The sequence below is a fragment of the Paraburkholderia sp. SARCC-3016 genome, assembly GCF_031119615.1.
In the GTDB taxonomy this organism is placed as follows: Bacteria; Pseudomonadota; Gammaproteobacteria; order Burkholderiales; family Burkholderiaceae; genus Paraburkholderia.
Genome location: NZ_JAVHZD010000016.1, coordinates 1 through 57,671, shown reverse-complemented (window position 1 = coordinate 57,671; position 57,671 = coordinate 1). Strand labels below are relative to the sequence as shown.

The 57,671-nt window shown below is 62.2% G+C and carries 50 protein-coding genes (1 of these 50 running past the window's edge); 9 read left to right on the top strand and 41 right to left on the bottom strand.

What is annotated here, in order from left to right:
- A protein-coding gene (locus tag QYH69_RS17370; RefSeq protein ID WP_308833087.1) for a primosomal protein N' crosses the window boundary here: on the bottom strand, window positions 1-325 show its 5' end (the start). Its footprint begins 1,970 nt before the window's first position; the window shows 325 of its 2,295 coding nt (coding positions 1-325); the start codon lies at window positions 323-325; its stop codon lies off the left edge, out of view.
- Between the two features lie 478 nt (window positions 326-803).
- On the bottom strand, window positions 804-1,898 hold the full coding sequence (hemE, locus tag QYH69_RS17365; protein ID WP_308833086.1) for a uroporphyrinogen decarboxylase: 1,095 nt from the start codon (window positions 1,896-1,898) through the stop codon (window positions 804-806).
- A 180-nt stretch (window positions 1,899-2,078) separates the two neighbouring features.
- On the opposite strand from hemE, the gene QYH69_RS17360 reads away from it, so the two are divergent.
- Window positions 2,079-2,930: a transporter substrate-binding domain-containing protein gene (locus QYH69_RS17360; RefSeq protein WP_308833085.1), complete on the top strand. Its 852-nt coding sequence runs from the start codon at window positions 2,079-2,081 to the stop codon at window positions 2,928-2,930.
- Between the two features lie 806 nt (window positions 2,931-3,736).
- Here QYH69_RS17360 and QYH69_RS17355 read toward each other — a convergent pair.
- The 27 genes from QYH69_RS17355 to QYH69_RS17225 all read right to left on the bottom strand — a co-directional run bounded on the left by QYH69_RS17355 (window position 3,737) and on the right by QYH69_RS17225 (window position 34,978).
- Window positions 3,737-5,461, bottom strand: coding sequence for an AMP-binding protein (locus tag QYH69_RS17355; RefSeq protein ID WP_308833084.1), 1,725 nt, complete (start codon window positions 5,459-5,461; stop codon window positions 3,737-3,739).
- 262 nt (window positions 5,462-5,723) lie between these two features.
- Window positions 5,724-6,149 (bottom strand): F0F1 ATP synthase subunit epsilon, encoded by a 426-nt coding sequence (locus tag QYH69_RS17350; protein WP_075155344.1) that lies wholly within the window; start codon window positions 6,147-6,149, stop codon window positions 5,724-5,726.
- Window positions 6,150-6,266: 117 nt separating this feature from the next.
- A complete protein-coding gene (gene atpD / locus QYH69_RS17345; RefSeq protein WP_075155345.1) occupies window positions 6,267-7,661 on the bottom strand; it encodes a F0F1 ATP synthase subunit beta in 1,395 nt (464 codons plus the stop codon).
- Window positions 7,662-7,783: 122 nt separating this feature from the next.
- Window positions 7,784-8,671, bottom strand: a complete 888-nt coding sequence (atpG, locus tag QYH69_RS17340) for a F0F1 ATP synthase subunit gamma (protein ID WP_308833083.1) — start codon at window positions 8,669-8,671, stop codon at window positions 7,784-7,786.
- Between the two features lie 102 nt (window positions 8,672-8,773).
- Window positions 8,774-10,315, bottom strand: a complete 1,542-nt coding sequence (gene atpA, locus QYH69_RS17335; protein WP_308833082.1) for a F0F1 ATP synthase subunit alpha — start codon at window positions 10,313-10,315, stop codon at window positions 8,774-8,776.
- A 71-nt stretch (window positions 10,316-10,386) separates the two neighbouring features.
- Window positions 10,387-10,926: a F0F1 ATP synthase subunit delta gene (locus tag QYH69_RS17330; RefSeq protein WP_308833081.1), complete on the bottom strand. Its 540-nt coding sequence runs from the start codon at window positions 10,924-10,926 to the stop codon at window positions 10,387-10,389.
- Window positions 10,927-10,928: 2 nt separating this feature from the next.
- A complete protein-coding gene (locus tag QYH69_RS17325) occupies window positions 10,929-11,399 on the bottom strand; it encodes a F0F1 ATP synthase subunit B (protein ID WP_075155349.1) in 471 nt (156 codons plus the stop codon).
- 144 nt (window positions 11,400-11,543) lie between these two features.
- Window positions 11,544-11,813: a F0F1 ATP synthase subunit C gene (atpE, locus tag QYH69_RS17320; RefSeq protein ID WP_007180033.1), complete on the bottom strand. Its 270-nt coding sequence runs from the start codon at window positions 11,811-11,813 to the stop codon at window positions 11,544-11,546.
- 80 nt (window positions 11,814-11,893) lie between these two features.
- Complete coding sequence (gene atpB, locus QYH69_RS17315; RefSeq protein WP_308833080.1) at window positions 11,894-12,745, bottom strand: F0F1 ATP synthase subunit A; 852 nt, start codon at window positions 12,743-12,745, stop codon at window positions 11,894-11,896.
- A 155-nt stretch (window positions 12,746-12,900) separates the two neighbouring features.
- Window positions 12,901-13,494, bottom strand: a complete 594-nt coding sequence (locus QYH69_RS17310; RefSeq protein WP_308833079.1) for an ATP synthase subunit I — start codon at window positions 13,492-13,494, stop codon at window positions 12,901-12,903.
- Window positions 13,495-13,773: 279 nt separating this feature from the next.
- On the bottom strand, window positions 13,774-14,922 hold the full coding sequence (locus QYH69_RS17305; protein WP_308833078.1) for an SLC13 family permease: 1,149 nt from the start codon (window positions 14,920-14,922) through the stop codon (window positions 13,774-13,776).
- A gap of 12 nt (window positions 14,923-14,934) precedes the next feature.
- A complete protein-coding gene (locus tag QYH69_RS17300) occupies window positions 14,935-15,825 on the bottom strand; it encodes a ParB/RepB/Spo0J family partition protein (protein WP_308833077.1) in 891 nt (296 codons plus the stop codon).
- 41 nt (window positions 15,826-15,866) lie between these two features.
- Complete coding sequence (locus QYH69_RS17295; protein ID WP_075155354.1) at window positions 15,867-16,637, bottom strand: ParA family protein; 771 nt, start codon at window positions 16,635-16,637, stop codon at window positions 15,867-15,869.
- A 99-nt stretch (window positions 16,638-16,736) separates the two neighbouring features.
- Complete coding sequence (gene rsmG, locus QYH69_RS17290) at window positions 16,737-17,456, bottom strand: 16S rRNA (guanine(527)-N(7))-methyltransferase RsmG (RefSeq protein WP_308833076.1); 720 nt, start codon at window positions 17,454-17,456, stop codon at window positions 16,737-16,739.
- A complete protein-coding gene (gene mnmG, locus QYH69_RS17285) occupies window positions 17,453-19,426 on the bottom strand; it encodes a tRNA uridine-5-carboxymethylaminomethyl(34) synthesis enzyme MnmG (RefSeq protein ID WP_308833075.1) in 1,974 nt (657 codons plus the stop codon). Before mnmG ends, rsmG begins: the two co-directional genes overlap by 4 nt.
- 225 nt (window positions 19,427-19,651) lie before the next feature.
- Complete coding sequence (locus QYH69_RS17280; protein ID WP_308833074.1) at window positions 19,652-20,419, bottom strand: ABC transporter ATP-binding protein; 768 nt, start codon at window positions 20,417-20,419, stop codon at window positions 19,652-19,654.
- 5 nt (window positions 20,420-20,424) lie between these two features.
- Window positions 20,425-22,212: a branched-chain amino acid ABC transporter ATP-binding protein/permease gene (locus QYH69_RS17275; protein ID WP_308833073.1), complete on the bottom strand. Its 1,788-nt coding sequence runs from the start codon at window positions 22,210-22,212 to the stop codon at window positions 20,425-20,427.
- A gap of 4 nt (window positions 22,213-22,216) precedes the next feature.
- Window positions 22,217-23,272: a branched-chain amino acid ABC transporter permease gene (locus QYH69_RS17270; protein WP_308833072.1), complete on the bottom strand. Its 1,056-nt coding sequence runs from the start codon at window positions 23,270-23,272 to the stop codon at window positions 22,217-22,219.
- Window positions 23,273-23,474: 202 nt separating this feature from the next.
- Window positions 23,475-24,647 carry an ABC transporter substrate-binding protein gene (locus QYH69_RS17265; RefSeq protein ID WP_308833071.1) on the bottom strand — a complete coding sequence of 391 codons (1,173 nt, stop codon included), beginning with the start codon at window positions 24,645-24,647 and terminating at the stop codon, window positions 23,475-23,477.
- Window positions 24,648-24,768: 121 nt separating this feature from the next.
- Entirely contained in the window at window positions 24,769-25,923 is a 1,155-nt protein-coding gene (locus QYH69_RS17260) for an ABC transporter substrate-binding protein (RefSeq protein ID WP_308833070.1), read from the bottom strand.
- A 587-nt stretch (window positions 25,924-26,510) separates the two neighbouring features.
- Window positions 26,511-27,482: a branched-chain amino acid ABC transporter permease gene (locus tag QYH69_RS17255; protein WP_308833069.1), complete on the bottom strand. Its 972-nt coding sequence runs from the start codon at window positions 27,480-27,482 to the stop codon at window positions 26,511-26,513.
- Window positions 27,482-28,366 carry a branched-chain amino acid ABC transporter permease gene (locus QYH69_RS17250; protein WP_308833068.1) on the bottom strand — a complete coding sequence of 295 codons (885 nt, stop codon included), beginning with the start codon at window positions 28,364-28,366 and terminating at the stop codon, window positions 27,482-27,484. Before QYH69_RS17250 ends, QYH69_RS17255 begins: the two co-directional genes overlap by 1 nt.
- A 137-nt stretch (window positions 28,367-28,503) precedes the next feature.
- On the bottom strand, window positions 28,504-29,718 hold the full coding sequence (locus QYH69_RS17245) for an ABC transporter substrate-binding protein (RefSeq protein ID WP_308833067.1): 1,215 nt from the start codon (window positions 29,716-29,718) through the stop codon (window positions 28,504-28,506).
- 97 nt (window positions 29,719-29,815) lie between these two features.
- A complete protein-coding gene (locus QYH69_RS17240; protein ID WP_308833066.1) occupies window positions 29,816-30,574 on the bottom strand; it encodes an ABC transporter ATP-binding protein in 759 nt (252 codons plus the stop codon).
- On the bottom strand, window positions 30,571-31,350 hold the full coding sequence (locus tag QYH69_RS17235; RefSeq protein WP_308833065.1) for an ABC transporter ATP-binding protein: 780 nt from the start codon (window positions 31,348-31,350) through the stop codon (window positions 30,571-30,573). The genes QYH69_RS17240 and QYH69_RS17235 overlap by 4 nt, the downstream gene beginning before the upstream one ends.
- Before the next feature lie 269 nt (window positions 31,351-31,619).
- A complete protein-coding gene (locus tag QYH69_RS17230) occupies window positions 31,620-33,359 on the bottom strand; it encodes a GMC family oxidoreductase N-terminal domain-containing protein (RefSeq protein ID WP_308833179.1) in 1,740 nt (579 codons plus the stop codon).
- A gap of 95 nt (window positions 33,360-33,454) precedes the next feature.
- On the bottom strand, window positions 33,455-34,978 hold the full coding sequence (locus QYH69_RS17225; RefSeq protein ID WP_308833064.1) for a CoA-acylating methylmalonate-semialdehyde dehydrogenase: 1,524 nt from the start codon (window positions 34,976-34,978) through the stop codon (window positions 33,455-33,457).
- Between the two features lie 132 nt (window positions 34,979-35,110).
- On the opposite strand from QYH69_RS17225, the gene QYH69_RS17220 reads away from it, so the two are divergent.
- Both QYH69_RS17220 and QYH69_RS17215 read left to right on the top strand, forming a co-directional pair.
- Complete coding sequence (locus QYH69_RS17220; protein ID WP_308833063.1) at window positions 35,111-36,010, top strand: LysR family transcriptional regulator; 900 nt, start codon at window positions 35,111-35,113, stop codon at window positions 36,008-36,010.
- 268 nt (window positions 36,011-36,278) lie between these two features.
- On the top strand, window positions 36,279-36,815 hold the full coding sequence (locus QYH69_RS17215) for a class IV adenylate cyclase (RefSeq protein ID WP_075155367.1): 537 nt from the start codon (window positions 36,279-36,281) through the stop codon (window positions 36,813-36,815).
- A gap of 34 nt (window positions 36,816-36,849) precedes the next feature.
- On the opposite strand, the gene QYH69_RS17210 is transcribed toward QYH69_RS17215, so the two are convergent.
- Window positions 36,850-37,347 (bottom strand): Lrp/AsnC family transcriptional regulator, encoded by a 498-nt coding sequence (locus QYH69_RS17210; protein WP_308833062.1) that lies wholly within the window; start codon window positions 37,345-37,347, stop codon window positions 36,850-36,852.
- A 205-nt stretch (window positions 37,348-37,552) separates the two neighbouring features.
- Between QYH69_RS17210 and QYH69_RS17205 the strand changes: the two genes are divergently transcribed.
- Window positions 37,553-37,861 (top strand): 4a-hydroxytetrahydrobiopterin dehydratase, encoded by a 309-nt coding sequence (locus QYH69_RS17205; RefSeq protein WP_308833061.1) that lies wholly within the window; start codon window positions 37,553-37,555, stop codon window positions 37,859-37,861.
- 90 nt (window positions 37,862-37,951) lie between these two features.
- On the opposite strand, the gene QYH69_RS17200 is transcribed toward QYH69_RS17205, so the two are convergent.
- Window positions 37,952-38,176: a DUF3717 domain-containing protein gene (locus QYH69_RS17200; protein WP_308833060.1), complete on the bottom strand. Its 225-nt coding sequence runs from the start codon at window positions 38,174-38,176 to the stop codon at window positions 37,952-37,954.
- A gap of 108 nt (window positions 38,177-38,284) precedes the next feature.
- Between QYH69_RS17200 and QYH69_RS17195 the strand changes: the two genes are divergently transcribed.
- Together QYH69_RS17195 and QYH69_RS17190 are read left to right on the top strand one after the other, a co-directional pair.
- The gene (locus QYH69_RS17195) at window positions 38,285-38,971 is read left to right on the top strand and encodes a response regulator transcription factor (protein ID WP_075155370.1); all 687 of its coding nucleotides are present in this window, start codon (window positions 38,285-38,287) and stop codon (window positions 38,969-38,971) included.
- Between the two features lie 284 nt (window positions 38,972-39,255).
- On the top strand, window positions 39,256-40,830 hold the full coding sequence (locus tag QYH69_RS17190; RefSeq protein WP_308833059.1) for a sensor histidine kinase N-terminal domain-containing protein: 1,575 nt from the start codon (window positions 39,256-39,258) through the stop codon (window positions 40,828-40,830).
- 70 nt (window positions 40,831-40,900) lie between these two features.
- On the opposite strand, the gene QYH69_RS17185 is transcribed toward QYH69_RS17190, so the two are convergent.
- The 8 genes from QYH69_RS17185 to mnmC form a co-directional block, all read right to left on the bottom strand.
- Window positions 40,901-41,389, bottom strand: coding sequence for an SET domain-containing protein-lysine N-methyltransferase (locus QYH69_RS17185; RefSeq protein ID WP_308833058.1), 489 nt, complete (start codon window positions 41,387-41,389; stop codon window positions 40,901-40,903).
- A 207-nt stretch (window positions 41,390-41,596) separates the two neighbouring features.
- Complete coding sequence (locus QYH69_RS17180) at window positions 41,597-42,709, bottom strand: NADH:flavin oxidoreductase/NADH oxidase (RefSeq protein ID WP_308833057.1); 1,113 nt, start codon at window positions 42,707-42,709, stop codon at window positions 41,597-41,599.
- A gap of 137 nt (window positions 42,710-42,846) precedes the next feature.
- Entirely contained in the window at window positions 42,847-43,593 is a 747-nt protein-coding gene (locus QYH69_RS17175; RefSeq protein ID WP_308833056.1) for an MOSC domain-containing protein, read from the bottom strand.
- Window positions 43,594-43,646: 53 nt separating this feature from the next.
- Window positions 43,647-44,363, bottom strand: coding sequence for a glutamine amidotransferase (locus QYH69_RS17170; protein ID WP_308833055.1), 717 nt, complete (start codon window positions 44,361-44,363; stop codon window positions 43,647-43,649).
- A gap of 224 nt (window positions 44,364-44,587) precedes the next feature.
- Window positions 44,588-45,232 carry a MarR family winged helix-turn-helix transcriptional regulator gene (locus QYH69_RS17165; protein WP_075155375.1) on the bottom strand — a complete coding sequence of 215 codons (645 nt, stop codon included), beginning with the start codon at window positions 45,230-45,232 and terminating at the stop codon, window positions 44,588-44,590.
- A 709-nt stretch (window positions 45,233-45,941) separates the two neighbouring features.
- Window positions 45,942-47,057, bottom strand: a complete 1,116-nt coding sequence (locus QYH69_RS17160) for a YbdK family carboxylate-amine ligase (protein ID WP_308833054.1) — start codon at window positions 47,055-47,057, stop codon at window positions 45,942-45,944.
- 8 nt (window positions 47,058-47,065) lie between these two features.
- The gene (locus tag QYH69_RS17155; protein WP_308833053.1) at window positions 47,066-48,283 is read right to left on the bottom strand and encodes a cation:proton antiporter; all 1,218 of its coding nucleotides are present in this window, start codon (window positions 48,281-48,283) and stop codon (window positions 47,066-47,068) included.
- A 917-nt stretch (window positions 48,284-49,200) separates the two neighbouring features.
- Window positions 49,201-51,204: a bifunctional tRNA (5-methylaminomethyl-2-thiouridine)(34)-methyltransferase MnmD/FAD-dependent 5-carboxymethylaminomethyl-2-thiouridine(34) oxidoreductase MnmC gene (gene mnmC, locus QYH69_RS17150; RefSeq protein ID WP_308833052.1), complete on the bottom strand. Its 2,004-nt coding sequence runs from the start codon at window positions 51,202-51,204 to the stop codon at window positions 49,201-49,203.
- A gap of 479 nt (window positions 51,205-51,683) precedes the next feature.
- Between mnmC and QYH69_RS17145 the strand changes: the two genes are divergently transcribed.
- A complete protein-coding gene (locus tag QYH69_RS17145; RefSeq protein WP_018441348.1) occupies window positions 51,684-51,962 on the top strand; it encodes an HU family DNA-binding protein in 279 nt (92 codons plus the stop codon).
- Between the two features lie 82 nt (window positions 51,963-52,044).
- On the opposite strand, the gene QYH69_RS17140 is transcribed toward QYH69_RS17145, so the two are convergent.
- Both QYH69_RS17140 and QYH69_RS17135 read right to left on the bottom strand, forming a co-directional pair.
- Window positions 52,045-53,373, bottom strand: coding sequence for a GTP-binding protein (locus QYH69_RS17140; protein WP_308833051.1), 1,329 nt, complete (start codon window positions 53,371-53,373; stop codon window positions 52,045-52,047).
- A gap of 292 nt (window positions 53,374-53,665) precedes the next feature.
- Window positions 53,666-54,112 carry a lytic transglycosylase domain-containing protein gene (locus tag QYH69_RS17135; RefSeq protein ID WP_308833050.1) on the bottom strand — a complete coding sequence of 149 codons (447 nt, stop codon included), beginning with the start codon at window positions 54,110-54,112 and terminating at the stop codon, window positions 53,666-53,668.
- 552 nt (window positions 54,113-54,664) lie between these two features.
- Between QYH69_RS17135 and gspD the strand changes: the two genes are divergently transcribed.
- Together gspD and QYH69_RS17125 are read left to right on the top strand one after the other, a co-directional pair.
- Window positions 54,665-57,079 (top strand): type II secretion system secretin GspD, encoded by a 2,415-nt coding sequence (gene gspD, locus QYH69_RS17130; RefSeq protein ID WP_308833049.1) that lies wholly within the window; start codon window positions 54,665-54,667, stop codon window positions 57,077-57,079.
- A gap of 11 nt (window positions 57,080-57,090) precedes the next feature.
- The coding region (locus QYH69_RS17125) for an ATPase, T2SS/T4P/T4SS family (RefSeq protein WP_374992440.1) at window positions 57,091-57,671 on the top strand (581 nt) is incomplete at its 3' end.

The window sequence follows — 57,671 nt, the reverse complement described above, 5'->3', positions numbered from 1 at the left end:
ACGCATCGCGCAGCGCCTGCGGCAGCGCCGGCAATGCGACTTCGCCGAGGCCGCGCTGATAGTAATCGGCGGCAAACGACACGAGCTCGAGCCATGACGCGGACAGCGGCGGGCATGCTGTGCACAGGTTATCCACCGAGCGCAGGCGATCTTCCGGCACCTCGCTTTGAGCAGCCACTTCGCAGACAAGACCGACCACCATCCGCTTGCCGAATGGCACACTGACGAGCATGCCGGGCTGCGGAACGGCGTCGACGGCGCCCGTGTCGCAGCGGTAATCGAAAAGAGTCGGCAGTGGATGGTCGAGCGCGACCCGGACGAACATCTGGCTCACAAGCCGACGCGGCGACGCGCCGCCGATGCGCGAATCAGCACAGACAACGAACGCGCGCGCGTGGCCTTACCGAACTTAAAGTGAAACATCACATTTGGCGCTAAGTTTTGGATTCGGCAGAACAATTGGCTGCTTCCGGGTCCTGTGGATAACTTTGTTGAGAACTTGGTTCCGCATGCCCGCAAACCGAGTCCACGTGGGCCTTTTGTGGTTTCCCGCACATATGTTCCGGCCCCGGTCAAACCCTTACTGGCTAAGGCACTCACACGAAGTTCCCGCATTTGGCAAGCACATTCTGACCTCGCGCCCCTCTACCGCGCCGCAGCGTGACGAATGTGTATAAGTCAAGCCTTGACAACCAGCAGAACGCCATTTGGCGGCCTGTGGAATGCAATTTTCCCCTTAGGGCGAGAGCCCAGGTCATTGCGGCGCAACAAAACTGTCATCGCTTTGACGTAGTCCTGACCGCTTACGCCTCGCCGGCAGCGCGTAGCGTTCGGCTATGGCGATGCACTTCGTCGACGAGTTCCGCCACATGCTCGGGCGGCGTGTACTGCGAAATACCGTGCCCGAGATTGAACACGTGGCCGCGGTGATTGCCGTAGCTGTCGAGCACCGCGCGCACCTCGGCGCGGATCGTGGCCGGTGGCGCGAACAGCACCGACGGGTCGATGTTGCCTTGGAGCGCGACCTTGCCCGCGACGCGTTCGCGCGCGCGCGCGAGGTTCACGGTCCAGTCGAGACCGACCGCGTCGACGCCTGACGCGGCAATTTCTTCGAGCCACAGGCCGCCGCCCTTCGTGAAGGCGATGACGGGCACTCGGCGTCCTTCGTGCTCGCGCTCGAGCGCGCTCACGATCTGTTCGATGTAGTGCAGCGAGAAGCGCTGATAGATTCCGTCGGCGAGCGTGCCGCCCCACGTATCGAAGATCATCACGGCCTGCGCGCCCGCTTCGATTTGAGCATTCAGATATGCGGTAACCGCGCGCGCGTTCACGTCGAGAATGCGATGCATGAGGTCCGGCCGCGCGTACAGCATCGACTTCACGGTGCGGAAGTCGTCCGAGCCGCCGCCTTCGACCATGTAGCACGCAAGCGTCCACGGGCTGCCCGAAAAGCCGATCAGCGGCACGCGTTGCCGACCTTGCGCATCGGTCAGCGCGCGGCGGATCTGGCTGACCGCATCGGTCACGTAGCGCAGCGTCGCGTCGATGTCGGGTACCGCGAGGCGCGCGACGTCGTCTTCGGTGCGCACCGGGCGCGCGAATTTCGGGCCCTCGCCCGCGGCGAACTCGAGGCCGAGGCCCATCGCGTCGGGAATCGTCAGAATGTCGGAGAACAGGATCGCGGCGTCGAGCGCATAGCGCTCGAGCGGCTGCAGCGTCACTTCGGTGGCGTAGTCGGGGTTCGTCGCGAGGCCAAGGAAGCTGCCGGCACGGCTACGCGTCGCGTTGTATTCGGGCAGATAGCGGCCCGCCTGTCGCATGAGCCAGATCGGCGTGTAGTCGGTCGGCTCGCGCAGCAGCGCGCGCAGGAAGGTATCGTTGATCAGTTGTTGAGCCACGTCGCGTAAGCCTGAAAGCAAAGGGCCATTCTACCGGACACGCGTTTGCGCGGGCGTCGCTGGCTGGTCGGCGGTTATCTGCACCGAACATCTCTTGAACCGTCATGCCGGGTTGCCGCGGCAGCGACGGATTTCAGCGCTCGCTACGTAGAATGGACGGCGCCTTGAAGAGGAGATTCCATGAGCAAAGCGTTATCCGTTTCGCAGCGCGTGTTGTCACGCACGTTCGCAGGCGCGCTGTCCTGCGTGTTGTCGGGGGCGCTGTTGTATGCGGGTCCGGCCGGTGCGCAGGCGCAGTCGCCATCGACGGTCGCCGCTGCGGGTTCGTCGCAGTCGCGGCTCGATGAAGTGATCGCGCGCGGCGCCTTGCGCGCATGCACGACCGGCGATTACAAACCCTACTCGTATTACAAACCGGACGGTCAGTTTGAAGGCATCGACATCGATATGGTCGAATCGCTCGCGAAGTCGCTCGGCGTAAAAGCGGAGTTCATCAGGACGACGTGGCCGAACCTGACAAATGATTTCATCGCGAAGTGCGATATCGCAGTGGGCGGCGTATCGACGACGCTCGACCGGCAAAAGCGCGCGTTCTTCACGCAGCCGTATCAGGTCGACGGCAAGACGCCGATCGTCCGTTGCGACGACGTGCGGAAGTACCGGACAGTCGAGCAGATCGACCAGCCGTCGACACGCGTCATCGTGAATCCGGGCGGCACGAACGAGCGGTTCGCCAGGCAGTACTTCCCGCACGCGAAGCTGACCGTCTACCCGGATAACGTGACCGTGTTCAAGCAGATTCTGGCCGGCAAGGCGGACGTCATGGTCACCGACGCGTCCGAAACGCTCCTGCAGCAAAAACTCAATCCCGGCCTCTGCTCGGTGCATCCCGACAAGCCGTTCCAGTACGGCGAGAAGGCGTGGATGGTACCGCGCGGCGACGTCGTTTTTCAGCAATATGTCGATCAATGGCTGCATCTTGCGCGAGAAAGCGGTGAGTATCAGGCCATTTCGGATAAGTGGCTGAAGTAGATCCAACAGTCGGCGCGCACCGGCAATAGCACGCCGGTCCGATGCAGTGAACCTTTAACCGGTGCGGCGCCGAGACTTTATTCCACCTAGCGCTTCGTTTCTTCGGCGGCGCGGTCCTCCAGAATCGCGGAAACCGCGGCGGCGCAGCTGCGGTGCATCATTTCTTGCGAACGACAGTTTCCAATCTTGCAAAGCAGTTCAAAGCGACTACGCTTCAACCAATTCTCCAGGTCGACCCGTTTAGTCGAGGCAAAATTTGCCTGCTACCTGTGCGCCCGGAAGCAGCGCAATATCCGGCGCCACCCAAAACGACTAACCACGATTTGTTCGACTGCAATTAGTCGGTAAAAACGAACTTTCAATCGGAAAATAACGGCAAAAAATCCCGGAGAGCCTTGTCTGGCGGGCGTTACAACCTGAAACACTTTGTTACCGCGTTCCCGGTTTAATTCGCCCACAATGCCTCTCACGGGTTCAACACGGATGTGGCTTGGTGTGCGGTGTGAGCGGACATCTTTTACCAAGCCGGTCGGCAAATTGCCGGGTCCCTGCGAAGGGGCATCCCTGTTGGAGTCGTGTCGACGAATGCGTCGTCAAGTCGATTCCTTCTTTGGTCTCCTCGCGCTAACCCCGTAGCGTGTGGTTTTTAGCGGGCTCCAGGCCCGCTTTTTTTTTGCCTCGCCAAACGTTTGCGCACTGCAGCGGTTGGTGCTCCCCAAAGCGCGTCGTTCTCGACGCGCTTTTTGCATTTGAGGTCTCCGCATCCTTCGGTTGCGCACCGCTGCCGTGCCCACCGCCCACAGCGCTCAGGCGGTCTTGCCGACCGCCAGCTTCAGCTCTTCGATCATCCGCTCGCGCATCACGAACTTCTGGATCTTGCCGGTCACCGTCATCGGCAACTCGTCGACGAAGCGGATGTACTTCGGCACCTTGTAATGCGCGATCTGGCCGCGGCAGAACGCCAGGACATCGTCCGCAGTCATCTGCTCGCCGGAGCGCAATACGATCCAGGCGCAAACCTCCTCGCCGTATTTAGGATCGGGCACGCCGAACACTTGCACGCTCTGAATCTTTGGGTGGCGAAACAGAAATTCCTCGATCTCGCGCGGGTAGATGTTTTCGCCGCCGCGAATCAGCATGTCCTTCAGGCGGCCGACGATGTTGCAGTAGCCGTCGGCGTCGATCACGGCGAGGTCGCCCGTATGCATCCAGCCGTCGACGACACTTTCACGCGTTCTCGCATCGTCGTTCCAGTAGCCGCGCATCACCGAATAGCCCTTCGTGCAAATTTCGCCGATTTCGCCGACCGGCACGATGTTGCCGGCGGTATCGACGACCTTCACTTCGAGATGCGGCTGCACGCGACCGACCGTCGTCGTGCGCCGGTCGAGCGGATCGGTGGTCGAGCTCTGGAACGACACCGGGCTCGTCTCGGTCATCCCGTACGCGATCGTGATCTCCGAAAGATGCATCTTCGAAACGACGCGCTTCATCGTCTCGATCGGGCACGGCGAGCCGGCCATGATGCCGGTGCGCAGATGCGTGAGATCGAAGGTATCGAAGCCGGGGTGATCGAGCTCGGCGATGAACATCGTCGGCACGCCATGCAGCGCCGTGCATTGTTCTTCGGAGACGGCCGCGAGCGTCGCCGCGGGGTCGAATGCTTCGCCCGGGAACACCATGTTCGCGCCGACCGACACGCACGCGAGCACCGCCAGCACCATGCCGAAGCAGTGATACAGCGGCACGGGAATGCACAGCGAATCGTGCTCCGAGAGCCGCATCGCCATGGCGATATAACGCGCGTTATTGACGACGTTGCTGTGCGTCAGCGTCGCGCCTTTCGGGCTGCCTGTCGTGCCGCTCGTGAACTGGATGTTGATCGGATCGTGCGGCGACAGGTTCGCGGCGATCGCGTCGAGTTTCGCCGTATCGAGCGCCTCGCGGCCGAGTTCGATCACTTCGGAAAGGCAATGCATGCCCGGCGCTTCCGTGTCGCCGAGTCGGATCACGATGCGCAGCTCGGGCAAGCGCGCGATGCGCAGGTCGCCGGGCGTTTGCGTCGCGAGTTCCGGCGCGAGCTCGCCGAGCATGTCGAGGTACATCGACGACTTGAAGCGTTCGGCCGCGACGATCGCCATGCAGTCGACCTTGTTCAGCGCGTATTCGAGTTCGGCGAGCCGGTATGCGGGATTGATGTTGACGAGGATCGCGCCAATACGTGCAGTCGCGAACTGCGTAAGCAGCCATTCGATGCGATTCGGCGACCAGATGCCGACGCGATCGCCTTTGCCGATGCCGAGCGCCGTGAAACCGGACGCCAGAATGTCGACCTCTTGCGCGAAAGCTTTCCAGCTCCAGCGGATGCGTTGCTCGCGAAATACGACGGCCGGCCGGTCGGGAAAACGCCGTGCGGTCTCGCGCAGGAACTGGCCGACCGTCGCGGTGCTGAGCGCGATGTCGGTTGAGCCGCGCACGTATGAGAGGCCGTCTTTCGGCGCAATCTGGGCGGGGGTGCCTGTCGCTTGCATGCTTGCCTCCTGAGTCCCGAGTCAAACGAAATGCGCGCTTTCACGCGCCTCGCGCCGTCTCGTCGAACATGAGTGCTGGAAGGGATGCCCGCTGAAGGAAACTGATGGCGAAGAGATTGTGCGCCGGCCGTAACGTGCGCGGCATCGAGGCTTTCCCTCACCGTTCAGGCATGCGCCGCGATGCCGGCACGCCGCCCAAATAAAAAAGCAGCCGCGCGGGCTGCCTTTCTATCATCGTCGCGCGAGTCGACGACGGTGCTTCCTAGTGCTGTCCGCGCAGTTTCCGCAGACGCTGGATCGCCGCAAGCTGAGCCGTCGCATACGCGAGTTCCGCCTGCGCGGTTGCGTATTCAAGGTTCGAGCCCGTGTTCTGCAGCGCCTCTTCCGCGCGCTTGCGGGCCTGCTCGGCCTTCGCCTCGTCGAGATCCTTGCCGCGGATCGCCGTGTCGGCCAGAACCGTCACCGCACCGGGCTGCACCTCGAGAATGCCGCCGGCGACGAACACGAATTCCTCTTCGCCATTCTCGGCCTCGATACGCACCGCACCCGGACGAATCCGCGTGATCAGCGGCGTGTGGCCCGGCAGAATGCCGAGCTCGCCCGCCTCGCCCGGCAGCGCAACGAACTTCGCCTGGCCCGAGAAGATTTCCTCTTCCGCGCTGACGACGTCTACCTTGATAGTTGCCATAAAGTCTCGACTCCTGTCGACAGGTTGAGTGTAGGACGAGGCGCCGGTTGAAGCGGACCAGATACATCACGCGTACCGATACACGCCGGCCGGCGCCACCTTCGTTACACCCAGCCGTTACTGGATCTTCTTGGCCTTTTCGAAGGCTTCGTCGATCGTGCCGACCATGTAGAACGCCTGCTCCGGCAGGTGATCGCATTCGCCTTCGACGATCATCTTGAAGCCGCGGATCGTTTCCTTCAGCGGCACGTACTTGCCCGGCGAGCCCGTGAAGACTTCCGCGACGTGGAACGGCTGCGACAGAAAACGCTGGATCTTGCGCGCGCGAGCGACCGACAGCTTGTCTTCCGGCGACAGTTCGTCCATGCCCAGAATCGCGATAATGTCGCGCAGTTCCTTGTAGCGCTGCAGCGTTTGCTGGACCGAACGCGTGATGCCGTAGTGCTCTTCGCCGATCACGTGCGGGTCGATCTGACGCGACGTCGAGTCGAGCGGGTCCACCGCGGGGTAGATACCGAGCGATGCGATGTCACGCGACAGCACGACCGTTGCGTCGAGGTGGCCGAAGGTCGTAGCCGGCGACGGGTCGGTCAAGTCATCGGCAGGCACGTACACGGCCTGCACCGACGTGATCGAGCCGGTCTTCGTCGACGTGATGCGCTCTTGCAGCTTGCCCATTTCTTCAGCGAGCGTCGGCTGATAACCGACCGCCGACGGCATACGGCCGAGCAGTGCCGACACTTCGGTGCCGGCCAGCGTGAAACGGTAGATGTTGTCGACGAAGAACAGCACGTCGAGGCCTTCGTCACGGAAGTGCTCGGCCATCGTCAGGCCCGTCAGCGCGACGCGCAGACGGTTACCCGGCGGCTCGTTCATCTGGCCGTACACGAGCGCGACCTTGTCGAGAACGTTCGAGTCCTTCATTTCGTGGTAGAAGTCGTTGCCCTCACGGGTACGCTCGCCCACGCCCGCGAACACGGAGTAACCGCCGTGCTCCTTCGCGATGTTGTTGATGAGCTCCATCATGTTGACGGTCTTGCCCACGCCCGCACCGCCGAACAGACCGACCTTGCCGCCCTTCGCGAACGGGCAGATCAGGTCGATAACCTTGATGCCCGTTTCGAGCAGCTCGGTGGACGGCGACAGTTCGTCGAACGCCGGCGCCTTCTGGTGGATCGAGCGCATCGTGTCGCTCGCGATTGGGCCCGCTTCGTCGATCGGGCGGCCCAGCACGTCCATGATGCGGCCCAGCGTCGGCTTGCCGACCGGCACGCTGATCGGCTTCGCGGTGTTCTTCACCACGACGCCGCGGCGCAGACCATCGGACGAACCCAGACAGATGGTGCGGACCACGCCGTCGCCCAGCTGCTGCTGGACTTCGAGCGTCAGCTCCGAACCTTCGAGAATGAGCGCGTCGTACACCTTCGGCATGTGTTCACGCGGGAATTCCACGTCGATCACCGCGCCGATGCACTGTACGATCTTGCCTTCTACCAAAGCAGTTGTACTCATCGCTTTTCCTTTAGATACTCAATTCTTCACTCGCGCTACGGCGCGGTTGGTTGCCCGCAGCTAATCTTCTTTGCGCGGTCGCTTTCGATTGCTTTCAGTCGCCTGGCGCGTCGTCGTTACGCTCAGACTGCCGCGGCGCCGCCGACGATCTCCGACAGTTCCTTCGTGATCGCGGCCTGGCGGCTCTTGTTGTACGACAGCTGCAACTCGTTGATGACCGTCTTCGCGTTATCCGAAGCGGCCTTCATTGCGACCATGCGTGCCGACTGTTCCGACGCCATGTTTTCCGCGACGGCCTGATAGACCAGCGCTTCGACATAACGCACGAGCAGTTCGTCGACCACCGTCTGCGCGTCCGGCTCGTAGATGTAGTCCCACGACGTGCTCGGGGTCGCCTTGTCGCCTTCTCCCGTCGCCTCGAACTTGTCGGCCGACAGCGGCAACAGCTGCTCGATCACGGGCTCCTGCTTCATCGTGTTGATGAAGCGCGTGTACGCGAGGTACACCGCCGAGACCTTGCCTTCCGAGTACAGGTCGAGCTGCACCTTCACCGCGCCGATCAGCTTCTCGAGGTGCGGCGTGTCGCCGAGCTGCACGACATTCGATGCGACCTTCGCGCGCAGACGGTTCAGAAAGCCGAGGCCCTTGCTGCCGATCGCCGTTGCGTCGATCGTCTTGCCTTCGGCTTCGAGCTCCTTGAACTTCTGCAGCGACGCACGCAGGACGTTCGTGTTCATCCCGCCGCACAGACCTTTGTCAGTCGTGACGAGGATGAAACCGGCCGTCTTCGCGCCCTCGTTCGCCACCATGAACGGATGGCGATACTCGGGGTTCGCACGGCTCATGTGCGCGGCGATGTCACGGACCTTGTCGGCGTACGGACGGGCAGCGCGCATGCGCTCCTGGGCGCGGCGCATCTTCGATGCCGCGACCATCTCCATCGCTTTCGTGATCTTGCGCGTGTTTTGCACGCTCTTGATCTTGCCGCGAATTTCCTTCATTCCAGCCATTGCTTGCTCCTTGATCGCAACCGCGCGGGCTTATTTCGTTGCTTCAGTTGCCCGCGCTGCTTCGAGGTCCGGTTATGTCTCGCGGATCGGCTCAGTACGCGATCAGTAAGCGCCGGACTTCTTGAAGTCCTTCAGAGCCGTGTGCAGCGCGGCTTCGTCGTCCTTCGACAGGTCCTTGTTATCTTCGATGCGCTTGATCAGATCGGCGTGGCTCGTCTTCAGGTATTCGCGCAGGCCGCGCTCGAATGCGAGCACGTCCTTCACTTCCAGATCGTCGAGGTAACCGTTGTTCGCGGCGAACAGCGCGACCGACAGTTCCCACACCTGCAGCGGCTGGTACTGCGGCTGCTTCAGCAGTTCCGTCACGCGGCGGCCGCGCTCGAGCTGCTTGCGGGTCGCTTCGTCGAGGTCCGATGCGAACTGCGCGAACGCCGCCAGTTCACGGTACTGCGCGAGGTCGGTACGGATACCGCCCGACAGCTTCTTCACGACCTTCGTCTGCGCCGCGCCGCCGACACGCGACACCGACACGCCGGCGTTGATCGCCGGCCGGATGCCCGCGTTGAAGAGGTCGGTTTCGAGGAAGATCTGGCCGTCGGTAATCGAGATCACGTTCGTCGGAACGAACGCGGTCACGTCGCCGGCTTGCGTTTCGATCACGGGCAGCGCCGTGAGGGAGCCGCTCTTGCCCTTCACTTCGCCCTTCGTGAATTTCTCGACGTACTCTTCCGACACGCGCGCGGCGCGTTCGAGCAGACGCGAGTGCAGATAAAACACGTCGCCCGGGTACGCTTCACGGCCCGGCGGACGGCGCAGCAGCAGCGAGATCTGACGGTAGGCCCAGGCTTGCTTGGTCAAGTCGTCGTAAATGATCAGCGCGTCCTGGCCGCGGTCGCGGAAGTATTCGCCCATCGTGCAACCGGCATACGGCGCGAGGTATTGCATCGCAGCCGATTCCGACGCCGAAGCGGCAACGACGATCGTGTATTCGAGCGCGCCCGTTTCTTCGAGCTTGCGCACCACGTTCATGATCGACGAAGCCTTCTGGCCGATCGCGACGTAGATACAGATCAGATCCTTGCCCTTCTGGTTGATGATCGTATCGACAGCCACCGCGGTCTTGCCGCACTGACGGTCGCCGATGATCAGCTCGCGCTGGCCACGGCCGATCGGCACCATCGAGTCGATCGACTTCAGGCCCGTTTGCACCGGCTGCGACACCGACTTACGCCAGATCACGCCCGGCGCGATCTTTTCGATCGCGTCGGTCAGCTTCGCGTTGACCGGGCCCTTGCCGTCGATCGGGTTGCCGAGCGCATCGACCACGCGGCCGACCAGTTCCGGGCCGACCGGCACTTCGAGAATGCGGCCCGTCGTCTTGACGATGTCGCCTTCCGAGATGCTTTCGTATTCGCCCAGAATCACGGCGCCGACCGAGTCGCGCTCGAGGTTCAGCGCGAGGCCGTAGACGTTGCCCGGAAACTCGAGCATTTCGCCCTGCATCACTTCCGACAGGCCGTGAATGCGCACGATGCCGTCGGTCACGGAGATCACGGTGCCCTGGTTGCGAACGTCTGCGCTCGCTTCAAGGCCCTGGATCCGGCTCTTGATCAGCTCGCTGATCTCAGAGGGATTGAGTTGCATTATTCGCTCCTGATAGTCAATTCTGTTGCGTGCCAGCGGCTCTGCGATTCACGCGCCGACGTCTGCAAAAATCACGCGGTAAGCGCCGTCTGCATTCTGGCGAGCCGCGCGCGGACCGAGGTATCGAGCACTTCGTCGCCCACCGTCACACGCACGCCGCCGATCAGCGACGCGTCCACTTCGACGGTCGGCTTCAGCTTGCATTTGAACTTGCGCTCGAGCGCCGCGACGAGTTCGTCCAGTGCCTGGCCTTCGAGCGGGAATGCGCTAACGATATGCGCGTCGGCCGCGCCTTCGCGTGCGTTCTTCAGCGCGTCGAACTGCGTCGCGATTTCCGGCAACAGCGGCAGCCGGTGATTGTCGACCAGCATCTGCACGAAGTTCTTTGCCTGCGCGTCGTCTTTGAGCGGCGACTTCACCGCGGCGAGCACGAGGTCGACGACCTGGGCGCGGCCCACCTTCGGGCTCGTCGCGATCGATTCGACTTCGGGCAAGCTCGCAACCTGAGCCAGTTCCTGCACGAGCGTGGACCAGGCGTTGACGTCGCCCGCCTGCGCGACGGCAAACAGCGCTTCAGCGTACGGACGGGCGATGGTGGCAAGTTCGGCCATGATCAGAGCTCGGTTTTGAGTTGATTCAGCAGATCGGCGTGAACCGACTGGTTCACTTCACGCTTCAGGATCTGTTCGGCACCCTTCACCGCAAGCGCCGCCACTTCACCGCGCAGCGCTTCGCGCGCCTTCACGATTTGCTGGTCGGCATCGGCCTTCGCCTGAGCGATGATCCGGGCGGCTTCGGCATGCGCCTGCGCCTTGATTTCGTCAGCGACCGACACGGCGCGCTTTTCGGCTTCGGCGATGCGCTGCTGGCCATCGTTGCGAGCCTGCGCAAGCTCCTCGCCGACGCGCTTGTGCGCGGCTTCGAGTTCCGCCTTGCCCTTTTCGGCAGCCGACAGGCCATCGGCGATTTTCTTCGCGCGCTCGTCGAGGGCGTTGACCAACGGCGGCCACACGAACTTCATCGTGAACCACGCGAGGATCAGGAACACGACCATTTGCGCAAACAGAGTTGCGTTGAGATTCACGGTGTTTCCTTAAATGTTGCTAGTTCGGACGGGGAGACGGGAAACGGCAAGGCGCTCATCGAATCAGTGCTCGATCAGCGCCCAGTACCCGTTCCGCTTAGCGCCATTCCTGTTATAGGTCAGGGCGCGCAGTTCCGAGGAACCTCAGCCTGCCAGCTTCGACAGCAGCGGGTTCGCGAACGCAAACAGCATGGCCACACCAACGCCGATCAGGAACGCCGCATCGATCAGACCCGCGAGCAGGAACATCTTCGTTTGCAGCGGGTTCATCAGTTCCGGCTGGCGGGCGCACGCTTCGATGTACTTGCCGCCCATCAGGCCGATACCGATACAGGCGCCGATTGCACCCAGGCCGATGATGATGCCGATACCGATGGCGGTCAGACCCTGGATGTTGGCGATGAAAGCTTGCATGATCACTCCTTTGTGAAAAGTCTTTTTGGAACTGGGATTTAGAAAAATAAAAGCGATTCTTTTAGCCGACAGGACCGGGGTTAGTGGCTGTCGTGTGCCTGGCCGATATACACCAGCGTCAGCATCATGAAAATGAACGCCTGCAACAGAACGATCAGGATGTGGAAGATCGCCCACACGCTGCCCGCGATCACATGGCCGATGAAGCCAAGCACCGTCGTGTCCGCACCGAAGTTCCAGATGCTGCCCAGGAGGGCAATCAGCAGGAACAGCAGTTCACCCGCGTACATGTTGCCGAAAAGCCGCATGCCGAGCGAAACCGTCTTCGCGACGAACTCGATGATGTTCAGTGCAAGGTTCGGGATCCACAGCAGCGGATGTGCGCCGAACGGGGCCGACAGCAGTTCGTGCACGAAGCCGCCTGCGCCCTTGATCTTGAAGTTGTAGTAAATCATCAGCACGAACACGCCGAGCGCGATGCCGAGCGTGCCGTTCAGATCTGCCGTCGGCACGATGCGATGATGGGGGATGATTTCCGAGAGGCCCAGCCAGCCGATCACGCGGCCCGGCAGGTCGACGGGGATGAAGTCGAGCGCGTTCATCAGCGCGACCCAAACAAACACCGTGAGCGCGAGCGGCGCGATGAAACGGCGGTTGCCGTGGATCATCGCCTTCGATTGGTCTTCGACCATTTCGACGAGCATCTCGACCGCGCACTGGAAGCGGCCCGGAACGCCCGGCGTGGCTTTGCGCGCAGCGAGGCGCAAGATGAGGATGGTGACGAGGCCGCAAACGATCGACCAGAAGAGCGTATCCAGATTCCAGACATGGATGTCGAAAATCGACGTCTGATGCTCGGTGGAGAAATTCTGCAAGTGATGCGCGATGTACTCGGACGGATCCAGAGCGCGCGTTCCTTCGCTAGCTGCCATATCGTTATTGCCACCCAAATTGTCGAAAATCGTTCCAGGCCGCCTGCCGCCGTTCGCGTCGCAGGCCAACCCGGTGCGAGCCGTCTCGAGCCCGCACGCCATTCGGCGACGCGTTGCCGCGTCAGCCAGTGTTCTTTACCTTCGCTTGACCTGCGTTACCGCCAGGCTAGTGCTATCCAGTACGTCTTGAGCGCGAGCAGGTAAGTCACGAGCAGCGGAACCCACTGCACGCCGTGATACCCGAACGCGATGGCAACGAACATGGCGATCGTCGCCCCCATCTTGAGCGCTTCGCCGATCATCCAGCTCATCACCGTCTCGGCGCCGCTCAACTTCTTCAGACGTGCCGCGAACAACGCGCTCGGCACCCAGCAAATCGCCCCCCCGAGAAATGCGGACAGCGCAGCATCGCCCGGCGGCTTGTAGAACAGCCACCACAGCAGCGTCGCACCCAGGGACAAAACCATTTGCGCCGCCACGACCTTGTAAGGCGTGACGCGCGATGGACGACTCACGTTCGGACCGAATAGCTTCTCAGCCTCTGCCCGAGTGAGCGGAACGATATTGTTATCTTGCTGCTCGACATCCCACGCATCGTCATGCCCGGTTCGCTGCTCATTACGCTGAACAACGTCCTGAACTTTCGATGAATCTGAAGCCGTCTCAGAGACGCCATGCTCAGTACGGTGATTGTCGTCGCTTTGCTTCGGCGCTTGATGCAGCGCCGCGTCCGACTTTTGTACCGCCATTGCAGTGTCCCGCCAAGTTCTGTTCAGCCCGCGAGCTTACTCACCGCTTACGGGGGTGCCAAGCAAATAAATCCGGGGGATTGTAAGCGATAGTTGCAACCAATTCAAGACTTTAGGGTACTCAATAAATACCGTGGCGGCGTGTCTCGCGATACGAAAACATGCCTTTTTTGAATGAATCGGCCAGCGATTGTAAGCGACCTGCCGATGCATCGAAGCCGCGCGCTTTTCGAAATTTTTTCACCGCTTCGCCGATGCTTCATGCAGCGAAGGCCGGTGTCAGAAATGCAGCAGAATCCATCCGCCGAACACGCCGGCGATTATCCAGAAAGGCACTGAAAAAAGATGAAACTGCGTCCACATGCCGCGCTCGTTCGAGAGCCGCATGGCGATCAGATTCGCGAGCGAGCCGATCGCGAAACCGAAGCCGCCGACGCTGACGCCGAATGCGAGCGCGCGCCAGTCCCTGGAAAATTCAGCGAGCATGATCGCAGCCGGAACGTTGCTGATGCCCTGCGACAAAACTGCGCCTGCCACATAGGTTCTTAATGGCGTCGCGAGGTGCCACGCGCTCACCGACTGATGCACGAACGGCAACGCGGCAACGCTGCGCAGCACGATAAACATCAGCACAAAGATCAGCAGCAGCAGCCAGTCGATCTTCAGCACAATTAATGGCCGCCAGAGCAGAAAACCGATTGCGACGCCCGCAAGGCCGATGCCGGACCGATGCGCGTCCGCGAGCACGACGAACGCGATGAACAGCAAAGCCGCCACGCCGATGAGCGGCCGGTCCACCGGATGCGGCTCGACGTCCTTCGACAGATCGAGCGGCGCGCCGCGGAACGACACTGCCGTCAGCAAATACAGCATCGCCATCAGCACTGCGCACAATGGCGCGAGCGCCCAGACGAAGCCGCCGAACGATACGCCGCTCGTTTGCCACAGGAACAGATTCTGAGGATTACCAAGCGGTGTCAGAATCGAGCCCGCGTTGACCGCGAGCGCGATGAAGATGACGAGGCGCCTGAGCGGCAACGGCGTCAGCTTGTGCAGCGACAACGCAAGCGGCACGACGACGAAGAGCGCGACATCGTTTGTCAGTACTGTCGATAATGCGGCCGCGAGCCCGATCAGCAGACACGCGAGCGCACGCTCCGTATGGATATGATGAACGACACGATGCGCGGACCACATCAGGAATCCTGAACGCTCCACGGCTTTCGTCAGAATGAGCAGACCGGTAAGCGTCAACACGGTCTGCCAGTCGACGAGCGACGGCAGCGACGTCCATGCGCGCGGATGGAGGATTTGCAACAGGATCAGTGCGATCGCCAGAATCGCGAGCACCGGTTCCTTTGCGACGAATAGCCATACGGCCCGCAGCACGTGGTGCGCGGGCGTCGACGCGCGTTCCGCTGACGGCACGATCGAACGCGCTTAAGCAGAAGCGTCGGTGCCACGCAGACGCGCGAGAATACCCTCGAGCGCGTCCAGGTCGCCGAATTCGACCGTCAACTGGCCCCGTCCGCGGCGACCGAGCTTGATCTTCACCGTTGCCGCGAGCAGGTCCGACAGTTCTTCTTCGAGGCGCCGCGTATCGCGGCCGCCGTCGTGGTCCACGCGCACTTTCGGCGCCGGCGTGGCCTTGTTGGTCGCGGTCACGAGCTTTTCGGTCTCGCGTACCGACATGCCTTTGTTGACGACCTGGTTTGCGAGCGTGATCTGCGTCGCCGAGTCGACGGCAAGCAGCGCGCGCGCGTGACCCATATCGAGATCGCCGGCAAGCAGCATGGTCTGCACAGGCGCCGCGAGGTTCAGCAGGCGCAGCAGGTTCGATACCGCACTGCGCGAGCGGCCGACCGATTCCGCTGCCTGCTCGTGCGTGAACTTGAATTCGTCGAGCAAACGCTGGATGCCCTGCGCCTCTTCGAGCGGGTTCAGATCTTCGCGCTGGATGTTCTCGATCAGCGCCATCGCCGCGGCGGCCTGGTCCGGCACGTCGCGCACGAGCACCGGCACTTCTTCGAGGCCCGCGATATGCGCGGCGCGATAGCGGCGCTCGCCCGCGATGATTTCGAATCTGTCGCCGCCGATCGGCCGCACGAGAATCGGCTGCATCAGGCCCTGCGCACGGATGCTCGCCGCGAGCTCCTGCAATGCGCCCTCGTCCATGCGCGTACGCGGCTGGTACTTGCCCGCCTGCATCCGCGACAACGGCAGCGTATGCGGCGCGCCATCGATCTTGACCGCTTCGGTGATGTCCGCACTTCCGCCAAGCAGCGCCTCGAGTCCTCTGCCCAGCCCCTTCTTTCTTGCTACTGCGTTCATCGTGTTTCCTCGATCCGATTTCGACGATTGGCGTTGTGTACTCATAGCGCGCGCACCCGTTCGATCATTTCCGCGCCGAACTGCACGTAGGCTTGCGCGCCGCGCGACGCACGGTCGAACACGACGCCGGGCAGCCCGTAACTGGGCGCCTCGGCAAGACGCACGTTGCGCGGGATGACCGCGTCGAACACCTTGTCGCCGAAATGCTCCTTCAACTGGTCGGACACCTGTTGCTGCAAGGTGATGCGCGGATCGAACATCACGCGCAACAGGCCGATTACTTTCAGATCGCGATTCATGTTCGCATGAACCTGCTTGATCGTATTGACGAGGTCCGACAGACCTTCGAGCGCAAAGTACTCGCATTGCATCGGGATCACGACGCCGTGCGCGGCGCACAGGCCGTTCAGCGTCAGCAGCGACAGCGCCGGCGGGCAGTCGATCAGCACGAAATCGTAGTCTTCGACGACGTGCAGCAGCGCTTCCTTCAGTTGACGCTCGCGGTTTTCGACACCGACCAGCTCGATCTCGGCGCCCGCGAGTTCGCGGTTCGCCGGCAGCACATCGTAGGAAACCGCTTCGGATTTGACGCGCGCGTCGGCTACCGCGACCCCGTCGCACAGCACTTCATAGACGGTGTTCTCGCACGCGGCCTTGTCGATACCGCTGCCCATCGTCGCGTTGCCCTGCGGATCGAGATCGATAAGCAGAACACGTTGTCCCTGCGATGCGAGGCTCGCGGCGAGATTGACAGCTGTCGTCGTTTTGCCGACTCCACCCTTCTGGTTCGCAACGCAGAAGATTTTTGCCATCTTGGATGTGTCCCTTTGCAGCCTTGGATGTTTGGTATGAATTCGCTTGTGCGCCGGCTTTGCTACCTGCGCTCGCCGCGTCGACTTAGCGACGCCGGCCTAGTTTGACGCACGCGCAGCCGCCGCACCAGGTTCTTCGACAAGAATTTCCAGCAAATGCCGTTCAGCATCGAGCGAGGGCACATCAAGCCGGATGACCTGCTTCACTTTCGCACCGGCGGGCAGGCGCGCGATCTCGGCATCGGGACGCACACCCTTCATCGCCCAGATCGCACCATGTTCCGTGACGAGATGCCGGGCCAGTGTAACGAAATCCGCGAGCTCTGCGAATGCGCGCGATACGATCACATCGAATTTTTCGGGTACTTCGATACCGGGACGCAACGTTTCGACACGTCCGGTCACCACCGATAAATTCGCGAGCGCGAGCTCGGCCTTCGCCTGCGCCTGAAACGCGGTTTTCTTATGAACGATGTCGTTGAGCGTGACGCGCCAGTCCGGCAGCACGATTGCGAGCACGATGCCGGGCAGTCCGCCGCCTGACCCGACGTCGAGCACCGACGACGCGGCTCGCCGAGCTACGAGATGCGGCACGATCGATAGCGAGTCGAGAATGTGCTGGACCAGCATCTGCCGCGGGTCGCGTATCGCCGTCAGGTTATAGACGGCGTTCCATTTGGCGAGCAACGCGACGTAGTCGAGCAGTTTTGTGTGTTGCGTGTCGGTGAGTTCGATGCTCAGTGCGCGCGCGCCTTCGACCAGCAGCGCCGCCAGCGACTCGCGACTGGCAGCGACCGAACCGCTGTGACGCGCCGTCATTGAGCGGCCGGCGTGCTGTCCGTGCCGGAATCGGTGGTGACCGGCTGCGTCGCGGCCACTGGACGGCGGCCCAGCCCCCGCTTCAGGTGAACCATCAGCAGCGAGATCGCGGCCGGCGTGATACCGGAAATCCGCGAAGCCTGACCGATCGTCTCCGGACGGTGCTGCGTGAGCTTCTGACGCGCCTCGAACGACAGTCCGCGCACGTCCGCATAGTCGAGCGCGTCCGGCAGACGCGTGTTCTCGTGCGCCCCGTTACGCTCGATCTCGTCGGCCTGACGCTCGATGTAACCTTGGTACTTGATGCCGATTTCGATCTGTTCCTTGATCTGCTCGAGCAGAATCGGATCATCGGCGAGTGCTTCTATCGGCGCGCAGGCGCCGTCGCGCAATGCGCAGACGCCATCGTATGAAACGCCCGGACGGCGCAACAACTCCGCGAGGTTGTACTCGTGATCGATCGGCTTGCCGAGCAAGGCCGTAGCTTCGTCAGAGGAAAGCGTCTTCGGTGTGACCCATGTGGAGCGCAGACGCTCTGTTTCACGTGAAACCGCGTCGCGCTTGCGGCTGAATGCGTCCCAGCGCACGTCGTCGACGACGCCAAGTTCGCGACCGATTTCCGTCAAACGCATATCGGCATTGTCTTCGCGCAGACTGAGGCGATATTCAGCTCGACTCGTGAACATCCGGTACGGCTCAGAAACGCCGCGAGTGACCAGATCGTCGACCAGCACGCCGAGATAGGCCTGGTCGCGACGCGGGCACCATGCTTCCTTGCCCTGCACCTGCAATCCGGCATTAATGCCGGCGAGAAGACCTTGGGCCGCGGCTTCTTCGTAGCCGGTTGTCCCGTTGATCTGCCCCGCAAAGAACAGTCCGCTGATCGCCTTGGTTTCAAGCGAAGCCTTCAGCGCACGCGGATCGAAGTAATCGTATTCGATCGCATAGCCGGGCCGCAGGATATGCGCATGCTCAAGGCCGCGCATCGAGCGGACCAGATCCAGCTGTACGTCAAACGGCAGGCTCGTCGAGATGCCGTTCGGGTAGAACTCGTTAGTCGTCAGCCCTTCCGGTTCGAGGAAGATCTGATGCGATTCCTTCGACGCAAACCGATGGATCTTGTCCTCAATCGAGGGACAGTAGCGCGGACCGACGCCTTCGATCACGCCCGTGTACATCGGCGACCGGTCGAGGCCGCCGCGGATGATGTCGTGCGTCTGCGCGTTCGTGTGCGTGACCCAGCACGGCACCTGACGCGGGTGCTGTTCGGCGCGACCAAGGAATGAAAACACCGGCACCGGATCGAGATCGCCAGGTTGCTCCTCGACCTTCGAAAAGTCGATGGTGCGACCGTCGATGCGCGGCGGGGTACCGGTCTTCAGGCGCCCTTGCGGCAGCTTCAGTTCCTTCAGGCGTGACGAAAGGGACACGGCAGCCGGATCGCCGGCGCGGCCACCCGTGTAATTGTTGAGCCCGACGTGAATCTTGCCGTCCAAAAACGTCCCGGCCGTCAGCACCACGGCGCGCGCGCGAAAACGGATACCAACCTGCGTAACAGCGCCGACCACGCGATCGCCTTCCACCATCAGATCGTCGACCGACTGCTGGAACAGCCACAGGTTCGGCTGATTTTCGAGGCGGCTCCGGATTGCCTGCTTATACAGCAGTCGATCCGCCTGCGCCCGCGTCGCCCGGACCGCGGGCCCCTTCGACGAATTCAGGATCCGGAACTGAATACCGCCTTCGTCGGTAGCAGCCGCCATCGCACCGCCGAGTGCGTCGACTTCCTTGACCAGATGGCCCTTGCCGATGCCGCCAATCGACGGATTGCAGCTCATCTGGCCGAGCGTTTCGATGTTGTGTGTGAGCAGCAGCGTCTTGTTGCCCATGCGGGCCGAAGCCAGTGCGGCTTCAGTGCCGGCGTGCCCGCCGCCGACGACGATTACGTCAAACTCTGTGGGATAAAGCATCGGAGATCTCACGCAGACCGTTGACGTGAGCCTTTCAGAAAAATGTATGGGCGAATTATAACGGGTTCGCTTTTGGCCCGATTTACGTCGAGTTGCGTACGGACACAAAACGGCGCGTTTCACGTGAAACACGCCGCGCTCGCCGGGGACGAAATCCGTGAAACCGCTGCAAATCACCACGCGCTGCCCGGATCTTCCCGCGCCGCTGCAACCCGGTGACAGGTGTCAAGGGACCTTCTTCGCTAAGCCGAGATAGGTTTCAATCACCCGCGGACTGTGCGCCAATTCCGCCGCCACCCCCTCGAGCGCTATTTCGCCCGTCTCCAGAACGTAGCCATAATCGGAAATCTGCAACGCCGCCCGCGCATTCTGCTCGATCAACAGCGTCGCGACGCCGGTCTCGCGCAGCGCGCTGATGATACGGAAGATCTCCTTCACGAACAGCGGCGCAAGCCCAAGGCTCGGCTCGTCGAGCATCAACAGTTCGGGCTTGCCCATCAGCGCGCGCCCGACCGCGAGCATCTGCCGCTCGCCACCCGACAAGGTCCCAGCCGCCTGCTTCCGACGCTCCTTCAGCCGAGGGAACAAGCCGAATACCGGATCAAGCTGATCGAGGTAATTGCGCTCGCCCAATTTTCTCCGCCGATATGCGCCGAGCACGAGATTGTCCTCGACCGTCATCGTCGCGAATAGCTCACGCTTTTCCGGCACGAGGCACATTCCGCCCGCAACACGCTGTTCGACTGGCAGCGCGCTAACGTCGCGCGAGCGAAACAGAATCTCGCCCTGCGAGAATCCCGTCACCGGCAGCGAACCCATGATCGCGTTCAGCAGCGTCGACTTCCCTGCTCCGTTCGGCCCGATCACCGAGACAATCTGCCCCGGCCGCACCTCGATCCGCGCGCGATGCAACGCTTCGACTTTCCCATAACGGACCGACAAACCGTCGACTCGCAAAATCGGCCCGGACGTAGCGGCCGTTACGTTAGGCATCGTCATCACTCCACCCCGCCCAGATACGCTTCGAGCACAGCCGGATCTTTTTGCACCTCCTCGGGCAAACCTTCCGCGATGCGCGTACCGAATTCCATCACTACGACCCGATCCGTCAGATTCATCACGAAGTCCATATCGTGCTCGACAAGCAGAATGCTCATCCCCTCTTCGCGCAGCCGGCGCAGCAACGCAGCCAGCTGCTGCTTCTCCTGATAGCGAAGGCCGGCGGCCGGCTCGTCGAGCAGCAGCAACAACGGATCGCAGCACAACGCGCGCGCAATCTCGAGAATTCGCTGCTGGCCGAGCGCGAGGCTTCCGGCTTCGTCATCCCTATGCTGCTCGAGCCCAACGCGCCGGATTTGCCGGGCGGCTTCGGCCATCAAGCGTGCTTCCTCCGCGCCGTTGAGCCGCGCAATGCTTCGCCACACGCCGGCGCGGCCGCGCAGATGCGCGCCGATCGCGACATTCTCGAGTACCGACATGCCCGGCAGCAGCTTGACGTGCTGAAATGTCCGCCCGATTCCGCGCCTCGCAATCGCGCGTGAATTCAGCCCGTCGATCCGCTCGCCGCCGAACGTGACCGTACCGCGCGTCGGTGGCGTCACGCCGGTGACGAGATTGAACGTTGTCGACTTGCCGGCGCCGTTCGGTCCGATAAGCCCGACGATTTCGCCCGACTTCACATCGAAACTGACGTCGTTCACAGCGACGAGCCCGCCGAACTCCTTACGCACGTTGTCGACGCTCAGCAACCGTTCGCCGGCCGCCGGCTTGCTGCGCATCGGCAACGGCGGCTGCATGTCGTCCGGAACATGGACACGCGGCCCCCGAGGGAAAAACCGGGCGACCAACGGCCAGACGCCGCCGCGCGCGTACTGCAGCAGCACAACCATCAGAATGCCGAACACGATCACTTCGAAGTTGCCGTTCTCGCCAAGCAGCTTCGGCAGCAGCGTTTGAAGATAGTCCTGCAGCACCGTCAGAATCGCGGCGCCGAGCACGGCGCCCCACACGTGCGACACGCCGCCGACCACGGCCATAAACAGATACTCGATGCCGTGATTGAGCCCGAACGGCGTCGGATTCACCGCGCGCTGCAGATGGGCATAGAGAAAGCCCGAAACTGCCGCCAGTACCGCTGCATAGATAAAGATCACGACGCGCATCCACGCGGTGTCGACACCCATTGCCTCCGCCATCGATCCACCGCCGTGCAGTGCGCGAATCGCTCGTCCGGGCCGACTATTAAGCAGATTCTGAACAGAGACGACCGCACCAAGCACGACGACCCAGATCAGGTAATAGATATGCCGCCCCGTCTCCAGATCGATGCCGAGCAGGTTCAGCGCCGGAATGCCGTTGATGCCGTCGTACTTGCCGAGCCATTCGAGGTTGCCGAACAGAAAGAACAACGCGAGCCCCCACGCGATCGTGCCGAGCGGCAGAAAATGCCCGGACAGCCGCATGGTCACGAGGCCGAGCACGAGCGCGATCAGCGCAGTCAACAGGACGCCGGCGATCAATCCAAACCACGGCGACACGCCGAATTGCGTCGTCAGGTACGCAGTCGAATACGCGCCGATGCCGACGAATGCAGCCTGCCCGAAACTCGTCATGCCTCCGATGCCCGTCAACAACACGAGACCGATTGCGACGATCGAATACAGGCCGACGTAGTTGAGCAGCGTGATCCAGTATTCGGGCACGTGAACCGGTTTCGGCAGGACCGGCAGCGCAAATAGCACGACCAGAAATAGAAAGAACGGTCCGTTTCGAACGAGGCGTTTCATCGTGTCATTCCTCCGCCTCTTCTGTGTGCGGCGTCGCGAGACTACGCCACAGCAGCACCGGAATGATCAGCGTGAATACGATCACTTCCTTGTAAGCGCTCGCCCAGAACGACGAATACGACTCGAGCAAGCCGACCAGCAAGGAGCCGGCTGCCGCGAGCGGATAGCTGACGAGCCCGCCGATGATCGCGCCGACGAAGCCCTTGAGGCCGATCAGAAAGCCGGAGTCGTAGTAAATCGTCGTCAGCGGCGCGACGAGCATGCCGCACAGCGCGCCGAGGCCCGCTGCGAGCGTGAACGCCAGGCGCCCCGCCTGCGTCGTGCCGATGCCGACCAGTTGCGCGCCGACGCGGTTCACCGATGTCGCGCGCAGCGCCTTGCCGGAAAGCGAGCGGTCGAAGTACAGATACAGCGCGACGATCAGCACGAGCGCCGTGCCGATCACCCAGAGGCTCTGCCCGGAAATCGCCAACGTGCCGATATTGAATGTCGCGTCCGAGAATGCGTTCGTGCGCGAGCCTTCTGCACCGAACATCACGAGCCCCAGGCCCACCATCGCGAAGTGCACCGCGACTGCGACGATCAACAGCAGAAGCGTCGTGGTTTCGGCTATTGGCTGAAAGGCCAACCGGTAGACCAGTGGACCCATGGGAATCACGATCAGCAACGCGAGCGCGATCTGCACGACCATCGGCTGCGGATGCATGAAGAGCGCGCGCGTCAGTGCATAGACGGCGGCCGGGAACAGCAGATACTTGCCGGCCAGCGCAGCGAACGTGCGCGCCGCAGCGCCGCGTCGTTCGGGATGCCGAACGAGTCCGGCCGCTTCCACGACGAAGCACGCGGCGCCTAACGCGACGAGCATCGTGCATGTGGCCGGAAATTTCTGCGATTGCAGGCCGGCGAGCGTCAACGCGCCATATGAAACGAACTCTCCTTGCGGGATAAAGATCACGCGTGTCACCGAAAAAACTAGCACGAGCGCAAGTGCGAGCAATGCGTAGATCGCGCCGGTCGTGATGCCGTCCTGCGCGAGGATCGCCGCGATTGATAGATCCATACAGAATCGTCCTTCGTGGAGCGTCGAAAACCGGAATGGGGAGAAAACAGAAAGCGCATGGAAAAGCGGGAACGCCTTGCGCGCTGATCGACGCCTCATCGCGATCGTTAATCGCGACAATTCATCACAGCGGCGCCTGCCATTGTCCCCGATACGAAGCTTGCGCGCCGACGTCGCGGCCGCAGGCCATGGATGGCTTGTTCTAGTCTTTCTGCAATTGCCATTTGCCGTCGACGATCCGCACGATCACGCGTGCGCGACTGTCGAGGCCATTGTGATCGGTCGCCGTCATGTTGAAGATGCCGTGCGACCCGGGCATGTTCTTCACGCTTTCGAGCGCCTCGCGCAGCGCGGTGCGAAACGCGACCGTGCCCGGCTGCCCCTTCTTCAACGCTTCGGGAATCGCCCGCTGCAGCAACTGGCCGGCATCCCACGCATGGCCGCCGAACGTCGACAGCGAGCCCGCGCCATAGACCTTTTCGTAGGCACTCTCGTAGGCTTGCGACGACTGCTTGACCGGGTTCGAGTCCGGTAGCTGATCGGCGACGAGAATCGGCCCCGCAGGCAGCAGCTCGCCGTCGCAATCCTTGCCGCACACGCGCAGGAAGTCGTTATTCGCGACGCCATGCGTTTGATAGATCTTGCCGTTGTAGCCGCGCTCCTTCAGCGACTTCGCAGGCAACGCGGCGGGCGTGCCGGAACCTGCGATCAGTACCGCATCGGGGTTCTGCGACATCATTTTCAGCACCTGGCCGGTTACCGATGCATCGGTGCGGTTATAGCGTTCGTTGGCAACGAGCTTCAGATGATGTGCGTTCGCAGCCGCATTGAAGACCGAGTACCAGCTCTCGCCATACGCATCCGCAAAGCCGAGAAACGCGACCGACTTCACGCCGTGCCTCTCCATGTAAGCGGCGATTGCATCGGCCATCAGCGCATCGTTTTGCGGCGTCTTGAACACCCATTCGCGCTTCGCATCGATCGGCGCGACGATCGACCCGGATGCTGCAAGCGAGATCATCGGCGTTTTGCTTTCGGCGATGGGGTCGAGCATCGCCAGCGAGGCGGGCGTGACCGTCGAGCCGATAATCGCATCGACATGGTCTTCGTCGATCAGCTTATGCACGTTCTGCACCGCATGCGTGCTGTCGGTTGCATCGTCGAGCACGATGTATTGCACGCTCTTGCCGCCGATTTCTTTCGGCAGCAGCGCGATGGTGTTCTTCTCAGGAATGCCGAGCGACGCGGCAGGACCAGTCGTCGACAACGTCACGCCGATCTTCACCTGTGCCGCGGCCGAGCCGGCGCCGCACGCGGATGCCGCGGCGAACGTGGCAGAGACGGCGGCGCGCATCCATCGTTTCGTGTTGTTCAAGGTTCGACCTGTTCAGATATCCGGGGCTTCGGTTTCGCTGCGAGCAGGCAGAAAAAAAGGCGCGTCGAGCTGCACGCGCCTTCTTTGCCGGGATGCATCAATGCACCGATACCGATGCAAATCAGTCCGACACGAGCTTCCACTTGCCATCGACGATCTGCACCATCACGCGCGCCCGCTCGTCGAGGCCGGCGTGATCGTTGGCGCTCATGTTAAAGATGCCTTGCGAGGCCGGCAGGTCCCGCGTGCTTTCGAGCGCCGCACGCAGCGCTTCGCGGAACGCCGGCGTACCCGGCTGACCTTGCTTCAGCGCGATCGGAATCGCATGCTGCAGCAACAGTCCAGCATCCCACATATGACCGCCGAATGTCGACACTGACCCGGCGCCGTACGCGGATTCGTACGCATGCTTATACGTGAGTGCGGCCTGCTTCGCGGGATTCGACGCCGGCAGCTGATCGGCGACGAGCAACGGACCGGCCGGCAGATAGGTGCCGTCGCAATCCTTGCCGCACACGCGCAGGAAGTCGTTGTTCGCGACGCCGTGCGTCTGGTAGTACTTGCCGTTGTAGCCGCGTTCCTTGAGCGTGCGCTGCGGCAACGCGGCCGGCGTGCCGGCGCCCGCGATCAGCACCGCATCCGGGTGCTGTGACATCATTTTCAGCACTTGCCCTGTCACCGAAGTGTCATTGCGCGCGAAGCGCTCGCTGGCGACGACCTTGATGTTCGCCTGCTGTGCCGCCTTCGAGAACTCCTTGAACCAGCCCTCGCCATAGGCATCCGCGAAGCCGATGAACGCAACCGTTTTCACGCCGTGCCTTGCCATATGCTGCGCGATCGCGGTCGCCATCAGGATGTCGTTTTGCGGCGTCTTGAACACCCACGCGCGCTTCGCATCCATCGGCTCCACGATCGCCGCGGCCGCGCCGAGCGAAATCATCGGCGTATGAGCTTCGCTTGCGATGTCGATCATCGCAAGCGAGTTCGGCACGACAGTCGAGCCGATCAATGCGTCGACATGGTCTTCGCTTGCCAGCTTGCGCGTGTTCTTCACGGCCTGCGTCGAATCGGTCGCATCGTCGAGTACGATGTAGTCGACCTTCTGCCCTGCAATTTCTTTCGGCAGCAACGTGGTGGTGTTCTTCTCGGGGATGCCGAGCGACGCCGCCGGGCCCGTCGCCGATACCGTGATGCCGATCTTTACGTCTGCCGCTATCGCGCCGTGATACGCCACACACAAAAACGCCGCGCTCATCCATCGCCATGCCGACTTCATTCCACTCCTTACGCCCGTGTCGAAACGCAATCGATATAAAGGGCCGGTTTTAAGTGGCATGACCTTGTGGCCACACCAGGGACATCAATATCAGGGAATGGCGAGTGTAGCCGAAGGCGCCGAGGCGTGCGGCGAGGCTAGCAAGGCGGTATCTACCGCCGGAAAGAAGCAGGCTTATTGAAGCGGCCTCGCGGCGCAGAAACTCAGTTTCGAGCGCCGTTCATTGACGCGGCAAGATGAGCACGCCGGATACTTCGCGAAAAGACAGACAAAAAGTAAAAAGCGCTGTTGGATCCAGTCCAACAGCGCTTTTGTATGGGCGCTTAGCGCCTCATTGTCTCCTCGTTCTCCACCTGCAAAATTCGGGTGCATCAGAACTGTGTGAAGATTAAACAAGCACGCTCTATCGAACAACTAGCATTTACCCTAGTGGTGCAGCTGCGCACCGTATCGGGGCGCGCAGTGTCGACACTTTGACATACATGTCGAACTCGTTTGGCGCCTGTTTGACCGCGTTAGTTTTGAATCGGATAACGAAGCAACCGGACATGGCCGGAAGCGTTTCCACTTCCGCCTGCCCCACCCGCTTATGCACGCAATGGCTTCACGCGCGCAACGATTTCGCCGACAATGCCGCGCCTGAATGCAAGCACGCAAGCGATAAAGATCAGGCCCGTGACGATCGTCACCGATTCGCCTAGCGAACGGAACCAGTCGATACCCGTCGCCGCCGCGATCACGTTGCCAATATCGCCGAGCCGCTCTTCGAGCGAGACGATCAGCGCGGCGCCGAGCAGCGGCCCAAACAGCGTGCCCATGCCGCCGACGAGCGTCATCAGCACGACGAGGCCCGACATCGTCCAGTACGCATCGCTCAACGTTTCGAACCCGAGCACGAGCACCTTCATCGCACCGGCGAGACCCGCGAGCCCTGCGGACAGCACGAACGCGAGCAGCTTGAAGCGGTTCGTATCGTAGCCAAGCGAAATCGCTCGCGGCTCGTTCTCCTTGATCGCGACCAGCACCTGCCCGAATGGCGAGTGCACGATGCGCACGATCAGCATGAAGGCGAGCACCATCACGAGCAGTACGACGAAATACAGCGTGAGGTCCGACGAGAGATCGAGCAGGCCGAACAGCCTGCCGCGCGGCACGCCTTGCAGCCCATCCTCGCCATGCGTGAACGGCGCCTGCAGAAACACGAAGTAGATCATCTGCGCGAGCGCGAGCGTGACCATCGCGAAGTAGATGCCCTGCCGGCGAATCGCGAACAGCCCGACAATCAACCCCAACAGCGTCGCGGCCGCGGTGCCGGCGAGCACGCCGATTTCAGGCGTCGTACCGAGCGACTGGATCGCATAGCCGGTGATATACCCGGCGGTCGAGAGAAACATCGCATGCCCGAACGACAGCAGCCCCGTGTAACCGATCAGAAGATTGAACGCCGCCGCAAACAGCGCAAAGCACAGCACCTTCATCACGAACACCGGGTACACGCCGGCAAACGGCGCAACGATGAGACCGATGAGCAGCAGCACGTAGAGCGCTTTTCTCTGCATTATTTTTCCTTGCCGAAGAGGCCTGTCGGCCGCACGAGCAGCACGAGCGCCATGATCACGAATACGACCGTGGCCGACGCCTCCGGATAGAACACTCGCGTGAAGCCTTCGATCACGCCGAGCAGCAGGCCGGTCAGAATCGAGCCCATGATCGACCCCATCCCGCCGATCACTACCACGGCGAACACCGTGACGATCAGCGGTTGCCCCATCAGCGGCGAGACCTGGATGACAGGCGCGGCCAGCACGCCGGCAAACGCCGCGAGCGCGACGCCGAAACCATAGGTGAGCGTGACCATCATCGGCACATTGACGCCGAAGGCTTCGACGAGCTTCGGATTCTCGGTACCGGCGCGCAGGTAAGCGCCAAGGCGCGTCTTCTCGATCACGAACCACGTCGCGAAGCAGACGATCAGCGACGCGACCACCACCCAGGCGCGATAATTCGGCAGAAACATGAAGCCGAGATTGGTCGCGCCGGAAAGCAGATCTGGCACATCGTACGGTTGACCGGACGCGCCGTAGATCGAGCGGAACACGCCTTCCACGACCAGCGTGAGCCCGAACGTCAGCAACAGCCCGTACAGGTGATCGAGCTTGTAGAGCCAGCGCAGCATCGATCGTTCGATCAGCATCCCGAACAATCCGACGATGATGGGCGCGAGCACGAGCATCACCCAGTACGGCAGGCCGAAATACGCGAGGCCCATCCATGTGAGCATGGCGCCGAGCATGAACAATGCGCCGTGCGCGAAGTTGATCACGTTGAGCAAGCCGAAAATCACCGCCAGCCCGAGGCTCAGGATCGCGTAGAACGAACCGTTCACGAGACCGAGCAGCAACTGGCTCAACATGGCCGGCAGCGGGATGCCAAAAATATCCATTGAACGCGTCGTCAAAGTGAAAGCAAAAGCGCGCTGGGCGCATCAGGCCAACCGCAAATCCACCGTAGCCCAATGCGCCCAGCACGCGGAACGTGCGCGCCTGCCGCCGCCTGTCCGCGGCAGGCTATCGCCGGCGCTTATTTCCACAACGCGCAGCGCGTTTCCTGCTTTGTCGTAAATGCCTGTTCGCCCGGGATCGTTGCCGTGATCTTGTAGTAGTCCCACGGTTCTTTCGACTCGGCGGGCGTCTTCACCTGCATCAGGTACATGTCGTGAATAAAGCTGCCGTCCTGGCGGATATAGCCCTTACCGTAGAAGTCGTCGATCCTGGTCTTCTTGAGCTGCGCCATCACCTTGTCCGGATCGGTCGAGCCGACCGCCTTCACGGCATTCAGATATGTCATCGTGGCCGAGTAGTCGGCTGCCTGCAGGCTCGACGGCATCTTCTTCATCTTCTCGAAATAGCGCTGGGCCCATTTGCGCGTGTTCGCGTCCTTGTTCCAGTACCAGCTGTCGGTCGCGATCAGGCCTTGCGTCGTCTCGAGCCCGAGACTGTGGATGTCGTCGATGAAGATCAGCAGCGCGGCGATCTTCATCGTCTTCGTGATGCCGAACTCCTTGGCGGCCTTGATCGCGTTGATCGTATCGCCGCCCGCATTCGCGAGCCCAAGAATCTGCGCCTTCGACGCTTGCGCCTGCAACAAAAACGACGAGAAGTCCGATGCGGACAGCGGATGCCGCACTTCGCCAAGCACTTGGCCGCCGTTGGCCTTCACGACGTCCGCGGTGTTCTTTTCGAGCGCCTTGCCGAATGCGTAATCGGCGGTCAGAAAATACCAGGTCTTGCCGCCCTGCTTCGTGATGGCCGAACCGGTGCCTTTGGCGAGCGCGGTCGTGTCGTACGCATAGTGGACCGTGTACGGCGTGCACTGCTCGTTGGTCAGCGTATCGGCGCCCGCACCGATGTTGATGTACACCTTGTGCTTCTCGCCCGCGACCTGGTTTGTCGACAACGCGGTTGCCGAGTTCGTGCCGCCGATCACGGCGTCGACACCGTCGCGGTCGAACCACTCGCGTGCGCGCGAGGCGGCGATATCGGCCTTGTTCTGGTGGTCCGCGTAGAGAATCTGGATCGGCTTGCCGTTCACCTTGCCGCCGAAATCCGCAACGGCCATGCGAATCGCCTCGAGGCCGCCCTGGCCATCGATGTCGGCATAGAGCCCCGACATGTCGGTGATAAAGCCGATCTTCACGGCGTCGTCGGCTGCCCGCGCGCTGCCCGCGGTCAGCGCGATACCGGCGGCCGCCGCGAAACAGAGTGACGTGAGGCGCGCGAGAGTTTTCCTTTTCATCTGTGTGTCTCCTTGGTTCTGCGTTGTGTTTATCAGAGGCAATGTGCGTCGCGGGAGCGGCGGGCGCGGTGCCGCGACATCGAAGCGCCCGCGCCGCTCACACGCCGAGCAGGTCGTGCAGGACCGGCATTTTGCTTTCGAGCTCCTGGGCGCCGAAATGCTCGACGATGCGGCCGTGCTCCATCACATAGAAGCGATCCGCAAGCGGCGCGGCGAAGCGGAAATTCTGCTCGACCATCACGATCGTGTAGCCGCGCGACTTCAAGGTGACGATCATTCGCGCAAGCGCCTGCACGATCACCGGCGCGAGTCCTTCCGAGATTTCGTCGAGCAGCAGCAGGTTCGCGCCGGTGCGCAGAATGCGCGCGACCGCGAGCATCTGCTGCTCGCCGCCCGATAGCCGCGTGCCCTGGCTCATGCGGCGTTCCTGCAGATTCGGGAACATCTCGTAGATTTCGGAGAGCGACATCATGTGTGCCGCGTCGCCGACCAGGGGCGGCAGCAGCAGGTTTTCCTCGCACGAGAGGCTCGAGAAAATGCCCCGTTCTTCGGGGCAATAACCGATGCCGCAATGCGCGACGCGGTGCGTGGGCAGATCGATCGTTTCGCGGCCGCCCACGCGTATCGAACCCGTACGACGCCCCGTCAGTCCCATGATCGCGCGCAAGGTGGTCGTGCGACCGGCGCCGTTGCGGCCAAGCAGCGTGACGACCTCGCCGCGCGCAACGGTCAGATCGACGCCGTGCAGGATGTGCGACTCGCCGTACCACGCCTGCAGCCCGGCGATTTCGAGCGCCGGTTCCGCACTCAACGCCCCGTTCGTTTCGACGTTCTCGTTCTCGGTGACCGTGCTCATGCATGCGCTCCGGCCAGCGCGGCATCGGCACTGCCCATATAGGCCTGCGTCACGAGCGGATTCTTCGATACGTCCGCATAGGTTCCTTCCGCGAGCACCTCGCCGCGCTGCAGAACCGTGATCGTATCGGAGATGCCGGCAATCACATTCATGTTATGTTCGACCATCAGGATCGTGCGGCCCGCCGATACTTTTTTGATCAACGCCGTGACGCGGTCCACGTCTTCGTGGCCCATGCCCTGCGTCGGCTCGTCGAGCAGCATCAGTTCGGGCTCCATCGCGAGCGTCGTCGCGATTTCGAGCGCGCGCTTGCGGCCATACGACAGCTCGACCGTCGGCACGTCGGCGAAATCCGCCAGGCCGACTTGCGTGAGCAGATCGAGCGCGTTGTCGTCGAGCTGATGCAGCGTGCGCTCGCTCTTCCAGAAATGAAACGCGGTGCCCAACGCGCGCTGCAAGCCGATGCGCACGTTTTGCAATGCGGTCAGATGGGGGAAAACTGCGGAAATCTGAAACGAGCGGATGATGCCGCGCCGCGCAATCTGCGCCGGCCGCTCGCGTGTGATGTCGACGCCGTTGAAGACGATTTGCCCGGCTGTCGGTTCGAGAAACTTCGTAAGCAGATTGAAGCAAGTGGTCTTGCCCGCGCCGTTCGGGCCGATCAGCGCATGAATCGAGCCGCGCCGCACCCGCAGGTTGACGCCGTTGACCGCCGTGAACCCCTTGAACTCCCTCGTCAGCCCGCGCGTCTCGAGTATCGTATCGCCGAGAATCATGTTCCCTTCCATGCGAAGTAAGGCGAAGCACTACGGTAATCCGCGCAGCGTTGCGCAAGGTCGGATGGCGTTCAAACCCCCGTTGCCGGTCGTGGCGTGATGCACCAATACAGACGGCAAGCCATGCCGCACTACGCAGCATGGCTGCCATTGTCGCGCCATTGATGCAGCGCATTCATTGGGATTTGCACTAACTGATGCGGCGCACATCCGGGGTCGGCACCCGGCGAGGCCCGTCCCCTCAGGCATGCGCCGCCGCCCGGGTACTGTCACGCAACCGACACGGGCGCCGCGGCAGACATCGCTTCGTTTTGCATCGTGCTGCGCTGCGCGCGACGGTCGGCACGGATCATTTCGCTCGCGCGCTCGGCGATCATTAACGTCGGCGAGTTCGTGTTCCCCGACGTAATGTTGGGCATGACCGACGCATCGACCACGCGCAAGCCGTCGACACCGATCACACGAAGCCGCGTATCGACTACCGCGGCGGGATCGTCGGTCGTTCCCATTCGGCATGTGCCGACCGGATGAAAGATCGTCGTGCCGACCTCGCCCGCCGCGCGCTGCAATTCCTCTTCGGTCTGGAACTGCACGCCCGGCAGAATCTCTTCGGGCGAATAGCGCGCGAGCGCTGGTGCAGCCGCAATGCGGCGCGTGAGCCGCAAAGCGTTGGCCGCGACGTGCCGGTCGTAATCGGTCGACAGATAGTTCGGTGCGATCAGCGGCGGCGCATGCGGGTCGGGCGAGCCGATATGAATGCTGCCGCGCGACGTCGGCCGCAGGTGACATACCGACGCCGTAAATGCATTGAAACGATGCAACGGTTCGCCAAAGCGGTCGAGCGACAGCGGTTGAACGTGGTACTCGAGGTCAGGACGCGTAATCGACACATCGCCGGCATCCGATTTCGCGAATGCGCCGAGCTGCGACGGCGCCATCGACATCGGACCGCTTTGCATCAGCAGATACTGAAGCCCGATCATCAGCTTGCCCCACCAGTGCGCCGAAGACGTGTTCAACGTCCGCACGCCGCGCACTTTATAAGCCATCCTCAATTGCAGATGATCCTGCAGATTCTCGCCGACGCCGCGCAAATCCCGCACGACATCGATGCCGAGGTTTTGCAGGCGCGCACCATTGCCGATCCCCGACAACTCGAGCAATTGCGGCGAATTGACGGCGCCGGCGCTCAGGATCACCTCGCATTTCGCCTTCGCGACGTAGTCGACGTCGTTGCCGCGATATTCGACGCCGACGCAGCGTTTGCCCTCGAACACCAGACGCTGCGTATGCGCACCCGTGATGATCGTCAGATTCGGCCGCCCGAGCGCGGGCCGCAAGAATGCCTTCGACGCATTCCAGCGAATGCCGTGCTTCTGGTTCACTTCGAAGTAGCCGACGCCGCTGTTGTCGCCACGATTGAAATCTTCGGTGTGCGGAATACCGGTTTCGTGCGCCGCATGGGCGAACGTCTCGAGAATCCTCCATTTGAGGCGCTGTTTCTCGACGCGCCATTGGCCGCCCGCGCCGTGCCATTCGTTACCGCCGCCGTGATGGTCTTCGCTGCGTTTGAACACCGGCAGCACGGCATCCCAGGCCCATGACGAATCGTTCGTGACGCGCGCCCATTCGTCGTAGTCTTCGCGCTGGCCGCGCATATAGATCATGCCGTTGATCGACGAGCTGCCGCCGAGCACCCTGCCGCGCGGATACGACAGCGAGCGTCCGTTCAAGCCAGGCTCCGCTGCTGTTTTGTAGAGCCAGTCGGTACGCGGATTGCCGATGCAGTGCAAGTAGCCGACAGGTATGTGGATCCAGTGATAATCGTCCCTGCCGCCCGCTTCGAGCAGCAGCACCGACACGTCGCGGTCCTGGCTCAGACGGTTCGCGAGCACGCATCCCGCCGTGCCCGCACCGATCACGATGTAGTCGAATTCGCCTTCGAGCGTTCTTTCACCTGCTGCACGTCCGCCTGCTGTGCGCGTCGTTTGCGACGTTACGTTAGTCATGCTCACTGCCGGTCTCCTTGCGCGTTGCGCCGCTAGCCGTTCGGCACAGCGCGTTCGCTATATCGCTTTCACTCTCAACCCTATCCGCCGCGTGCTTACTTCGCGACCGGCATCGTGAATTCCGCACCCTTCGCGATGCTGTCCGGCCAACGCTGCATGATGCTCTTGTAGCGCGTGTAAAAGCGCACGCCTTCCTCGCCATAGGCGTTGTGATCGCCGAACAGCGAGCGCTTCCAGCCGCCGAACGAATGCCATGCCATCGGCACCGGAATCGGCACGTTGATGCCGACCATGCCGATCTGGATCTGCCGCGAGAACGCGCGCGCGATACCGCCGTCGGTCGTGAAGCACGACACGCCGTTCGCATACTCGTTCCTGTTGATGAGCTCGACGGCCGATGCAAAATCGGGCACGCGCACGACGCACAACACCGGGCCGAAGATTTCGTCGCGATAGATCGACATATCGGTCTTCACGTTATCGAACAGCGTGCCGGCAAGAAAGAAGCCCTTCTCGTGCCCCGCCACTTCGTGACTGCGGCCATCGACGACGAGCGTCGCGCCCTCCTTCACGCCCGCATCGACGTAACCCGACACCTTCGAGCGATGCGCAGCCGTGACGAGCGGGCCCATCTCCGCCGTGGGGTCCATGCCATTGGCGATCTTCAGCGCCTTCACGCGCGGCGTCAGACGTTCGACGAGCTCGTCGGCGATATGGCCGACCGCGACGGCGACTGAAATCGCCATGCTGCGCTCGCCGGCCGAACCGTATGCGGCGCCGATCAACGCGTCGACGGCCTGATCGAGGTCCGCATCGGGCATCACCACGAGATGATTCTTGGCGCCGCCCAGCGCCTGGACGCGCTTGCCGCGCCTGGTGCCTTCCGTATGGATGTATTCGGCGATCGGCGTCGACCCGACGAACGACACGGCGCTGATGTCGGGATGCGCGAGCAGCGCGTCGACCGCAACCTTGTCGCCATGCACGACGTTGAATACGCCATCGGGCAAACCCGCTTCCTTCAGCAATTCGGCAAGCCGGATCGATGCGGACGGATCGCGCTCCGACGGCTTCAACACGAACGTGTTGCCGCATGCGATTGCCATCGGGAACATCCAGCACGGCACCATCATCGGGAAGTTGAACGGCGTGATGCCGGCGACCACGCCAAGCGGCTGCCGCAGGTTCCAGTTGTCGATACCGCCGCCGATCTGATCGGTGAAATCGGTCTTCAGCAGATTCGGAATGCCGCATGCGAATTCGACGACTTCGATGCCGCGCGTCACCTCGCCCTTCGCATCGGAAAACACCTTGCCGTGTTCGCGCGTAATCAGTTCGGCGAGTTCGTCGTGATGTCTATCGAGCAGTTCCTTGAACTTGAACATCACGCGTGCCCGCTTGAGCGGGGCGGTCTCGCTCCACGCCGGAAATGCAGCCTTCGCCGCCGCGACCGCCGCATCGACTTCCGCGACGCTTGCGAGCGGCACGCGTGCCGCGATGCTGCCGAGCGCCGGGTTGAACACGTCGCCGAAGCGCTGGCTCGTGCCCTCGACCAGACGTCCGTGGATCGCGTGCTTCAGCTCCCGCACGCGCGAAGGGTTCCGATCTGTCTCGCTCATGTTTTCCTCGCCGAAAAAGTCGATGGATGTCGCGCTCTTATGTCGCCTTTGAACCGAAGCGTAATCGCGTTCAATACGCGAAATTCAATGAGTTCTGCTCAACTGCGATATAAGTCGCGCTAATATCAGCCGATGGACCTGACACTGCTGAGGGCGTTCGCGACGGTCGCGCGCGAGGGCAATCTGACGCGCGCCGCCGCGCAGCTGCATCTGACCCAACCCGCCGTGAGCCTGCAGATCAAACATCTGCAGGAAGCGCTCGGCGTGACGCTGTTCACGCGCTCGTCGCACGGGCTCACGCTGACGCGCGACGGCCAGGCGCTGTTGCCGCATGCCGAGCGCGCGCTCGCGGCGGCCGGCGACGTCGAGCGCGCGGCGGCAACCCTGCGCCAGGAAGTGCGCGGGCGCCTGCGTATCGGCACGATCCTCGATCCTGAGTTTCTACGCCTCGGCGGCTTTTTGCGCCAGTTGGTGGAAACCTGGCCGCATATCGAAACCGCGCTGCGGCACGGCATGTCGGGCTGGGTCCTCGAACAGATCCGCGCGGGCGAACTCGACGTCGGCTTTTATATCGGCCAGCCGTCCGAAGACGATGCGCGCGATGCCGCGCTGTTTCACTCGATTACGCTGACGCGCTTCCAGTACCGCGTACTCGCGCCGGCCGGCTGGAAAGACCGCGTCAAAAGCGCGCACGACTGGCGCGCGCTCGCCGCGCTGCCGTGGATCTGGACGCCGCCGGCCTCGGCGCATAACCGGCTGCTGTCGCGGCGCTTTGACGAAGCGGGCGTGAAACCAGTCAAGGTCGCCGAAGTGGACCAGGAGCCGTCGATGCTCGATCTCGTCAAATCGGGCGTCGGCCTCTCGCTTGCACGCGATGCGACGGCGATCGCCGAAGCGCATGCACATGCGTTGACGATCGTCGAAGGCGTCACCGTGCCGACCGAACTGAGCTTCATCACGCTCGCCGAGCATAAGGACGAGCCCGCGATCGCCGCTGCGCTGAAGCTGATCGAAATGCAATGGGCGATATGAGGCGCGCTCATGTCAGACAAAGGAGTACGCTACGTCAACGCGCCGTCACGCGCTTTTTGCTAGATTGACGGTTCCCCCGTCTCACGGCTCTTCCGCTTTCTCCCGTCCGGTTTCCCATCCGTTCGCGTGGTAAGCGGCACGCATCGATTCCCGATGCGCATGTCGCATTTCGCTTGCGGCTGCCTTGCCGTTGCGTCGTATCGCCGTACCGAGCATGCGTCTTTTCTGGTGCGTTTGCGCCGACTTTCTCTCTCAACAGGAGCACTACATGGCCCGCAACATCGAAATCAAAGCCCGCGCCCACCAGTTCGATCTGCTTCGCGAGCGCGCCGCCGCCCTTTCGCCAGACGCTCCGTTGATCTTTCGCCAGCTGGACAGCTTCTACGACGTGCCGCGCGGCCGCCTGAAGCTGCGCCAGTTCGACGACGGCACGCCTGCCGAACTGATTTTCTATCAACGCGACGATCGCGATGGCCCGAAGGTTTCGTATTACACGAGAAGCCCGGTCACCAATGCGGAAGCGATGCATTCGCTGCTCGCGACCGCGCTGACCACGCGTTGCGTCGTATCGAAAGAGCGGCACGTGTATCTGGTCGGCCGCACGAGGATTCATCTGGATCGCGTCGACGGGCTCGGCGATTTCATCGAACTCGAAGTGGTGCTCGCGCAGGATGACGACGAAGAAGGCGGCGAGGCCGAAGCTCACGATATGTTCAGGAAGCTCGGCGTACCCGAGTCGGACCTCGTTGCAGTCGCGTATGCGGATCTGCTCGATGCGACGCAGGAACCGTTGAAGGTGGCTTGAGCCTGCTCCCCGTGACCGCCGCTCGCCGGCAGCGCTATTGCGCTTCGGTCGCGCTGCCCGGCGACAGATGCCCGAGTGGCAACGGCCCATTGCGCTTGAATGTCGTAAGCACGATGTTCGAGCGCACGCTGTCGACGCCCGGCACGCGCATCAGTTTCTTCATCACGAACGACGACAACGCGGTCAGGTCCGGCGCGACGATGCGCAGCAAATAGTCGGCGTCGCCGACCACGGCGTGGCATTCGAGCACTTCGGGCAGCGTGTCGATCTGCTGTTGAAACTGCTCGATGATCGAATCGCCGTGGTGCTTCAGCTTCAGGCTCGTGAATGCCGTCACGCCGAGGCCGAGCTTTTCAGGCCTCAACACGACGCGATAGCCGTCGACCACCCCGATCGCTTCGAGCCGCTGCAAGCGCCTGCCGATCTGCGACGGCGAAAGCGGCACCTGTTCGCCCAGCTGCTGATGCGTCGCGCGCCCGAAGCGCTGCAGCACGTCGAGAAGCGCGAGATCGAAATGATCAAGCTCCACCATGACTTTTCCTCGCCTGTTCGGCCGATTCGACGCGCAATTATGGCACGCGATGCACCCCGCAAAAGGCTGTCTCGGCCGCCGCGCGGGCGTCCTGCCGAACTCGCTGCAGCGTCTTTTCTTCCGTGGAAAAATGACGCGGCCTGATATGTGACGGCTATGACGGGCTGATGCCGGGATCTTCCGATGAGCGGCAAATGAGTGACAAATGAGTGCCGAACCGACCGCCAAACTAAGCGCCGAAGAACGGGCACCGAGACTGCGCGAATTAAAGGGATGGCAAAGCGTCGCCGAACGCGACGCGATCGAACGCCGCCTTCAATTCGCCGACTTCAACGAAGCATTCGGTTTCATGACGCGCGTGGCGATCAAGGCTCAGGAAATGGATCACCATCCCGAGTGGTCGAACGTCTATAACGTCGTGAGAATCACGCTTTCTTCGCACGATGCGAACGGAGTGACCGAACGCGATGTCGAACTCGCGCGGTTTATCGACCGCATCGCGGATAGCGCATAAACCGAACCGGTCAGACGTAACTGGCGAAATGACTGCGGCCCCGTGGAATGAAAGGCTTTTGGAGGTATTCAGGGCACCAAACCTTCACTTCTACAGGCCATCCTTAAGGCGAACGTAAGAATTCCACGCATCACGTGCAGACTGATCGAGCGCTTCATGCGACACAACCTGGTGTCGCTGTACAATCATCAACGCATACGGCTTGGAGAGCGCGCTTGCCTCCTTGCACAGAACGAGTTCGTCGCCTGCGGAAGGCGAACGGGCGCGCCAGAAGTTGATCGCGGCTTCGAGTTCGTTGATCGTGATTTCGGACATGACTTTCGTGATCATCCCCGCCGCGGCATGCGGCGGCCTCCTGTGTAGCAGGCGCACCGGCGAACCGCGTGCCTGACATGCCTAACCCATTGTACTTGAGCGAAACCCATGCGACTCCTTCTGATCGAAGATGACCGTCCGATTGCACGCGGCATCCAAAGCAGCCTCGAACAAGCCGGCTTCACGGTCGACATGGTCCACGACGGCATCTTCGCCGAACAGGCCCTCACGCAAAACCGCCACGAACTCGTGATCCTCGATCTGGGCCTGCCCGGCATCGACGGCATGACGTTGCTGTCGCGTTTTCGTCAGAGCAACCGGCATACGCCGGTTATCGTGCTGACCGCCCGCGATGAACTGAACGACCGTGTCCAAGGCCTCAATTCGGGCGCCGACGACTACATGCTGAAGCCGTTCGAACCGGCCGAACTCGAGGCGCGCATCCGCGCCGTCATGCGCCGCAGCGGCCCGCACGGCGATATGCCGCGTCCGGAAGTGTCGTTGGGCGGCGTGCGCCTGTCGGGCGTCGATCGCCGCATCTTCAACGACGACAAGCCGCTCGAACTGTCGCCGCGTGAATTCGCGGTGCTCGAAATGCTGCTGCTGCGTCACGGCCGCGTCGTCAGCAAGGCGCAACTGCAGGATCACCTCACGCACTTCGGCGGCGATCTCGGCGACACCGCGATCGAAGTCTATGTGCACCGGGTCCGCAAAAAGCTCGAAAGCTGCCGCGTCGAAATCGTCACGGTGCGCGGTTTCGGTTATTTGCTGCAAGAGATCCGTCAGGCTGCATAATGGTCGTATGACCGCAGTCGGATGACGGTGTAGCGGAGCAACGCGCGGGCGCGACAGGCAACAAACGTCCCGCGCATCCGCTTCGGATGCCGGCGCCCATGCGCCGCGCGCCGCTTCAAGCCACTTCGAGTTGCTTGAAGCCGCTTTACGCGATACGGGCCGGATCAGGCCTGATAACAACGTAAAGCCGCGGCAGTGCGCCGGCATTGTCCTTTGCCTGCGGTCGACGTCCGCGGGCTCATGCATCGCGGTTCTTCGCCGTTTCCCTTTTCGCGGGTTCGAGCATGTCCTATCCGGCCGCGAACAGTCTGCGCCGCTCGCTGCTGCGCCGCCTGGCCGCTCCTTTGTCGCTGCTCGCGCTGATGAGCGGCCTGATCGCGTACTGGCTCGCGTGGCAATACACGCAGCATGTCGTCGACCGGTCGCTGGCCGATCTCGCCACCGCGATCTCGAAGCAGATTCAGATTGCCGGGCCCAATGCGCGCATTGCCGTGCCGCCGCTCGCGCAAGCGATGTTCTCGGACCCGGTCGAACATCTCGTCTACCGCATCAGCACCGGCGAAACGGAAATTGCCGGCGATCCTAACCTGCCGCTGCAGGGCACGAGCGTGCGGCGGATGCACTACGCATACGTCTTCGAAACGAAGCACGAGGGCGTGACGGTGCGCGTCGCGCAGGTACGGGTCGATCAGCCGGTCGGCAATCCGATCGTCATCGAAGTCGGCCAACCCGTGCGTCATCGTTTCCGCATCGCGGCCGAGTTTCTGATCGCGATCATGATGCCGTTGCTGCTTCTGCTGCTTGCCGGCTGGGTGATCGTCTGGCGCGTCGTGAACCAGCAGTTGAATCCGCTCACCGATCTCGCCGACTCGCTGAACCGGCAGACGCACACGTCGCTCGAACCGGTCGACGAAACCTTTGTGCCGGTCGAGATCCGGCCGCTGACCGGGGCGTTGAACGGTCTGCTCGACCGCCTGAAAACCGCGCTCGACTCGCAGCGCAAGTTCATCGCCGATGCGGCGCACCAGCTGCGCACGCCGCTGACCGCCGTGAAGCTGCATGCGGAACAGGCCGCCGTCGCGCGCGATCCGCAACAGACGCTCGCCGCGGTGCGCGAGCTGCGCGCCGCCGCCGATCGCGCGGTGCGGCTGTCGAACCAGTTGCTGTCGCTTGCGCGCGCCGAGCCGGGCGAGCAGGCCGCGCGCTTCGTCAATATCGACATGGCGGCGCTTGCCTTCGACACCGGCGCCGAATGGGTGCCGCGCGCGCTAGCCGCACACGTCGATCTCGGCTTCCAGCGCCTCGACGATCCGTCGAACGACCGCCCATTGATTGCGCGCGGCAACCCCGTGCTGCTGCGCGAAGTCATTGCCAACCTGCTCGACAATGCGCTCAAGTATGTGCCGCTCGCGCGCCTGCATGGCGGCCGCATCACGATGACGGTCGAGGAAACGGTGATCGACGGCGTCGGCATGGCGGAACTCACCGTCGAGGACAACGGGCCCGGCGTGCCCGCTACGCAGCAGCCTGACCTTTTCAAGCGGTTCTTCCGCGGCGACCGGCATCGCGAATCGCAAAGCGGCGTCGACGGCGGCGCCGGGCTCGGCCTCGCCATCGTCCACGACATCATGGTGCTGCATCACGGCAGCGTGCATTACGAAGATGCGCCCGAAGGCGGCGCGCGCTTCATTGTGCACATCCCGATCGTGATCGGCGCGGCGCGGCGCGCAGTCGGCAAAGAGCGCCACAACGAGCGGGATGGCGAGAAAGGCAACGAGGACGCCGAGCGTGTCGAGCGCGAAGCGGCGCTGCCTCAGGGCGCAAAAAAATCGGCGCATAACGCGCCGATCGATCTGTGATTACGATTCGTTGACCCCGCATGCAGCCGCGCAGGCAGCCAACATGGCAGCCCGACAAGCCTGCCGCCGCTCATTTCTTTTTCTTCTTGCTCTTCTTCTCTTTTCCGCCTTTTTCCGGCGGTGCGAGCATCGTGCCGCGACACTTGCGGGCGCCGCAGCGGCATTCGTATTCGCGCTTCAGTTTCTTCGTCTGACGCGCGTCGATCACGAGGCCGTAATCGTAGAACAGCTCTTCGCCGGCCTCGATATCACGGAGCGCATCGATAAACACATGTCCGTCGATCTCTTCGGCTTCGCAATTCGGCGCACAGGAGTGGTTGATCCAGCGCGCGCTGTTGCCGTTCACTTTGCCGTCGATCACGCCGCCGTTGTCGAGCGCGAAGTAAAACGTGTGATTCGGTTCGTCCGGGTTATGCGGATGGCGCCGCAATGCCTCTTTCCACGAGATCCGCTCCCCCTTGTACTCGATCAGGCGTTCGCCCGCTGCGATCGGTTCGAGCGCAAACACGCCTTTGCCATGGACGCCCGATTGGCGCACGGCGATCCTGCGTGAACTCATTGAATGAATCCTTGTGAAAAACTAAGGTGGACTTTCCGTCCGCTTTCCGACTGTTTTCTGGTCCGGATAGCAAACGCGGCGCCCTCATGGCGCCGCGTCGACAGTTGATGCGCATCCGCATCACAACCGGCATCCTACACGGTCGATATGATTTCGTTCAAGCGTCGGCGTGCACACGAAGCACCTTCCTGCGTATCGCTCGGAAGTTCACCGCTGCCCGAACGAAATATCGCCGAACAGCGCCTTCTGGTCGCGCGGCTGGGAACGCCAGTATTGCGGCGGCGCCTGCACCGACGCGCCCAGTTGCGCAGCGGCGTGCCATGGCCAGCGCGGATCGTACAGCATCGCGCGCGCCATGGCGACGAGATCGGCGTCGCCTTCCTCGACGAGCCGGTTTGCGTGTTCGGGATCGCTGATCAAACCGACGGCAATGGTCGGCAAGCCGGTCGCTTCCTTGATCGCCTTCGCGAATGGCGTCTGGTAACCGGGTTCGACCGGAATTTTCTGCAGCGGCGACACCCCGCCGCTCGAAACGTCGATCCAGTCGCAGCCGCGCTTTTTCAGTTCCCGCGCGAAGGCAATCGTGTCGTCGATCGTCAGTCCGCCGTCGACCCAGTCCACGGCCGAGACGCGCACGCCGACCGGTCTATCGGCCGGAAAGGCGGCCCGCACGATATCGAAAATCTCGAGCGGAAGACGCATGCGGTTTTCGAGCGACCCGCCATATTCGTCGCCGCGCCGATTCGCAATCGGCGAAAGAAATTCGTGCAGCAGGTAGCCGTGCGCGCAGTGAATCTCGAGCGCATCGACGCCAAGCCGTGCCGCGCGGCGCGCCGCGGCGCCGAACGCATCGCGAATGCGGTTGAGGCCCGGATAGTCGAGTGCAAGCGGCGGCTCCTCGCCGGCCTTGTGCGGTAACGCCGAAGGCGCGTGCGGCAACCAGCCGCCGTCGGATACCGGAATCAGCTGACCGCCATCCCACGGCGTATGGCTGGACGCCTTGCGGCCCGCGTGCGCGAGCTGCATCGCAACCGGAATGCCGGAATACTTGCGAATCGCGGCGAGCACCGGCACGAGCGCGGCTTCGGTCATGTCGTCCCACAGGCCGAGATCGCCCGGCGTGATGCGCCCGTCCGGCTCGACGGCGGTCGCTTCGATGATCAGCAAGCCCGCGCCCGACAGCGCAAGATGCCCAAGATGGATCATGTGCCACGCGGTCGCTTCACCGCGTTCGGCGGAGTACTGGCACATCGGCGAGACGACGATGCGATTCGGCAGCGTCACGCTACGCAGCGTGAGCGGAGAGAACAGGGCGCTCATGGGATGGGACTCGGTCGAACGTGAGGAGGAGCGTTCGAGAATAGCACCGGGTCCGAAGTGCTGCACACGTGTGCGAATCGTTGTTTTGCCGTTGTCCGGCCGCGGCTTGCTCTCGACGGCTTTGCTTTGGGCGCGGGTCAGTCCGCAGGCGTATCGAGCCTCTTGCTCCACGATTCGACCGCGCCGTTGGCGAGCCGCTTCGCGGCCGTCGCACGCCATGAAGGTGTCAGCGCGTCGAGATTGGCCATCTGCTCGAGCGCCGTGCGGTCGTCGCGATCGACGTAGAGCACATGCAGCAGGCGCTCCACGGTCCACTGCGGATGCACGCGCGCGAGGCGCTCGATGCGATCGCCGGCGCCGATCTCGCCTGCTTCGAGCACGCGGTAGTACCAACCGGTGCGCAGCGTCTGCTGCACGCGCCGCGACATATCGTCGCGTGAGAAGCGCAGGTTCAGTTTCCAGCACGGCTGGCGCGGCTGAGAGAGCTGTACGATCGCGTCGCCGATGCGGTAAACGTCGCCGACGCACACATTTGCCTCGTTCATGCCGAGCGTGCTGATGTTCTCGCCGAATGCGCCGCGTGATGCCAAGCGCGCAACGCCCGGCGCGGCCGTTGCGGAAACGTCGCTATCAACGCTGTTGCTGCGCTGGCGCCACTCGGTGCGCCATGTCGCGTAATGATCGAACGGATAGTGATGCAGCGCTTTTTCCACGCCGCCATGATGCGTGGAGTCGGCCTGCTCGTCGCCATCGAGGCCCGTTTCGTCGAGGCGAACGCGTCCGGTGACCGGATGCTTGTCGATCGCGCTGCGCTTTCCGGAATCGCCAAGCGGTGCGACCTTGCCCATCAATAGCGCGTCGACGCAGCACAGAGTGTCATTCATGGCGGGTATGGGCGATCGACAAGGCAAAGCGGCTGGTTATGCTCACAACGGTCTTACGACTGCTGCGCGTCGAGTTGATCGAGCCACTCGCCGAACATTCGCGATGCGGCAGCTTCGAGCGCCGGGCCGAAGCGCGCCGTCTCTTCGCGCAATTGCGATACGTCGATACCGTGCGTTACGAGTTCGCTCGCGTGACCAATCAGCCACGGTTCGAAGCGTTCGGTGCGAATCTCCGGATGGCATTGCAAACCGAGTACGTGATTGCCGAACGAAAACGCCTGGTTCTCGCAAAGAGGTGTAGACGCAAGGCGGGTCGCGCCCGCCGGCAAGTCGAACGTATCGCCATGCCAATGGAGCATCGACGTCGATCGACCTTCAAGATGACGAATTGATGACGCGCGTCCGGCTTCGGTCAACGTCAACTGTGTCCAGCCGATTTCCGCGTGCCCGGCCGCATAAACGCGTGCGCCCATCGCTCGCGCGATCAACTGTGCGCCGAGGCAGATGCCGAGCGTCGGCAAGCCCGCGGTGACGCGCTTTTCGATCATCGAAAGCAGCGGGCCCAATGTGGGATAGCGGTTTTCGTCGTAGGCGCCGATCGGCCCGCCGAGTACGACCATCAGCGACGGCGCGACCGGATTGGGCGCCTCGATGCGCGCAAAGCCGACGTCGAGATAACGGACAGGCCACCCGCGCTCGCCGAGCACGAGTTCGAGACTGCCCAGATCCTCGAAGTGCACATGGCGAATGGCCAGAACTTCGTGATTCATCGGCATATCTCACTTCGCGTTGACAAAAGAAGCACCTTCCCGCCGACGCGGGAGCATGCGCTGCACGCTGCTGCCGCCACGGCCCGATACTGCATGCGGCACGGCAAGCGCATTGCAAACGGGCGGAGCGTCGCGCCCCGCTACGTTGCTGAAGCTGGCGTCTTCGCTGGCGTTTTCACCCAGCGCAAGCGCTGCTAGCGAGCCGGCCCCGCAGTTTAGCGGAGTCAGGCCTGCTGCGCGAAGATCTTCCAGGTTTTCTTTTGCGTCGCGAGATCCGCGGTTTCGTGGACCGAGCAATCGAGCCGCAGGTCGGTATCCGACATCGTGATGTCGAGCAGCGCGCAGCGATGCAGCGACTTCTTCGGATTCTTGCTCGGTTCGAAATGCGTGCAGGTGACACACATGCGATGCACGGGAATCTGGCCTTGCACTTCGAGTTGCCGAACCGTCTTCAGCAACGTGCGATAGAACATGGCCTGTTCATCGTCGCGCAATGTGCCGACCGCCTTCGACAGGAAGTCAGGCCACTGCGCCGCACGCTTGGCCGCCGTGCGCCCGCGCGCCGTCAAACGGACCGCGAGAGCGCGACCGTCGTCGAGCGCCCGTCGCTTTTCGACGAGACCCTTGCCTTCCAGCGTGCTCACCGCATCGCTCGTCGTCGCGGCGGTCAACGCCGTTTCGCGTGCGATTTCGCCGAGACGCATCGGGCCCTTGCGCTGCATCAGCAGCACGAGAATTTCGCCCTGGGTGGGCGTCAGGCCTGCGCCTTCCGCCCATTCCCATGCCTGGCTACGCATTGCCGTGCTGAGTCGTAACAGACTGTGGGTCACCCGCCCGGTAGCCTGCTCTCCGTAAACGCCTTCGCTCATAGTCATTCGTTGGTTATTGACGACGTGCCTCTGCGTGTTGGCAGCAATGCAAACCGCCGGCAGCCGTGTGGGGTTGTCCCGCCAGAAAAGCCGGCGAGCCGATTCCTACTATCTCAAAAATTTCCTGCTTTGCACGCCTGTCCCGGCGCGTTAATGGGAGAGTCGCATACTCTCTTTTTGTCCGCAGCGACCATTGCACCCGTTTGATCGAAAAACCGCCGAAAGACCCACCGCGAGACCCGCCGATAGACCTACCGATAAGCGACACCGGATCCTTCGAATCAACCTCAACCGGGAGCAGCGGGACCATTCGCTGCGGCGAAGTCGTCATTCTATGCGAGAGCGGCGAATCGTACAGCTAAGTTGTCCAACGCAATCTGTGGATAACCACGGGAAAGACCGTTGACTGCCTGTGCGTGAATTCTCGATAACGGGCAAGCGCGTCAAAGCCGGATCCAGGCTGTCAGCCGTTGCAAGCGTTGATCCAGCGACGCTGCGCATGGTTATGATTTTCGCAGTGCTTTGACTTTTCAGGAGATTATTCTGTTGTCCACAGACAAGTGCAATGCTTGTTAACTACTACTACGTTTGTATATGTAAACATTGGAAAGAACATTGGAGCCCGAAGCCGGGGCTTTTTAAACGAAAGAACCCGCTAAAAGCGGGTTCATCGAGATGACAGAATTTGACGGAGCTTTTATCTGCTTGCCTATGCGCGCCATTGCAGGCATTGCTGACGCACTGCTTCGTGCAGCGATTTTTCGTCGTGATAGACCGTGCGCAGCCACGTTGCATCGTTCATCTGACCGCGCGCGATCGAGCCGACCTCGTCGAGCGCCTTCGTCGAACTCAATGCTTCGGCGTGCGGCGCGATTCGCTCGAGCGTTTGAATGATGTCTTCGGAGATCGTGCGGCGTTCCCCCGTTTGCGGGTCGATACAGGTGCCCGCGAGACCGAAACGGCATGCTTCGAAACGGTTAAACGTGTAGACGAGGTAGTCGTCCTCTTTTGGCGTAAGGGGTTTATCCAGAAGCAGGTGCCGCGCGAGCGTCTGGATATAGCAGGCGATGGCGGCCGCGCGATCGACCGACAGCGGCGTGTCCATCACGCGAACTTCGATCGTGCCGAAACCCGGCTTTGGCCGGATGTCCCAGTAGAAATCTTTCATGCTGTTGACGACACCGGTATGGACCATCTTCGAAAAGTATTCTTCGAAGCTGTCCCACGTCAGCACGAACGGCGCGCGGCCCGATAGCGGAAACGCGAAGACCGAATTGAGACGTGCCGAATGAAATCCGGTGTCGACGCCCTGCACGAACGGTGACGAAGCCGACAGCGCAATGAAATGCGGAATGAATCGGGACATCGAATGAAGCAGGAATAGCGCGCTATCCGAATCGGGGCAGCCGATATGGACATGCTGTCCAAACACCGTGAACTGCTTGGCAAGGTAACCGTAGAGTTCCGATAGATACTGAAAGCGCGGGGTATCGACGATCTGCCGCTCGCTCCATTGCTGGAACGCATGCGTGCCGCCGCCGCACAGTCCGACGTTGAGCCGGTCAGCCGCGGCGACGAGCGTATCGCGGATCGTGCGCAGATCGGCCACTGCCTGTTCGTGAGACGTGCAGATGCCGGTCGACAGCTCGATCATGCTTTCGGTGATCTCCGGCGTGATATTGCCTGGAATTTTTTCGTCCTTGATGAGGCGCAGCAGATCGGACGCGGCTTTGGTCAGATCATAGTCATGCGTGTTCACAATCTGCATTTCGAGTTCGATACCGAAGGTGAACGGTTTCGAATCGACGAAGGGTTCGAGTGACATGGCGTCCTTTACGAGGTTCGAGCGTTATCGCGTCGTTCGCCGACCAGCGCAAGGCTGCGGTAAACGAGCCACGGACCCACGAGCTGCAGCACGACGATCGAGCACATGATGACCGCGCGCAGCATCGGATCGAAATTCGGGTACATCGTGTAGGTGTCGTCGACGAGCAGATAGGCAAGCGCCGACATCGGCGACAGCGACAGACCGAGCGCCGCGCCCTGCTTCCAGTTCAGCCCGCTCGGCTTCGCGAAAACGAGCACGCCCACCAGTTTGCCGACGAGGCGCGCGACGATCAGCCCGCACGCCGCGACACCACCGAGCGCGATATCGCGCCATTCGAAGGTGGTCAGTGTCAGCACGAACAGAATGACGGTTAGCAACCAGCCGGCGGTGCCGAAATGCTGCGGCCACAGCTGCGGCCGCGCTTCGAGATTCTTGACGATGATGCCGGCCGCGAGCAAAGCCAGAATGGTCGATAGCTTGAAGACATGCGCAATCGCGATGGCGAGGAGCACGAGCCCGAACAACGCGACGAACGAATGCTCGTCCTGCATGTTGACGCGGCGATAGAAGAACGAGCATGTGCGCGCGAGCAGATACGCGAGGATCAGCGAACCGACGAGCAGATAGAGCGGCTGGAGAATCGTTGCGAACACGTTGCCGTAAATTTCCTGATGCAGCCAGCCGGACGCGAGCTTTTCAATTACGACCGCATACATGCTGTTCAACGCCGTCAGCGTCATCAGACGCTGCGTGACCTGCCCTTCGGCGCGCAACTCGGTTTTGAGCTGGATCACCATCGCGGGCGACGTCGCCATTGCAATCGATGCGAGCACCATCGCAGTCATGACCGGCACGTGCACGAACAGCAGGACGGTCAGCACGAGCACGAAGGTCAGCGTCGCTTCCGCGATGCTCGAGAGGATCAGCCACGGATTGCGGCGGATCCAGCGCAAGTCGAGCCGGCTGCCGAGCTCGAACAGCAGCAGGCCGAGCGCCACGTCGAGCAATGGCCGTGCTGCGCTCGCGGACTCCGCATCGATCACGCCCGACCCCGCAGCACCCGCGATCAATCCGATTACCGCATAACCGGAGATACGCGGCAAATGCCATGCGCGATAGCACAGCTCGCCACACAGGCCCGCGGCCAGCAGCGCGAGCCCCGCCCAAAAAATGGCATCGGGCGTGAGAGGCCAGGCGGGAAAAAATGAAAACGCCGACTTCATCGTGATGGGTTCTCCTTGTGAGACAACCGCAGCAGGCCGGAAAAGCCGGAATGGACGGAACCTGCCCAAAGGGAGCGGCTGACGAGCAAACCCCTGAGCAAATCCCGGACTCGGAGAAGCGGCTCGTCGCAACGGGCGCTCGCGCCGACCTGTGTTGCGCTTGTCAACGATCGGGTGAAAAAACGGGACGAACATGCCGATGCCGCGTCACTGCGCGCGCATCGTCACGGGTGATGGAACGCCGTCGACTTTCGAATCAGATTCTGATGAACCGGCAACCGTTCCTTGGGTGCGCTGCGCCACCGTGAGCGGCAGTCGGCGCGTGAAGAACGGCGATTGTGCCATAGCTTTCTTCTACCAGCTGGCAAAAGCGCCGAACTCCCCGTCAAAGAGGTAAAACGTACGACATCTGCATGACAAAAGGAAAAAGCGACCTTTGTCGGCATGCACTGGGGGCGGTTCTTCCGTCCACAGATTGAGTCTGCAAGCGCTTTGAAATGTGCGTCGGCCTGCATTCCAGCCTGCATTCAGGAAGGGTTGCGGTTTCCATTTGGCCTGTTTCTGGACGGAAAGTTTGCGATGACCTGCTTGGAGTCGGCCGACCACATCGGCGCGGGTCTTCTACTCAAAGGTTTACCTGTATGTATACGTAGTAGAAGTTAACAAGGGCAAGCCGCTTTTGTGGACAACACCGGTTTACCGAAAGAAATCATCGTTTTGACGCGCGCATAACCGGACGCATAGCGTGTGCGTGCAGCGGTTGCTTCTGCTGGTAACTTTTGGGTGTTAAACGACTGGGCTCCAGTTACCCCGTTTACGTCCACATCGATTCCACACGCGTTTCGCGTCGAATTCGACCGGTTATCCACAGACGCGCGTGGATAACCAGTCGTCAGTGCGGCGCGATGCGATTGCGCTCAGTCAAATTCGTTGTGCCGCAATGCGCGCAACAGAAAACGGGCAGGGTCGATTGCTTCGGCGAGTTCGCGCTCGAGCGGCCATGGTTCGCCCTCGAGCTGCGAGGCGATCAGTTCGGCGCCAAGCGTGGCCCAGACGAGACCGCGCGAGCCGTAGGCGAACGCGCCGAACAGTCCGTTCGTGCGCGGCAGGTCGCGCGCCCACGCGCCGCGCAATTTCGCGGCATCGGCGATCGCTGCGGCTTCGTCGGCGAGCATGCCGATCATCGGCAGCCGGTCGCTCGTAACGCAGCGAAATGCGACGCGGCCCGTCAGCACGTGCAAGGCATCGTGTCCGTCGGTTTCAATCGATGAGAACGGGCCGGCAAGCGACGGCAGCATCCGCGCGACGCGCTCGATATTTTCGAGGTGCGCTTCGGTACGCAGCGCGGTGTCGGCATCGTCGATGTCGTAGGTGGCGCCCGCGAGTGTCGTGCCGTCGGCGAGCGGTATTGCGTAGCCGTCGCCGATCACAGGAAGACGCAGTCCTTCGAGCGTGCCGATCGGGCCGGTCGCGCGATCCTGCAGCAAGGTCAACTGCCCGCGCACGCTGCGTGTCGGCGCATGACTCAAGCCGGCGACGCGCGCCGCTTCATGAGCATTCGCAACGATGACGACCGGCGCGCACGCGATTACCTGGCCGGCGACATCGAACACAGCCCACTGATCGCCGGTGCGTTCGATGCGGGCGGCTTCGACACCGTAACGCCGCTCGAGAAGACCGCCGGCGCTTGCACATTGCGCCGCGCACAGTTGCGAAGGATCGATCCAACCGCCGCGAGGAAAAAAGCAGCCGCCTCGCGTGACCGGTACGCCCGCGATGCTTGCGGCCTCATCGCGTGACACGGCCGTCACGAATTCGGCCGGGTACGCAAGCGACGCCAATACCTGTGCGAACGACTGCGCTTCCTCTTCGGATTCGGCGATCTGCAGCAGTCCGTCTGCACGATGCGTGATAGGCAAGTTGAGATCTGCAAGCGTCGACCAGCGTCGCAACGCGTATAGAAAACCCGCGCGCGTGACGCGCGAAGCAACGCTGTCGTCGCGCGCGAGCATCGGATGAAAAACGCCAGCCGGATTGCCCGATGCTTCGCGCGCCGCCGCGCGGTGCCGCTCGAGCGACGTGATGCGCCAGCCGCGCGCTGCAAGCCGTTCCGTTATCGCGCAACCGGCCAGTCCGGCGCCGATCACGATCGCGTGTCGCTCGCTTACCGGAAGCGGCAGCGGCGGTTCATAGCGCCGCACGCGCCAGCGCGGCGCGAAGCGGCCGACGAGCATTGCGCGCTTGCCCGCAAAACCGTCGACCTTCTTGCATTCGAAACCGGCTTGCGCGAGCCCGCGTTTGACGTCGCCGGCGCTCGAGTAGGTGGCGACGGTTGCGTCGTCGGCTGCGAGACGCGTGAGCGATCTGAAAACCTGCGGGCTCCACAGGTCGGGATTTTTCGATGGCGCGAAGCCGTCGAGATAAATTGCATCGGCGCGCATCGATAGCGACGGCAACGTGTCGAGCGCATCGCCGAATACGAGTGTGAGCGTCACGCGCCCTGCTTCGAATTCGAGACGGTGCATGCCCGGCACGAGCATCGGCCATGCATCGGCAAGCAAGCGCGACAAATGCAAGATCGATGCATCCGCAACGATCGTTGCGTGGGCGGTGCGCAAATCGGCCTGCGAAAACGGATGCTTTTCGACCGATACGAAGTGAAGTCGCTCGCAGCGCGCCGGGTCGGCGCGCCACTGCGCCCACGTCGTCAGAAAATTGACGCCGAGGCCGAAGCCAGTCTCAAGAATGCTGAATATCCGGCGTTCGCGCCACCGCTCGGGCAGCGCGTTGCCGTTCAGAAACACATGCCCGGCTTGTGCGAAAGCGCCGGCGGCGCTGTGGTAAATGTCGTCGTGGCGTGGCGAATACGGCGTGCCGTCCGCGCGAAAAACGAGCGTGGCGGGTGTGAGCGTGGCGGCCATGCGAAGTGAAAAACGATCTGGCGGTTCGGAGGCAATGCTGCGTCGACCCAACTGGAACCGCTTGCGGCGGGCGCTTTGCACGGGTTCGAAGAGCGTTTCGATGGCGCTCGACGTGCCGTTGCACGGGCAAAGCCGCTCCCATGCGCGCGCAAAACGTTGGCAAAAACCAACGCTGAAACGCCCCGAAACCCCGTCCGGGACGCGAATACGACGCCAAAGGAGCGCAAATTGCCGATTTCCATGCTGGATCAGGCGCAGCGCGATGTAATTCTTCGAAACCCTTGTCCAGATTGGGTTTGCGCTGAGCTATCATAGCAAGCGCCGCGAGGGAAGCGGCAGCACGGCGTTCGATGCAGTGCGGCAGCGCGCTGCTTAGGTCGGGGAATTCCCAAGCCGTCGCTGCTCGACGGCGCGGCGCGCGCACGTATAATCGGCGCGTTCGCGCTGTTCGTGTCAACCTAAACCAGAAAGGAACCTTAATGAACAAACAGGAACTGATCGACGCCGTCGCAGGGCAGACGGGCGCCAGCAAGGCTCAAACCGGCGAAACGCTGGACACGCTCCTCGAAGTAATCAAGAAGGCAGTGTCGAAGGGTGACTCAGTTCAGTTGATCGGCTTTGGCAGCTTCGGTTCGGGCAAGCGCGCAGCACGTACGGGCCGCAACCCGAAGACCGGCGAAACCATCAAGATTCCGGCCGCCAAGACGGTCAAGTTCACGGCCGGTAAGGCATTCAAGGACGCAGTCAACAAGCGTTAAGCGAGTTTCTTTTTAGCTTCGCTGCATTTGTTGGCACCCGCCGTGAGGCGGGTTTTTTTCGTCCGCGTGTTTATCGCATCGCTCAATGACGATGCACGATCTGACCTTCGCGATGGTCGTGGCCGTCGTCGTGCGCATGGTCGTGATCGTGGTTGTGATCATGATCGTGCGTTTCGTCGTCTTCGAAATTCGCGTCCCAGGAAGGAAACGGATCCACGAACTGCAGCCAGCCGCCCGGGCCGAGCGCGTATTCGTCGTCGGTCAGCAAGCAAGCGTCGAACTTCGCCTGCCAATGCGCGCGATCGATGTCGACGCCGATCATCACGAGTTCCTGGCGGCGATCGCCGATCGTCGCGTCGTCCGGGTCGCCGTACCAGTCCGCGGCGATTTCGGCCATCAGCTCGTCATCGCCCTCCGGCCATTCGCTGCGATCCTGCGCCGCCCACCACATGCCCGCCGGGCCGTGCCGGCACGCGCCGCCCGCTTGCGACAGCATGCCGCCCATGTCGTTGCGCGTCGCGAGCCAGAAAAATCCCTTGGTACGCAGGATTCCTTGCCACTCTTCGTGCATCAGCGCCCATAGACGTTCGGGATGAAACGGCCGTCGTGCGCGATAAACGAAATGGCCGATGCCGTACTGGTCGGCTTCGCCGGTATGCGCATGCTCGTGGTCGTGATGCAGCGACGCGAGCCAGCCTGGCGCATTCGACGCGCTGTCGAAATCGAAGCGTTTCGTGTCGAGTACTTCGGATAACGGCACATCGCCGAAGCGGCTCACGATCTGCAACGCGCGCGGGTTGATCTGCGCGAGGATGCGTTGCAGCTTCGCCAGCTCATCGGCACCGACGAGATCGGCCTTGTTCACGACGAGCACATCGCAGAATTCGATCTGGTCGATCAGCAGTTCGACGAGCGTACGGTCGTCTTCTTCCGATGCGGCGATGCCGCGCTCTGCAAGACCGTCGGCGCACGCATAGTCGCGCAGGAAATTGAATGCATCGACGACGGTTACCATCGTGTCGAGCCGCGCGACGTCGGTAAGCGACGCGCCGTCGTCATCGACGAAGGTGAAGGTTTCGGCAATCGGCATCGGCTCGGCGACACCGGTCGATTCGATCAGGATTGCATCGAATCGATTTTCGGCGGCGAGGCGCCGGATCTCCGCGAGCAGATCGTCGCGCAGCGTGCAGCAGATGCAGCCGTTCGACATCTCCACGAGCTGCTCTTCGACATGCGAAAGTTCGGCGGCATCGCGTACCAGCGCGGCGTCGATATTGACGGCGGCGAGGTCGTTGACGATAACGGCGACACGAAGTCCTGCCCGGTTCGCGAGGATGTGATTGAGGAGCGTCGTCTTGCCGGCACCCAGAAAACCGGAGAGCACGGTGACGGGCAATGGCGGCTGGTTCATTGCGGTACCGGAAACGTGAGCGGAAAAACGCAGTATGCGGCAGGCCGGGACGGGCTGGAGCGTTCTACCGGTGTTTGCAAGGCGTCGCGGGCGCAGCGCCCGACGGGCGGACAGATGCGGCAAGTGCGGCAGATGCAGCAGATCGCGTCGATACGAAAGGCGGGCGGCCGGCGCGCGGCGTGAAGCCGCATTGTGCATCAAATGGCGGGAACCCGCCGCGCGTGGCGCGGGAACGGATGAAGCGGATTTGCGGGAGCACGCCGGCAACGTCGAGCGGCGTGCCGTGGCGCCGTTACTTCGTAGCCGGCATCAGCTTCCACTTTTGCAGGATCGCGACGATCTGCTGCGCGTACTTGTCGCGTAGCGCCGGCGTTTCCGAATGGTAGGCGCCGATCGCCTGCCACGTATTGCCGTACTTGTTCATTTTCTGACGCAGATGCCATGCGGCGATATAGACGTTCTTGCACGGCTCCATCAGCGTGCCGCTCGAAATGCCGTATTGAGCGAGCGCGGGCAGGTGTACCGAATTGATCTGCATCACGCCGTAGTCGGTCGAGCCGTTCGCATTCTTATGCAGCGCGTCGGGCCGGTTATGCGATTCCTGCCATGCGATGGCCCGCAGAATCAGCGGATTGACTTTCTGGTACTGGGCCGCCTCGTCGAAGCAGTCCGCCCGTGCGGTGCCCGCCGCAAGAAGCGCGGCCAAGGCGGCGGTAACGGTCAAAAAGATCGGCTTCATCGGGCTTTAACAATAAATGGCAGCAGAACAGCCGCAGTCGCAATAAAGGACGGCAACGACCATCAAGATGACTAAGCAAATCAAAAATAAAAAATAAAGACGGTGCGCATGCTCACAAAAAAATGCCCGGGCAGCGTGGCCGATCTTATGCAATTGAGCACACCATCGGGGAAAACCCGCTCTAGCCAGGCGTCTTCGTCGCCTCGAACCGCCCGTATCATACCGGCAGACGATCGCGCGTCAATGTTGCCGGGCCGACATATACCGCGCGAATCGTGGCGTCCGTGTGTCATTGCGCGCGCAACAAGACCGAATGCTTTCAATCCCTTACGGAGCCATAGACCGTCAGTGAGAACTCAGGCAGTCACCTGGTTTTGTGACATTTCCGACACGAAAAGCTGGTACTGTTGCTGCTTTTCCGAATACCGGACCGCTGGCGCCCGTATGGCGATCGAGACCCAACGAGTGTGCCAGTCGATGACGGGGGCGATGTCTTACCGCGGTATTCGCTGCGAACAGTCGGCGTAAAACGCCGGCATCCATATCAGATCCATGAGAAGAAACCGTTTTGTGTTGCGTCGCTCGGCAACGGCGCTGGTACTGGCTGGCCTTCTTGCCGCGCAAGTCGCGTATGCGCAGGTCACGCTCAACTTCGTCAATGCCGACATCGATCAGGTGGCCAAGGCCATTGGCGCCGCGACGGGCAAAACCATCATCGTTGACCCGCGTGTCAAAGGGCAGCTGAATCTGGTGTCCGAAAACCCGGTACCGGAAGACCAGGCGCTCAAAACGTTGCAGGCCGCCTTGCGGATGCAGGGCTTTTCGCTGGTGCAGGATCATGGGGTGCTGAAAGTCGTACCGGAGGCCGACGCGAAACTGCAAGGCGTGCCGACTTACGTCGGCAACGCACCGTCCGCGCGCGGCGACCAGGTCGTCACGCAGGTCTTCCAGCTCAGAAACGAGTCGGCGAATAATCTGCTGCCGATCCTGCGGCCGCTGATCTCGCCGAACAACACGATTGCCGCATATCCGGCCAATAACACGCTGGTCGTGACCGACTACGCGGACAACATCCGCCGTCTCGCGCAAATCATCGCGGGCGTCGATACGGCGGCCGGCCAGCAGGTGGTCGTCGTGCCGCTCAGAAACGCGAATGCGCTCGACGTGGCGCAGCAACTCACGAAGGCGCTCGACCCCGGTGCGGTCGGCAGTACCGACGCGACGCTGAAAGTGTCGGTATCGGCCGACCCGCGAACCAATTCGCTGTTGCTGCGCGCATCGAATGTCGCGCGCCTGAATGCCGCGAAGATGCTCGCGAGAGAGCTCGATGCGCCGACTGCCGAACCTGGCAACATGCACGTCGTGCAACTGCGCAATGCCGATGCGGTAAAACTCGCGAAGACCTTGCGCGGCATGCTAGGTAAAGGCGGCGGCGATAGCTCGTCGAGCGGGGGCGCCGGCGGCGGGGGCGGCGGCGCGAACTCGTTCAGTCAGAATCAGGGCGCAGGCGGATTCGGCAACAGCTCGACCGGCACGTCGGGCACGCCGCCGTTGCCGGGCGGTTCGTCGAGTTCGTTCGGCGGTTCGTCGTCGCTCGGCGGCGGCAGCTCGTTCGGCGGCGGCGGTTCGTATGGCAGCGGCGCGGGCAGCAGTTCGCCGTTTCTCAGCAGCGACAAGGATCAGGACGACAATCAGCCGGGCGGCATGATCCAGGCCGATTCCGCGACGAATTCGCTGATCATCACCGCATCGGACCCTGTCTACCGCAATCTGCGCGCGGTGATTTCGCAACTCGACGCGCGCCGCGCGCAGGTTTACATCGAGGCGCTGATCGTCGAGTTGAACTCGAATACGAGCGGTAATCTCGGCATTCAATGGCAGGTCGCGAACAATTCGGTTTTTGCCGGCACGAACCTTCAGACAGGCCAGTCGAACAGCATCATCAATCTGACGGCCGCGGCCGCGACCGGAACGCCGCCCGGTCTCGCGGGAGCGATCGCCAACACGGGCGGGCTTCAACAGGGCCTGAACGTCGGCTGGATCCACAATATCTTCGGCGTGCAGGGACTCGGCGCGCTGCTGCAGGCGCTGTCGCAGACGTCCGATGCGAACGTGCTGTCCACGCCTAACCTGATTACACTGGACAACGAGGAAGCGAAGATCGTCGTCGGCACGAACGTGCCGATCACGACGGGTTCGTTCTCGAATTTGACCAGCGGCAACACGGCCAACGCATTCAACACGTTCGACCGCGTCGACGTCGGCTTGACGTTGCACGTGAAGCCGCAGATCACCGACGGCGGCATTCTGAAGCTGCAGCTTTACACGGAAGACTCGGCAATCGTGACCGGCACGAACAACGCGGCGACCAACCCGGCAGGTCCCGAATTCACCAAGCGATCGGTGCAGTCGACGGTGCTTTGCGACAACGGCGAGATCATCGTGCTCGGCGGTTTGATGCAGGACAACTACCAGGTTCAAAACAGCAAGGTGCCGTTGCTCGGCGATATTCCGTGGATCGGCCAGCTGTTCCGCTCGGAACAGAAGACGCGCGAGAAGACGAACCTGATGGTGTTCCTGCGGCCTGTGATCCTCAGCGACGCTGCGACGACGCAGGCCGTGTCGGCGAATCGCTACGACTACATTCAGAATTTGCAGGGCGCGTACAAGTCGGACAACAACATCATGAGGGATAAGGACGATCCGGTCGTGCCGCCGATGCCGGTCGGCCCGAGCGAGGGCGGTTCGGCATTGAACCTGTTCGATCTCGACAAGATGCGGCGTCAGCAGATGGCGCCGCCGCCGGCTGCGGTTCCCGCTCCGGCGCCTGCACAGATTCCGGCTCCGACTCAGGCCCCTGCCGCGGCGACCGCTACGCCTGCTCCGGCTCCGGCGATGATTCCGGCGGCGCCCCCGCCGGCGAGCGGCACCGGACAAGGCATTCAGTCTCCGGGAGCGCATCCGTGAGCACGCAGCCGATGGCCGCGTCGCACGCGCCGATCGGCGCGGACGGCGCGCGCGATGCGAAGGAGTTGCCGGCCGGCGCACCGGCCGCGAACCGCGAGGGACCGTCGGCGCTCGCAGCACGGCTCGTGCCGTACGGGTTCGCGCGAAGCGGCCAGATTCTCATTGCGCACCAGCATCCGGACTCGCTCGAAGTGTGGATCAGCGACCGCACGAGTGATGCGGCGTTGGCTGAAGTCGCGCGAAATTTCGGCGTACTGTCCGTTGTGCGGATGCCGGCCGACGAGCTTGCGCAGGCGATCAACACTGCCTATGCGCGCCAGGACGGCAGCGCCGCGCAGGTGGTCGGCGAAGTGGAAGGCGAAGTCGATCTGTCGCGGCTGATGCAGGACATCCCCGAAGTCGAAGACCTGCTCGAGTCCGAAGACGACGCGCCGATCATCCGGATGATCAACGCGCTGCTTACGCAGGCGGCGCGCGAGCAGGCTTCCGATATTCATATCGAGCCTTTTGAAAATGCATCGGTCGTGCGCTTTCGCGTCGACGGCACGCTGCGCGACGTCGTGCGGCCGAAGAAAGCGCTGCACGGCGCGCT

Coding starts and splice junctions, on each gene's coding strand:
- QYH69_RS17360 (WP_308833085.1), top strand. CDS start 2,079: ATGAGCAAAGCGTTATCCGTTTCGCAGCGCGTGTTGTCACGCACGTTC.
- QYH69_RS17355 (WP_308833084.1), bottom strand. CDS start 5,461: ATGCAAGCGACAGGCACCCCCGCCCAGATTGCGCCGAAAGACGGCCTC.
- QYH69_RS17350 (WP_075155344.1), bottom strand. CDS start 6,149: ATGGCAACTATCAAGGTAGACGTCGTCAGCGCGGAAGAGGAAATCTTC.
- atpD (WP_075155345.1), bottom strand. CDS start 7,661: ATGAGTACAACTGCTTTGGTAGAAGGCAAGATCGTACAGTGCATCGGC.
- atpG (WP_308833083.1), bottom strand. CDS start 8,671: ATGGCTGGAATGAAGGAAATTCGCGGCAAGATCAAGAGCGTGCAAAAC.
- atpA (WP_308833082.1), bottom strand. CDS start 10,315: ATGCAACTCAATCCCTCTGAGATCAGCGAGCTGATCAAGAGCCGGATC.
- QYH69_RS17330 (WP_308833081.1), bottom strand. CDS start 10,926: ATGGCCGAACTTGCCACCATCGCCCGTCCGTACGCTGAAGCGCTGTTT.
- atpE (WP_007180033.1), bottom strand. CDS start 11,813: ATGCAAGCTTTCATCGCCAACATCCAGGGTCTGACCGCCATCGGTATC.
- atpB (WP_308833080.1), bottom strand. CDS start 12,745: ATGGCAGCTAGCGAAGGAACGCGCGCTCTGGATCCGTCCGAGTACATC.
- QYH69_RS17310 (WP_308833079.1), bottom strand. CDS start 13,494: ATGGCGGTACAAAAGTCGGACGCGGCGCTGCATCAAGCGCCGAAGCAA.
- QYH69_RS17300 (WP_308833077.1), bottom strand. CDS start 15,825: ATGAACGCAGTAGCAAGAAAGAAGGGGCTGGGCAGAGGACTCGAGGCG.
- QYH69_RS17295 (WP_075155354.1), bottom strand. CDS start 16,637: ATGGCAAAAATCTTCTGCGTTGCGAACCAGAAGGGTGGAGTCGGCAAA.
- rsmG (WP_308833076.1), bottom strand. CDS start 17,456: ATGACGGCGCGTCACAGCGGTTCGGTCGCTGCCAGTCGCGAGTCGCTG.
- mnmG (WP_308833075.1), bottom strand. CDS start 19,426: ATGCTTTATCCCACAGAGTTTGACGTAATCGTCGTCGGCGGCGGGCAC.
- QYH69_RS17280 (WP_308833074.1), bottom strand. CDS start 20,419: ATGCCTAACGTAACGGCCGCTACGTCCGGGCCGATTTTGCGAGTCGAC.
- QYH69_RS17275 (WP_308833073.1), bottom strand. CDS start 22,212: ATGAAACGCCTCGTTCGAAACGGACCGTTCTTTCTATTTCTGGTCGTG.
- QYH69_RS17270 (WP_308833072.1), bottom strand. CDS start 23,272: ATGGATCTATCAATCGCGGCGATCCTCGCGCAGGACGGCATCACGACC.
- QYH69_RS17260 (WP_308833070.1), bottom strand. CDS start 25,923: ATGAAGTCGGCATGGCGATGGATGAGCGCGGCGTTTTTGTGTGTGGCG.
- QYH69_RS17255 (WP_308833069.1), bottom strand. CDS start 27,482: ATGCAGAGAAAAGCGCTCTACGTGCTGCTGCTCATCGGTCTCATCGTT.
- QYH69_RS17250 (WP_308833068.1), bottom strand. CDS start 28,366: ATGGATATTTTTGGCATCCCGCTGCCGGCCATGTTGAGCCAGTTGCTG.
- QYH69_RS17245 (WP_308833067.1), bottom strand. CDS start 29,718: ATGAAAAGGAAAACTCTCGCGCGCCTCACGTCACTCTGTTTCGCGGCG.
- QYH69_RS17240 (WP_308833066.1), bottom strand. CDS start 30,574: ATGAGCACGGTCACCGAGAACGAGAACGTCGAAACGAACGGGGCGTTG.
- QYH69_RS17235 (WP_308833065.1), bottom strand. CDS start 31,350: ATGATTCTCGGCGATACGATACTCGAGACGCGCGGGCTGACGAGGGAG.
- QYH69_RS17230 (WP_308833179.1), bottom strand. CDS start 33,359: ATGACTAACGTAACGTCGCAAACGACGCGCACAGCAGGCGGACGTGCA.
- QYH69_RS17225 (WP_308833064.1), bottom strand. CDS start 34,978: ATGAGCGAGACAGATCGGAACCCTTCGCGCGTGCGGGAGCTGAAGCAC.
- QYH69_RS17220 (WP_308833063.1), top strand. CDS start 35,111: ATGGACCTGACACTGCTGAGGGCGTTCGCGACGGTCGCGCGCGAGGGC.
- QYH69_RS17215 (WP_075155367.1), top strand. CDS start 36,279: ATGGCCCGCAACATCGAAATCAAAGCCCGCGCCCACCAGTTCGATCTG.
- QYH69_RS17210 (WP_308833062.1), bottom strand. CDS start 37,347: ATGGTGGAGCTTGATCATTTCGATCTCGCGCTTCTCGACGTGCTGCAG.
- QYH69_RS17205 (WP_308833061.1), top strand. CDS start 37,553: ATGAGTGCCGAACCGACCGCCAAACTAAGCGCCGAAGAACGGGCACCG.
- QYH69_RS17200 (WP_308833060.1), bottom strand. CDS start 38,176: ATGTCCGAAATCACGATCAACGAACTCGAAGCCGCGATCAACTTCTGG.
- QYH69_RS17195 (WP_075155370.1), top strand. CDS start 38,285: ATGCGACTCCTTCTGATCGAAGATGACCGTCCGATTGCACGCGGCATC.
- QYH69_RS17190 (WP_308833059.1), top strand. CDS start 39,256: ATGTCCTATCCGGCCGCGAACAGTCTGCGCCGCTCGCTGCTGCGCCGC.
- QYH69_RS17185 (WP_308833058.1), bottom strand. CDS start 41,389: ATGAGTTCACGCAGGATCGCCGTGCGCCAATCGGGCGTCCATGGCAAA.
- QYH69_RS17180 (WP_308833057.1), bottom strand. CDS start 42,709: ATGAGCGCCCTGTTCTCTCCGCTCACGCTGCGTAGCGTGACGCTGCCG.
- QYH69_RS17175 (WP_308833056.1), bottom strand. CDS start 43,593: ATGAATGACACTCTGTGCTGCGTCGACGCGCTATTGATGGGCAAGGTC.
- QYH69_RS17170 (WP_308833055.1), bottom strand. CDS start 44,363: ATGAATCACGAAGTTCTGGCCATTCGCCATGTGCACTTCGAGGATCTG.
- QYH69_RS17165 (WP_075155375.1), bottom strand. CDS start 45,232: ATGAGCGAAGGCGTTTACGGAGAGCAGGCTACCGGGCGGGTGACCCAC.
- QYH69_RS17160 (WP_308833054.1), bottom strand. CDS start 47,057: ATGTCACTCGAACCCTTCGTCGATTCGAAACCGTTCACCTTCGGTATC.
- QYH69_RS17155 (WP_308833053.1), bottom strand. CDS start 48,283: ATGAAGTCGGCGTTTTCATTTTTTCCCGCCTGGCCTCTCACGCCCGAT.
- mnmC (WP_308833052.1), bottom strand. CDS start 51,204: ATGGCCGCCACGCTCACACCCGCCACGCTCGTTTTTCGCGCGGACGGC.
- QYH69_RS17145 (WP_018441348.1), top strand. CDS start 51,684: ATGAACAAACAGGAACTGATCGACGCCGTCGCAGGGCAGACGGGCGCC.
- QYH69_RS17140 (WP_308833051.1), bottom strand. CDS start 53,373: ATGAACCAGCCGCCATTGCCCGTCACCGTGCTCTCCGGTTTTCTGGGT.
- QYH69_RS17135 (WP_308833050.1), bottom strand. CDS start 54,112: ATGAAGCCGATCTTTTTGACCGTTACCGCCGCCTTGGCCGCGCTTCTT.
- gspD (WP_308833049.1), top strand. CDS start 54,665: ATGAGAAGAAACCGTTTTGTGTTGCGTCGCTCGGCAACGGCGCTGGTA.